The organism is Acinetobacter sp. ANC_7553, from assembly GCF_056779895.1.
Genome location: NZ_JBWYIV010000004.1, coordinates 57,672 through 115,342 on the forward strand (window position 1 = coordinate 57,672; position 57,671 = coordinate 115,342).

General features: G+C 37.7%; 61 protein-coding genes and 3 tRNA genes (2 of these 64 cut by a window edge). 23 read left to right on the top strand and 41 right to left on the bottom strand.

Annotated features, from left to right (window positions below):
- On the top strand, window positions 1–318 hold the final stretch of the coding sequence (purD, locus tag AC1M9I_RS04435; protein ID WP_481594296.1) for a phosphoribosylamine--glycine ligase. 966 nt of this gene lie to the left of the window's left edge; 318 of the gene's 1,284 nt are visible here — the last part of the coding sequence; its start codon lies off the left edge, out of view; it ends in the stop codon at window positions 316–318.
- Window positions 319–370: 52 nt separating this feature from the next.
- Here purD and AC1M9I_RS04440 read toward each other — a convergent pair whose 3' ends face one another.
- Together AC1M9I_RS04440 and AC1M9I_RS04445 are read right to left on the bottom strand one after the other, a co-directional pair.
- Window positions 371–805, bottom strand: a complete 435-nt coding sequence (locus AC1M9I_RS04440; protein ID WP_092766163.1) for a PH domain-containing protein — start codon at window positions 803–805, stop codon at window positions 371–373.
- 169 nt (window positions 806–974) lie between these two features.
- The gene (locus AC1M9I_RS04445; protein ID WP_481594295.1) at window positions 975–2,390 is read right to left on the bottom strand and encodes a cytochrome P450; all 1,416 of its coding nucleotides are present in this window, start codon (window positions 2,388–2,390) and stop codon (window positions 975–977) included.
- Between the two features lie 216 nt (window positions 2,391–2,606).
- Here AC1M9I_RS04445 and AC1M9I_RS04450 point away from each other — a divergent pair, with 216 nt between their 5' ends.
- From AC1M9I_RS04450 to AC1M9I_RS04465, 4 genes are all read left to right on the top strand, one after another.
- Window positions 2,607–3,692 (top strand): AraC family transcriptional regulator, encoded by a 1,086-nt coding sequence (locus AC1M9I_RS04450; RefSeq protein ID WP_481594294.1) that lies wholly within the window; start codon window positions 2,607–2,609, stop codon window positions 3,690–3,692.
- A gap of 363 nt (window positions 3,693–4,055) precedes the next feature.
- Window positions 4,056–4,925, top strand: a complete 870-nt coding sequence (locus AC1M9I_RS04455) for a MetQ/NlpA family ABC transporter substrate-binding protein (RefSeq protein ID WP_481594293.1) — start codon at window positions 4,056–4,058, stop codon at window positions 4,923–4,925.
- Between the two features lie 71 nt (window positions 4,926–4,996).
- Window positions 4,997–6,022 (top strand): methionine ABC transporter ATP-binding protein, encoded by a 1,026-nt coding sequence (locus AC1M9I_RS04460; protein WP_179998301.1) that lies wholly within the window; start codon window positions 4,997–4,999, stop codon window positions 6,020–6,022.
- Window positions 6,019–6,714, top strand: coding sequence for a methionine ABC transporter permease (locus AC1M9I_RS04465; RefSeq protein WP_035267644.1), 696 nt, complete (start codon window positions 6,019–6,021; stop codon window positions 6,712–6,714). The genes AC1M9I_RS04460 and AC1M9I_RS04465 overlap by 4 nt, the downstream gene beginning before the upstream one ends.
- A gap of 40 nt (window positions 6,715–6,754) precedes the next feature.
- Here the strand turns inward: AC1M9I_RS04465 and AC1M9I_RS04470 are convergent, their stop codons facing one another.
- Window positions 6,755–7,171 carry a DUF4951 domain-containing protein gene (locus tag AC1M9I_RS04470; protein ID WP_481610740.1) on the bottom strand — a complete coding sequence of 139 codons (417 nt, stop codon included), beginning with the start codon at window positions 7,169–7,171 and terminating at the stop codon, window positions 6,755–6,757.
- Between the two features lie 195 nt (window positions 7,172–7,366).
- Between AC1M9I_RS04470 and gloB the strand changes: the two genes are divergently transcribed.
- Both gloB and AC1M9I_RS04480 read left to right on the top strand, forming a co-directional pair.
- Window positions 7,367–8,098, top strand: a complete 732-nt coding sequence (gene gloB, locus AC1M9I_RS04475; RefSeq protein WP_481591199.1) for a hydroxyacylglutathione hydrolase — start codon at window positions 7,367–7,369, stop codon at window positions 8,096–8,098.
- 252 nt (window positions 8,099–8,350) lie between these two features.
- Window positions 8,351–8,554, top strand: a complete 204-nt coding sequence (locus tag AC1M9I_RS04480; protein ID WP_035267651.1) for a hypothetical protein — start codon at window positions 8,351–8,353, stop codon at window positions 8,552–8,554.
- Window positions 8,555–8,710: 156 nt separating this feature from the next.
- On the opposite strand, the gene AC1M9I_RS04485 is transcribed toward AC1M9I_RS04480, so the two are convergent.
- The 5 genes from AC1M9I_RS04485 to AC1M9I_RS04505 all read right to left on the bottom strand — a co-directional run bounded on the left by AC1M9I_RS04485 (window position 8,711) and on the right by AC1M9I_RS04505 (window position 11,476).
- Window positions 8,711–8,795, bottom strand: a tRNA-Leu gene (locus tag AC1M9I_RS04485).
- Between the two features lie 38 nt (window positions 8,796–8,833).
- A tRNA-Trp gene (locus tag AC1M9I_RS04490) sits at window positions 8,834–8,907 on the bottom strand.
- Window positions 8,908–8,945: 38 nt separating this feature from the next.
- Window positions 8,946–9,030, bottom strand: a tRNA-Leu gene (locus tag AC1M9I_RS04495).
- A 108-nt stretch (window positions 9,031–9,138) separates the two neighbouring features.
- Window positions 9,139–9,987, bottom strand: coding sequence for a protein kinase domain-containing protein (locus tag AC1M9I_RS04500; RefSeq protein ID WP_481594291.1), 849 nt, complete (start codon window positions 9,985–9,987; stop codon window positions 9,139–9,141).
- The gene (locus AC1M9I_RS04505) at window positions 9,932–11,476 is read right to left on the bottom strand and encodes a DUF3336 domain-containing protein (RefSeq protein ID WP_481586970.1); all 1,545 of its coding nucleotides are present in this window, start codon (window positions 11,474–11,476) and stop codon (window positions 9,932–9,934) included. The genes AC1M9I_RS04500 and AC1M9I_RS04505 overlap by 56 nt, the downstream gene beginning before the upstream one ends.
- Before the next feature lie 205 nt (window positions 11,477–11,681).
- On the opposite strand from AC1M9I_RS04505, the gene AC1M9I_RS04510 reads away from it, so the two are divergent.
- Together AC1M9I_RS04510 and AC1M9I_RS04515 are read left to right on the top strand one after the other, a co-directional pair.
- Window positions 11,682–12,554, top strand: coding sequence for an ATP-binding protein (locus AC1M9I_RS04510; protein WP_481592966.1), 873 nt, complete (start codon window positions 11,682–11,684; stop codon window positions 12,552–12,554).
- 389 nt (window positions 12,555–12,943) lie between these two features.
- Window positions 12,944–13,705 carry a hypothetical protein gene (locus tag AC1M9I_RS04515; protein ID WP_481594290.1) on the top strand — a complete coding sequence of 254 codons (762 nt, stop codon included), beginning with the start codon at window positions 12,944–12,946 and terminating at the stop codon, window positions 13,703–13,705.
- Here the strand turns inward: AC1M9I_RS04515 and AC1M9I_RS04520 are convergent.
- On the bottom strand, window positions 13,637–14,515 hold the full coding sequence (locus AC1M9I_RS04520) for a LysO family transporter (RefSeq protein WP_481594289.1): 879 nt from the start codon (window positions 14,513–14,515) through the stop codon (window positions 13,637–13,639). The genes AC1M9I_RS04515 and AC1M9I_RS04520 overlap by 69 nt on opposite strands.
- A 329-nt stretch (window positions 14,516–14,844) precedes the next feature.
- Here AC1M9I_RS04520 and AC1M9I_RS04525 point away from each other — a divergent pair, with 329 nt between their 5' ends.
- The 3 genes from AC1M9I_RS04525 (at window position 14,845) to AC1M9I_RS04535 (ending at window position 17,180) form a co-directional block, all read left to right on the top strand.
- Window positions 14,845–15,399 carry a DUF4385 domain-containing protein gene (locus AC1M9I_RS04525; protein ID WP_481589804.1) on the top strand — a complete coding sequence of 185 codons (555 nt, stop codon included), beginning with the start codon at window positions 14,845–14,847 and terminating at the stop codon, window positions 15,397–15,399.
- Window positions 15,400–15,551: 152 nt separating this feature from the next.
- The gene (locus tag AC1M9I_RS04530; RefSeq protein WP_481594288.1) at window positions 15,552–16,079 is read left to right on the top strand and encodes an Ail/Lom family outer membrane beta-barrel protein; all 528 of its coding nucleotides are present in this window, start codon (window positions 15,552–15,554) and stop codon (window positions 16,077–16,079) included.
- A 153-nt stretch (window positions 16,080–16,232) separates the two neighbouring features.
- Window positions 16,233–17,180, top strand: coding sequence for an aldo/keto reductase (locus AC1M9I_RS04535; protein WP_481594287.1), 948 nt, complete (start codon window positions 16,233–16,235; stop codon window positions 17,178–17,180).
- Between the two features lie 47 nt (window positions 17,181–17,227).
- On the opposite strand, the gene tsaD is transcribed toward AC1M9I_RS04535, so the two are convergent.
- The gene (gene tsaD, locus AC1M9I_RS04540; protein WP_481594286.1) at window positions 17,228–18,244 is read right to left on the bottom strand and encodes a tRNA (adenosine(37)-N6)-threonylcarbamoyltransferase complex transferase subunit TsaD; all 1,017 of its coding nucleotides are present in this window, start codon (window positions 18,242–18,244) and stop codon (window positions 17,228–17,230) included.
- 144 nt (window positions 18,245–18,388) lie between these two features.
- Between tsaD and rpsU the strand changes: the two genes are divergently transcribed.
- Window positions 18,389–18,604, top strand: a complete 216-nt coding sequence (rpsU, locus tag AC1M9I_RS04545) for a 30S ribosomal protein S21 (protein ID WP_001136722.1) — start codon at window positions 18,389–18,391, stop codon at window positions 18,602–18,604.
- Window positions 18,605–18,637: 33 nt separating this feature from the next.
- Window positions 18,638–19,084 (top strand): GatB/YqeY domain-containing protein, encoded by a 447-nt coding sequence (locus AC1M9I_RS04550; RefSeq protein ID WP_481594285.1) that lies wholly within the window; start codon window positions 18,638–18,640, stop codon window positions 19,082–19,084.
- 113 nt (window positions 19,085–19,197) lie between these two features.
- On the opposite strand, the gene AC1M9I_RS04555 is transcribed toward AC1M9I_RS04550, so the two are convergent.
- The 14 genes from AC1M9I_RS04555 to AC1M9I_RS04620 form a co-directional block, all read right to left on the bottom strand.
- Window positions 19,198–19,560 (bottom strand): hypothetical protein, encoded by a 363-nt coding sequence (locus AC1M9I_RS04555; protein WP_481592962.1) that lies wholly within the window; start codon window positions 19,558–19,560, stop codon window positions 19,198–19,200.
- Window positions 19,561–19,623: 63 nt separating this feature from the next.
- Window positions 19,624–19,995 (bottom strand): GFA family protein, encoded by a 372-nt coding sequence (locus AC1M9I_RS04560; RefSeq protein WP_481594284.1) that lies wholly within the window; start codon window positions 19,993–19,995, stop codon window positions 19,624–19,626.
- A 9-nt stretch (window positions 19,996–20,004) separates the two neighbouring features.
- Window positions 20,005–21,444: a M48 family metalloprotease gene (locus AC1M9I_RS04565; RefSeq protein WP_481594283.1), complete on the bottom strand. Its 1,440-nt coding sequence runs from the start codon at window positions 21,442–21,444 to the stop codon at window positions 20,005–20,007.
- Between the two features lie 96 nt (window positions 21,445–21,540).
- The gene (locus AC1M9I_RS04570) at window positions 21,541–22,500 is read right to left on the bottom strand and encodes a 2-hydroxyacid dehydrogenase (protein ID WP_481594282.1); all 960 of its coding nucleotides are present in this window, start codon (window positions 22,498–22,500) and stop codon (window positions 21,541–21,543) included.
- A gap of 29 nt (window positions 22,501–22,529) precedes the next feature.
- Window positions 22,530–23,258: a hypothetical protein gene (locus AC1M9I_RS04575; protein ID WP_481594281.1), complete on the bottom strand. Its 729-nt coding sequence runs from the start codon at window positions 23,256–23,258 to the stop codon at window positions 22,530–22,532.
- Between the two features lie 106 nt (window positions 23,259–23,364).
- Window positions 23,365–25,254 (bottom strand): M48 family metalloprotease, encoded by a 1,890-nt coding sequence (locus tag AC1M9I_RS04580; RefSeq protein ID WP_481592957.1) that lies wholly within the window; start codon window positions 25,252–25,254, stop codon window positions 23,365–23,367.
- Between the two features lie 84 nt (window positions 25,255–25,338).
- The gene (gene purF / locus AC1M9I_RS04585; protein WP_481594280.1) at window positions 25,339–26,877 is read right to left on the bottom strand and encodes an amidophosphoribosyltransferase; all 1,539 of its coding nucleotides are present in this window, start codon (window positions 26,875–26,877) and stop codon (window positions 25,339–25,341) included.
- A gap of 24 nt (window positions 26,878–26,901) precedes the next feature.
- Window positions 26,902–27,486 carry a CvpA family protein gene (locus tag AC1M9I_RS04590; RefSeq protein ID WP_179998321.1) on the bottom strand — a complete coding sequence of 195 codons (585 nt, stop codon included), beginning with the start codon at window positions 27,484–27,486 and terminating at the stop codon, window positions 26,902–26,904.
- Between the two features lie 3 nt (window positions 27,487–27,489).
- The gene (locus AC1M9I_RS04595) at window positions 27,490–28,494 is read right to left on the bottom strand and encodes a quinone-dependent dihydroorotate dehydrogenase (protein WP_092766145.1); all 1,005 of its coding nucleotides are present in this window, start codon (window positions 28,492–28,494) and stop codon (window positions 27,490–27,492) included.
- Between the two features lie 88 nt (window positions 28,495–28,582).
- Window positions 28,583–29,062 (bottom strand): type II secretion system protein GspM, encoded by a 480-nt coding sequence (gene gspM, locus AC1M9I_RS04600; RefSeq protein WP_481592954.1) that lies wholly within the window; start codon window positions 29,060–29,062, stop codon window positions 28,583–28,585.
- Window positions 29,062–30,204, bottom strand: coding sequence for a type II secretion system protein GspL (gene gspL / locus AC1M9I_RS04605; protein WP_481594279.1), 1,143 nt, complete (start codon window positions 30,202–30,204; stop codon window positions 29,062–29,064). Before gspL ends, gspM begins: the two co-directional genes overlap by 1 nt.
- A 41-nt stretch (window positions 30,205–30,245) precedes the next feature.
- Window positions 30,246–30,701, bottom strand: coding sequence for a phosphoglycerate mutase family protein (locus AC1M9I_RS04610; RefSeq protein ID WP_481610741.1), 456 nt, complete (start codon window positions 30,699–30,701; stop codon window positions 30,246–30,248).
- Window positions 30,702–30,774: 73 nt separating this feature from the next.
- Entirely contained in the window at window positions 30,775–31,848 is a 1,074-nt protein-coding gene (locus tag AC1M9I_RS04615; RefSeq protein ID WP_092766141.1) for an NAD(P)H-dependent glycerol-3-phosphate dehydrogenase, read from the bottom strand.
- A gap of 53 nt (window positions 31,849–31,901) precedes the next feature.
- Window positions 31,902–32,477 carry a nitroreductase family protein gene (locus AC1M9I_RS04620; RefSeq protein ID WP_481592950.1) on the bottom strand — a complete coding sequence of 192 codons (576 nt, stop codon included), beginning with the start codon at window positions 32,475–32,477 and terminating at the stop codon, window positions 31,902–31,904.
- Between the two features lie 231 nt (window positions 32,478–32,708).
- Between AC1M9I_RS04620 and AC1M9I_RS04625 the strand changes: the two genes are divergently transcribed.
- The gene (locus AC1M9I_RS04625; RefSeq protein WP_481592949.1) at window positions 32,709–33,092 is read left to right on the top strand and encodes a hypothetical protein; all 384 of its coding nucleotides are present in this window, start codon (window positions 32,709–32,711) and stop codon (window positions 33,090–33,092) included.
- Between the two features lie 48 nt (window positions 33,093–33,140).
- On the opposite strand, the gene rhlB is transcribed toward AC1M9I_RS04625, so the two are convergent.
- Together rhlB and AC1M9I_RS04635 are read right to left on the bottom strand one after the other, a co-directional pair.
- Entirely contained in the window at window positions 33,141–34,292 is a 1,152-nt protein-coding gene (rhlB, locus tag AC1M9I_RS04630; protein WP_035265921.1) for an ATP-dependent RNA helicase RhlB, read from the bottom strand.
- Between the two features lie 106 nt (window positions 34,293–34,398).
- A complete protein-coding gene (locus AC1M9I_RS04635) occupies window positions 34,399–34,611 on the bottom strand; it encodes a cold-shock protein (protein ID WP_004824348.1) in 213 nt (70 codons plus the stop codon).
- A 387-nt stretch (window positions 34,612–34,998) separates the two neighbouring features.
- Between AC1M9I_RS04635 and AC1M9I_RS04640 the strand changes: the two genes are divergently transcribed.
- From AC1M9I_RS04640 to AC1M9I_RS04660, 5 genes are all read left to right on the top strand, one after another.
- Complete coding sequence (locus tag AC1M9I_RS04640; protein ID WP_035265917.1) at window positions 34,999–35,220, top strand: sulfurtransferase TusA family protein; 222 nt, start codon at window positions 34,999–35,001, stop codon at window positions 35,218–35,220.
- A gap of 141 nt (window positions 35,221–35,361) precedes the next feature.
- On the top strand, window positions 35,362–36,231 hold the full coding sequence (gene rpoH / locus AC1M9I_RS04645) for an RNA polymerase sigma factor RpoH (RefSeq protein ID WP_035265916.1): 870 nt from the start codon (window positions 35,362–35,364) through the stop codon (window positions 36,229–36,231).
- 118 nt (window positions 36,232–36,349) lie between these two features.
- The gene (locus tag AC1M9I_RS04650) at window positions 36,350–36,715 is read left to right on the top strand and encodes a DUF423 domain-containing protein (protein ID WP_481593018.1); all 366 of its coding nucleotides are present in this window, start codon (window positions 36,350–36,352) and stop codon (window positions 36,713–36,715) included.
- A gap of 15 nt (window positions 36,716–36,730) precedes the next feature.
- The gene (gene thiS, locus AC1M9I_RS04655) at window positions 36,731–36,928 is read left to right on the top strand and encodes a sulfur carrier protein ThiS (RefSeq protein ID WP_035265912.1); all 198 of its coding nucleotides are present in this window, start codon (window positions 36,731–36,733) and stop codon (window positions 36,926–36,928) included.
- A 12-nt stretch (window positions 36,929–36,940) separates the two neighbouring features.
- Window positions 36,941–37,726 carry a thiazole synthase gene (locus AC1M9I_RS04660; RefSeq protein ID WP_481594277.1) on the top strand — a complete coding sequence of 262 codons (786 nt, stop codon included), beginning with the start codon at window positions 36,941–36,943 and terminating at the stop codon, window positions 37,724–37,726.
- A gap of 31 nt (window positions 37,727–37,757) precedes the next feature.
- Here the strand turns inward: AC1M9I_RS04660 and AC1M9I_RS04665 are convergent, their stop codons facing one another.
- The 3 genes from AC1M9I_RS04665 to AC1M9I_RS04675 form a co-directional block, all read right to left on the bottom strand.
- Complete coding sequence (locus AC1M9I_RS04665) at window positions 37,758–38,102, bottom strand: glutathione binding-like protein (RefSeq protein WP_481592948.1); 345 nt, start codon at window positions 38,100–38,102, stop codon at window positions 37,758–37,760.
- A gap of 46 nt (window positions 38,103–38,148) precedes the next feature.
- The gene (locus tag AC1M9I_RS04670) at window positions 38,149–38,415 is read right to left on the bottom strand and encodes a glutathione S-transferase family protein (RefSeq protein ID WP_481592947.1); all 267 of its coding nucleotides are present in this window, start codon (window positions 38,413–38,415) and stop codon (window positions 38,149–38,151) included.
- Window positions 38,416–38,678: 263 nt separating this feature from the next.
- Complete coding sequence (locus tag AC1M9I_RS04675) at window positions 38,679–39,290, bottom strand: glutathione binding-like protein (protein WP_481592946.1); 612 nt, start codon at window positions 39,288–39,290, stop codon at window positions 38,679–38,681.
- Window positions 39,291–39,499: 209 nt separating this feature from the next.
- Between AC1M9I_RS04675 and AC1M9I_RS04680 the strand changes: the two genes are divergently transcribed.
- Window positions 39,500–40,945, top strand: a complete 1,446-nt coding sequence (locus tag AC1M9I_RS04680; RefSeq protein ID WP_481594276.1) for a SulP family inorganic anion transporter — start codon at window positions 39,500–39,502, stop codon at window positions 40,943–40,945.
- Between the two features lie 36 nt (window positions 40,946–40,981).
- On the opposite strand, the gene AC1M9I_RS04685 is transcribed toward AC1M9I_RS04680, so the two are convergent.
- Window positions 40,982–43,444, bottom strand: coding sequence for an ExeM/NucH family extracellular endonuclease (locus AC1M9I_RS04685; RefSeq protein WP_481594275.1), 2,463 nt, complete (start codon window positions 43,442–43,444; stop codon window positions 40,982–40,984).
- Window positions 43,445–43,654: 210 nt separating this feature from the next.
- Between AC1M9I_RS04685 and trmB the strand changes: the two genes are divergently transcribed.
- Window positions 43,655–44,371 (top strand): tRNA (guanosine(46)-N7)-methyltransferase TrmB, encoded by a 717-nt coding sequence (gene trmB, locus AC1M9I_RS04690; protein WP_481594274.1) that lies wholly within the window; start codon window positions 43,655–43,657, stop codon window positions 44,369–44,371.
- A gap of 27 nt (window positions 44,372–44,398) precedes the next feature.
- Here trmB and AC1M9I_RS04695 read toward each other — a convergent pair whose 3' ends face one another.
- From AC1M9I_RS04695 to AC1M9I_RS04720, 6 genes are all read right to left on the bottom strand, one after another.
- Complete coding sequence (locus tag AC1M9I_RS04695; RefSeq protein ID WP_481610742.1) at window positions 44,399–45,175, bottom strand: Rossmann-like and DUF2520 domain-containing protein; 777 nt, start codon at window positions 45,173–45,175, stop codon at window positions 44,399–44,401.
- Window positions 45,176–45,260: 85 nt separating this feature from the next.
- Complete coding sequence (locus AC1M9I_RS04700; RefSeq protein WP_481594272.1) at window positions 45,261–46,286, bottom strand: lysozyme inhibitor LprI family protein; 1,026 nt, start codon at window positions 46,284–46,286, stop codon at window positions 45,261–45,263.
- Between the two features lie 128 nt (window positions 46,287–46,414).
- A complete protein-coding gene (locus AC1M9I_RS04705) occupies window positions 46,415–47,314 on the bottom strand; it encodes a lysozyme inhibitor LprI family protein (protein WP_481594271.1) in 900 nt (299 codons plus the stop codon).
- 185 nt (window positions 47,315–47,499) lie between these two features.
- On the bottom strand, window positions 47,500–48,735 hold the full coding sequence (locus AC1M9I_RS04710; protein ID WP_179998336.1) for a dihydroorotase: 1,236 nt from the start codon (window positions 48,733–48,735) through the stop codon (window positions 47,500–47,502).
- Window positions 48,736–48,745: 10 nt separating this feature from the next.
- A complete protein-coding gene (locus AC1M9I_RS04715; RefSeq protein ID WP_481610743.1) occupies window positions 48,746–49,762 on the bottom strand; it encodes an aspartate carbamoyltransferase catalytic subunit in 1,017 nt (338 codons plus the stop codon).
- Window positions 49,763–50,373: 611 nt separating this feature from the next.
- Window positions 50,374–50,685, bottom strand: a complete 312-nt coding sequence (locus AC1M9I_RS04720; protein WP_481592937.1) for a LysE family translocator — start codon at window positions 50,683–50,685, stop codon at window positions 50,374–50,376.
- A 170-nt stretch (window positions 50,686–50,855) separates the two neighbouring features.
- Here AC1M9I_RS04720 and rlmKL point away from each other — a divergent pair, with 170 nt between their 5' ends.
- The gene (gene rlmKL / locus AC1M9I_RS04725) at window positions 50,856–53,060 is read left to right on the top strand and encodes a bifunctional 23S rRNA (guanine(2069)-N(7))-methyltransferase RlmK/23S rRNA (guanine(2445)-N(2))-methyltransferase RlmL (RefSeq protein WP_481594268.1); all 2,205 of its coding nucleotides are present in this window, start codon (window positions 50,856–50,858) and stop codon (window positions 53,058–53,060) included.
- Between the two features lie 48 nt (window positions 53,061–53,108).
- Here rlmKL and AC1M9I_RS04730 read toward each other — a convergent pair whose 3' ends face one another.
- The 5 genes from AC1M9I_RS04730 to clpB form a co-directional block, all read right to left on the bottom strand.
- Window positions 53,109–53,543, bottom strand: coding sequence for a hypothetical protein (locus AC1M9I_RS04730; protein WP_481594267.1), 435 nt, complete (start codon window positions 53,541–53,543; stop codon window positions 53,109–53,111).
- 99 nt (window positions 53,544–53,642) lie between these two features.
- A complete protein-coding gene (locus AC1M9I_RS04735; RefSeq protein ID WP_481594266.1) occupies window positions 53,643–54,785 on the bottom strand; it encodes a GNAT family N-acetyltransferase in 1,143 nt (380 codons plus the stop codon).
- Between the two features lie 10 nt (window positions 54,786–54,795).
- Window positions 54,796–56,319, bottom strand: coding sequence for a GH3 family acyl-acid amido synthetase (locus AC1M9I_RS04740; protein ID WP_481594265.1), 1,524 nt, complete (start codon window positions 56,317–56,319; stop codon window positions 54,796–54,798).
- Window positions 56,319–57,155: a hypothetical protein gene (locus AC1M9I_RS04745; RefSeq protein ID WP_481594264.1), complete on the bottom strand. Its 837-nt coding sequence runs from the start codon at window positions 57,153–57,155 to the stop codon at window positions 56,319–56,321. The genes AC1M9I_RS04740 and AC1M9I_RS04745 overlap by 1 nt, the downstream gene beginning before the upstream one ends.
- A 204-nt stretch (window positions 57,156–57,359) precedes the next feature.
- Window positions 57,360–57,671 carry the 3' portion of an ATP-dependent chaperone ClpB gene (gene clpB, locus AC1M9I_RS04750; protein ID WP_481610744.1) on the bottom strand. It continues 2,265 nt past the right edge of the window, so 312 of the gene's 2,577 nt are visible here — the last part of the coding sequence; its start codon lies off the right edge, out of view — the gene reads right to left on this strand; it ends in the stop codon at window positions 57,360–57,362.

Below are 57,671 nucleotides of genomic sequence, written 5' to 3' on the forward strand. Positions count from 1 at the left end.
GCTGAATGGGATGAGCGTAAAACGGTTGGTATCGTACTTGCGTCACGTGGCTACCCTGAAACGTCTAGCAATGGCGACGTGATTTCTGGTTTAGATACTGAAATGGCAGATGCGAAAGTGTTCCATGCAGGTACAAAAGCCAATGAGAATGGTGACATCGTAACTGCTGGTGGTCGTGTCCTTTGCGTGACTGCACTTGGCAATACCATTGGTGAAGCACAAGCAAAAGCTTTAGAGCTTTGCCAAAAAGTAACGTTTGACGGCGTTCAATACCGTAAAGATATTGGTTACCGCGCGATTGCTCGTGAAAATGCTTAATACAGATTAAGTATTAAAAACCCCGCTTTGTGCGGGGTTTTTAATTAATTTCTTAAAGTTCAATTGATGTTTTATCATCTAATTCATCAAGATAATGATTGACTGATTTTCTAAAATCTAATGGTTTAGCAATATATGGAATTGGGGCATTAGAACCACCAGTTCCTCTAACAATAATTGAACCAAAATTAAATATGCGACCTAGGATACCTTGATCTACACCAAGACTCTCTACACGATTGATTTTAAGTTCAATTGTATTACGGCGAATTAACCCAGTTTTAGCAATAATCCTTCTATTCGTTATAGCTAGCTCTGTGGTCCATACGTTAATAATAGCTACTAAAATAAAAATTAGACCAATTCCAGCCATAGGTAACAATAATACCCCTATAATAATATAGCCAATTTGAGACATCCAAGACACATGTGCCCTTTCTAATATTTTTTCGTCTCTAGCTAGATTAGACTCAATGTAACTACCCATCACTACCTCATAATTATAAATTGTGCTTAATATTAGGATTTATTGAAAATATTTATATTGCTTGCAACAATATCTAACATTCCAATTCATTTCAACAAATACACAATAATTAATAAATAGTTAAATCATAATCTAAAGTAGTCCTTAAACCCTTAGAAACAGCTTTTCCTTATTCCTGATTTACTTTAGGATGCAGCTTTACCATCATCTTAGAATACCCACGAACAAAATTAGATTGAACAATCTCAGGTTCTTCAAGCACTTCAATTCTGTCATAACGCTGCATAATTTCCTCCCACAGGATGGTCAATTGCATCTCAGCCAAACGACTACCCATACAGCGATGAATTCCATAACCAAATGATAGATGTTTTTTCACATTTTCACGATCAATGAGAAATTCATCCGCATTCTCAAACACAGTTTCATCACGGTTAGCAGACGCATACCACATAACAACTTTGTCACCTTTGCGGATATACTGACCTTTATACATCAGATCTTGAGTCGCTACACGGCGCATATACGCCAACGGTGTCTGCCAACGAATAATCTCACTAACCATATTAGGCAACAGATCAGGATTATTCTTCAGCTTGTCTAATTCTTGAGGGAACAAATGCATTGCATAAATCCCGCCCGACATCGAGTTACGAGTCGTATCATTCCCGCCTACGATTAATAATGCCAAATTCCCCAGAAACTCTAATGGTCGCTGAATCAGATCTTTTGTCTCATCACTCCGAATAAGCATACTCATCAAGTCAAAACTTGAAGCTTCACCTGCTTTTATACGCGCAGCCTTATCATGCCAGAGTTGTGACAAATCTCTCACCATCTCTTTTAAACCATCAAAAGTATTTTCAATGGTCATCGTACCGCCTGTCGTACCTGGCGATGAGGATGCAATTTCAGACCAATAGACCAATTTACGGCGTTCTTCGTAAGGAAAATCTAACAATGTCGCCAACATTCTTGAGGTCAGTTCAATTGAAACTCGATCTACAAAGTCGAAAGCTTCATTTAAAGGCAAGTGATCAAGTACGTCTTGGGTCCGTGTCCGAATCAAGCTTTCCATGTCTTTCAAGTTTTTTGGTACGAAAACCCCCTGCACAGCTTTACGCTGAATATCATGTTTCGGTGGATCCATCGCAATAAACATTTCAAGCTCTAAACCTTGCGGTTGCTCACCCAACATAATGATCGGTTCTGAAGAGAAGAGCTGATGATTTTTATCAACGTACATGACATCTTCGTACTGTGTCATCGACCAAAAAGGACCAAATAAACTGTTTGATTGATAATGTATCGGCGCATCTTTACGTAGTCGCTTAAAAGTATCCTTCCATACACCTTGCTTGTATAAAAAAGGGCTACTGACATCAAGCTCTTGTAAGGTGCAAACATTTGGATCTGGAAGTTGAGTTTCTTCAATTTGATCAAAATCAGGATTTTTAAAAAAGCTACTTTTTAATTTATGGTATACATGAGCAGCTTTGATGTGATTTTCTAAGGGAATATAGCGAGCGCTAAAATTCACCAAATCTACTCGAACAGCATTCATTTTTTTGACTAAATTATTCATGACAATGTGTCCTATGTGATCTCATCATTAAATTTATATTCAGCCTTTATTCCATTAAGCTGATGATCTGTGTTTGAGCATAGAATTTTAAAAATACACAATCAGGTCATTTTTTGACATTAATAAGTCATTTTTTGACATTCTTTTTATCCAAATTAGCAGCTCTAATGAGGCTAGATTTAAGAAAGATCAATATCACGCTATCTGGACTTGAGTATGATTTCTAAAGGAATAGAACATAGCAATCAGGACGATAATGCAATTCGGGCATTGATTCCCTGCGCCTATGTCAGAATTATTGCGCAACAATTGGGAGGTGGGCTGCGTGTATTCCCAACTTTATTGAATGGCACATCACTGACTGCTGAATTTATTCAACAAGAAGATTCTCGGATTTCAGCATCTGATTTTATTCGTATATTTGACAATGCATTGAACATGACAGATGTTCCCGATTTCGGTTTAGAACTTGGGCATCGCCTTAAACCCACGACTCATGGCGCAATGGGCTTTTTGATGCACAGTTGCCCGAACCTTTATGCTGCACTTGATGCGATTCAACATTATCTACCTACTCGAATTGGATTTGCAGAGGTCATTCTCGAAAAGCGTGATCAGCAGATGAATTGTAAAATTCAATTTAATATCGATTGCTCCACCCTTGTATATCAAAGCATGATCGAGTCTTGCATGGTGGTATTTAAAGAGTGTGCTGAATTTATTTTAGGTAAGCCATTAACTGAGGCGAAGTTGCTTTTTAGCTATCCTAAACCTGCTTACCATGCTGCTTATACAGAAATTTTTCAATGTGATTTCGCATTTTCACAATCTTTTGATGGCATTCAGATACCTTTATCTGTGTGTAAAATCCCGAATGCTTCAGCAAGTCAGGAGAACTATCTGATTGCAAAAAAACAATGTGAAAATGTACTTAAGGATCTTCTTACACCCCAAAATACTTATCAATTTCGTGTCAAAAAAATACTGATTGAGCATTTATCAGATCCCAAAAATGAATCCGAGATTGCCGCTTCATTATTCATGAGCAAACGAACCTTAGCTCGTCATTTAGAAAAAGACGGTTTAACCTTTAAAGAGGTCAAAGATCAGGTACTTGCACAACAAAGTGCTTATTTTCTTGAGCATACGCAACTCACGATTGAAACAATTGGTATGCTTCTTAATTATCACGATGCCTCAAATTTCAGACGAGCATTCAAGCGTTGGTTTGGTATGCCACCTAGCCAATATCGGCAGAAATACAATAATGATCTTACCAAGCAAATTTCTAAATTAAATTAAATCCATATTTTTCATATTGATATATTAAATCATTATAAGGTGTTCGGCTGATAACGGGTCTTTCTAATTTTAAACACTCAAATTATAAGTATGATATTTAAAGTTTATTTATACATTCTCATAAATTGTATATGACGCTTTATGCTAAGCTAGTTCATTAACATCACTATATTGAATAAAAAAAAATTGTTATCATCAACCAACTTTTTTGTTATCAATGCTTAAATAATTGATAGCTAAATACTGAATTATCTCTAACAGATGAATAGCTTGAAGTGCTCTTGAAACAAGGACAGTTCATTTCACTATTCACCTCACTGCATATGTAAGTTGAAGATCGTTTCAACATACTCAGGAAATATCATGAAGAAAATTCTTGGTTTAGTTTTGGGCCTATCAGTGGGTATCGCTGGATGCTCAAAACAAGATGCTCCAAAAACCGCTGCAAACAAAACGAATAAAGATTCAGTTCAAACCATTACAATCGCTTCTACAGGTTCTGATGCAGATATCTGGAAGTTCATCGCAAAATTGCCAGAAACTGAAGCTGCAGGTTTAAAGTTAGATGTTAAAAACTTTACTGATTATGTTTCAATGAACACTGCGGTAGCCAATAAAGAGATTGATATCAATGCCTTCCAATCATATGCATATATGGTTGCATACAATGATGCCAATACTCAAAAAATTGCGCCATTATCTACGACTTATCTTGAGCCAATGGGGATTTACTCAAGCAAAGTTAAAAATCTAAATGATTTCAAAACAGGTTCGACCATTGCAATTCCAAACGATGGTGCTAATGAATCACGTGCCCTTTTATTATTGCAATCTGCTGGTTTAGTAAAGTTAAAACCTCAATTTGACAATGTCAAAGGCACTACTTCTGATGTAACTGAGAATCCTAAACAAATCACGATCAAACCGATTCAAATGGCAACTGCGGTACGTGTGAAAGATGAAGTGGATGCCATTGTATTAGGCAACACCTTAGCAATGGAAGGTGGTTTGAACGTATTAAAAGATGCGATCTACTACGAGCCAATCGATCAAAGTACAAAAATGAATGTGAATGTATTGGCTGTAGCTGAAGGCCGTCAGAATGATCCTGTATTGCAAAAGGTAGGTCAGCTATATCATACAGATGCAGTTAAGCAATATGTGAAAGAAAACTTTGGTGGCACTAAGGTTAATGTTGATAAACCAACAACATATCTCACAGAAGCTCAATAATTCTAGACTTCTGTATTTTTAACAGGCAAATTTAATTTGCCTGTTTTTCATTTTTAATAGTTCTTGACGTTATGATTGAATTTAAAAATATTAGTAAACATTATCAGCTTAAAGGCCAAACTATTCACGCCTTAGACAATATTAATCTGACGATTCCAGATGGAAGTATCTTCGGAATTATAGGCTATAGTGGTGCAGGTAAAAGTACACTGATCCGTTTGATCAATTTACTAGAAAGACCCAATCAAGGTCAAATGATCATCCACGGTCAAGATTTCACTGCTTTGAGCGCTTCAAAATTACGTCAAGAACGCGCCAATATTGGTATGATTTTCCAACATTTCAATTTATTGCAAACCAAAACCGTTGCAGCCAATATTGAAATGCCAATGAAACTCCTTGGCTGGAGTAAAGCTGAGCGTCTAAAACGCTTAGATGAGCTACTTGAGTTTATCGATTTAAAACATAAACGCGATGCTTTTCCAGATGAGCTTTCTGGTGGTCAAAAACAGCGTGTAGGTATCGCTCGGGCACTTGCCAATCATCCAAAAATTCTACTCTGTGACGAAGCAACATCAGCGCTTGATCCTCAAACGACAAAGTCTGTACTTGCCCTTTTGAAAAAAATCAATCAAGAGCAAGGAATCACCATTGTTATGGTTACGCATGAAATGGATGTTATTGAGTCGATTTGCGACTTTGTTGCAGTTATGGAACAAGGCAAAGTGATTGAACACGGCAGTACTCTCGATATCTTTAGTCAACCTCAACACCCGACGACCAAAACATTTATTCAAACTGTTTTACAGCAGCAATTACCTATCAATATTTTAAATAACTTAGAAAATCAAAATCACCACAGTATTTATAGCTTGCAGTTCTTAGGTACTTCGGCCCAAGAAACTGTTGTGCAAGCTGCCATTAAACGATTTGATATTAGTCTCAATATTTTATTTGCCAACATGACCGAAATTAATGGCGCTGTGATTGGGCAAATGTTTGTGCAATTACTGGGTGATCCAGACATTATTCAAGAAACCATCAGCTTTTTCCAACAACATGGCGTTAAAGTTGAGCAATCAGGAGTACGTGCATGAGAGATATGATTGTTCAATGGCTAACAGAAATTACTGAACCTTTTTGGAAAAGCTCGCTTTCAATTGATCAATTTGTGACAGCCCTACAAGAAACCTTCCATATGGTTTTCTTTGCAATGCTATTCGGTACGATTTGGGGTTTAATTCAAGGAATAACCCTACTTGTTACACGACCAAACGGGATTTTAGCCAATCGTGTGATTTACTATGGATTAAACCCTATTGTGAATGCATTACGTTCCCTCCCGTTTATTATCCTCCTGATCGCGGTTATTCCACTGACAAAAATGATTGTGGGTACTTCTATTGGGACATGGGCAGCTATTGTTCCTTTAACCATTTATGTAGGACCTTATATTGGTCGTTTGGTTGAAACTTCACTCCTTGAAGTTAACGAAGGTATCGTGGAGTCAGCGCAAGCTATGGGCGCAACACCCCTACAAATTATTTTCAAGTTTATTCTGCCTGAGGCACGTAGCTCCCTCATTCTCAATTTAACTACAGCTGCAATCAGCTTAATTGGTGCAACAGCCATGGCTGGCGCGGTCGGTGCAGGCGGCATTGGTGATCTTGCGATCTCCTATGGTTATCAACGCTTTGATACCAGTGTCGTTATACTCACCGTCATTGTGCTTTTAGTACTGGTACAATTGGTGCAAATGACAGGCGAAAAGCTCGCCAAAATGCGATAGTAAATTAAAAAAAAGATCTCAACTGAGATCTTTTTTAATATCAATCCATCCAAAGTGAAGCGATTTTTTCCATTAATTGCGCACGTAACGGCGCAGTCGGATTGCATGGATTACGCTTTGCTTCATGCGTATAAAACGCTTGCCATTCGCGTATCATTTCCAAACTAACACCTTGAGCTTTAAACTGATGGATGTCTTGCTTAGATACACTTTCTAAGCGTGCTTGAGCACCTTCTGGACCTGTTGCCCAACCGATAACCCCTTGCCCAAAACTCGGAAGGCTCATTTGGTTAGGTGTTTGAGGAACCGCTTTACGTTCAATTGTCTCATTGACCTTACAGCTGCTTGGACGCTCGTGTAATTGAGACTTTTGCAGTTGACCAACTTGAGAGTTTTGCATACAACCAACAAGAACAATCGAACTCATCACTGCGCTGATGCAAAAACGCAATCTCACTTTTATCTTCATTTACTTTTTACTCGAAATTTATTGATCAGATCAAATAATCTTAAGCTAACAACATTGCACCTCATCAAATTCGAAATCAATATTTACAATACATCGCTGTTTAAAATTTGGGTGAATTTTACAATTTGATAAGCTTGATCTAGGATGAGATCAAATAAGTCACATGTTTTAGGATCGTTTAGGATGCGTTATCAAGTTCGCGTAATTGATGTTAACAATGCGCTACAAAACTATATATGGATTATTGAAGATACTGAAACCCAAGAAATTGCAGTGGTAGACCCTACAGAAGCCAATTTGGTGGTCAACTATTGTGACTCGAATGGTTTAACACTTAAGCAAATATGGCTTACCCACTGGCATAAAGACCATATTGGTGGTGTTCCAGAGTTAATCGCGGAAAAAAATATTGAAGTTTATGGTCCACGCGAAGAATTATCTAAAATTCCATTTATCAGTTGTCCACTCAATCATGATGATGAATTTTATTTTAATGACTTAAAACTTGACGTCATCGCTGTTCCTGGCCATACCTTAGGTCATATCGCAATATTTGCAGATGAAATCGACAGTTTATTCTGTGGAGATACCTTATTTGCAATGGGATGTGGACGCCTTTTTGAAGGAACGGCTGAACAAATGTATCAATCACTTAACCGACTGTCAGCGCTCCCTCCAAGAACTCAAGTCTACTGTACCCATGAATACACGCTCTCAAATGCACAATTCGCTTTACAAGTAGAACCTGAGAATAAGGCATTGCAAGAACGATTTGAGCAAGTTCAGAAACTTCGAGATCAAAATCAAATAACCTTACCTTCCACCATTGAAATTGAACTTGAGACCAATCCTTTCTTGCGCGTCAACAGTGCTGAAGAATTTAAACGTATTCGGGAAATGAAAGATAATTTCTAAATTTAGCATTATCTGTTCAAATTACAGGTGTTTATTACTGAGCGATATTCGCTCAGTTTTTAAACCCTTCAGACAATACATTCTCTTCTTTATCTTAAAGCTTTAACAACATGATCAAATTCTGTCTTTTAATTGCATGAAATATATACATTTCTATAGAATTAAAATATATTTACATTAATTTAGGTTCAAACCCTTTAAAAACAACATCATTAACCTTATTAATATTTCATTAGTCAAAGGAGTTGTCTCATGAAGAAAGTGGTCAAAGCAAAAAATTTAATTGCATTCAGAATTTGGTTAGAAAAATTAGGTTATTCCGTTCGAAATTTAAAGGATAACCAAGGCTTCACTTTCAGTTTTAAAAAAGAATATGGTTTAGTGACATGTGACTTATCTGGAAATACGTTGGCAATGCAATTAGGTGAAGAATTCGAGGATCACTTGAAGGCTTAATTTCAGCTTAATTCAAAGGAATGAATACTGAATAGATCATTTAAATATTAATATCGCCTCTTTGTAGGCGATTTTTTTTATGTTTAGATATTTCAGCCTGTATTGATATAAAAATATAGGCAATAAAAAAGCAAGGTATCAAACCTTGCCTTAATATGGTGGGGACGGAGAGACTCGAACTCTCACACCTTGCGGCGCTGGAACCTAAATCCAGTGCGTCTACCAATTTCGCCACGTCCCCTTTGAATACTCAATTATATTACTGAGCTTCATAAAACTTGGCAGAGGATCAAGGATTCGAACCTTGACGAACGGTTTTGGAGACCGTCATGCTACCATTACACCAATCCTCTATTTCACTTACTTCGGTCACTCCACCTAGTAAATTACTTGGTGGGGACGGAGAGACTCGAACTCTCACACCTTGCGGCGCTGGAACCTAAATCCAGTGCGTCTACCAATTTCGCCACGTCCCCGATGGCTGTGTATATTATAGAGATCATTATCTCATGACAAGCCCTTTTTTTGAAAAACCTTATTGTTTGACTAAATATAAAACAATTATCCATTTTACTGGTTTTTCTTTAAACAAATTCGCTTAATAACTGTTTTAATTGATAAATATTGTTCAATCTTTGTGATTTATTTTTCATCAACATCTGCTGGAGTACTGGTGTTAAGTCAGAAAAAGGCCTTATAATTTCAACTTTTAATTGCTGACAATGCCATTTTGCCCAATCTATATAGCTTTTTTTACGGATTGAGTACTGATTTAACCATTCTAACCAAATAATACCGAGTGCATATATATCTGATGCTTGTGATTTTGACTCACCATGAAACAACTCAGGCGCCATATACCTTGGTGTTCCATGCGTAGAAACTTGAGGATGGCACTCAAAGTGAAACATCTGTTCAAAATCAATTAATTTGGGTTGACCATTGAATATTCTAAAATGTTCTCTTTTGAGATCTGCATGGACCAATCCTTGATCATGAATCGATAGTAATGCATCTAGACTATGTAATAATAAATTGACCACATTTGAAAACTCATTGTGTGGGAAGGTCTGCATTTGAATATAGACAGAATTTTCTACTTCAAATAACGGCGCCGCATTTTCTATCAGAATCAATGATGAAGAATCATGCTTTGATATACGTGTATTGAATCTACTGTTTTCGTCATACACGATCTCAAACGGCACTAAGATCTTTGAAGAGCGAGTACTGAGTGATTGGTAGTGTTTTATCTCATTGTCGAACCACTGCTCATGCTGTGAACTGATACCCTGCTGTTGTCGCTTAACCCAATAAGTTTGGTCATCTATTTCGATACAATAAATTAGACGACCATACTGCTGACTTTGTTGAGAATTAACTGGTTGCCTGAGCAGAGGCTGAATGGTTTGCCACTGTAGATTGTTTTTCAAGAGATTCATTTTGCTGTTTCAGTTGCGTCAGCATATCCAAACAATGTTCAATGGTTTTTCCTATACGCGCATGTGTTTCAATACTGGACAGTTTTGACCAAGTTGCCCGTTCCCCTTCTCTTTGAAGGACTTTAAACAAATGAGGTCGCGGATTTTGTAACATATAATGATAATGTCGCAGACTATAATTACCTACAATATTTAAATCCCCATAATAACGCTGATCAACAATACCATAACCGTGATCCAATAGTCGTCTAATCGTCGGCACACTGCCCATTCGGTCACGAGTGAAATTCATGACATCCATCGCAATCGTTTTACCATGTTTACGCACTAAACGTTGCGGCCAGCTGAGCAGATCTGTTCTAAAACGTTCCGCATCACTTTGCATGAATGGCACAATATGTGGATTCACCTGACTGGCAATGGTGTAATTAATATTGTAAAGACGAGCCATTTTCTCTTGTGGAAAATCACTTCTCACACTGCCATCCACCCAACGAATACTTGCCAAGTATGGTGTATGCACTCCATCATAACGCTTACTGGTCAGTCGAACTGGAGGAAATAAGATGGGAACGGCACATGATGCCAAAACTGCACTCCACACCAGTAAATCTGGTGCAGTATATTTGTTCATGATACGAGCATCTTCCTGAGCGACATCATAAGGTGCGACACTGATATTGATATCAAGCCCAGACTTTTCATACGCTTCTTGAAACGTTAAGTCCCCTAAATTTTCCACTAAAAATTTCTTAAGATATCGCACATCTGCAATACCACCATTTCCTCTAAGCAACTCTTTGAAACTTCTGAAATGGAATGCTTCACTATAAAAGCTCTCTCCTGTCAGCAGCTGATCAATATCTTTTTGATCAGAAACGCCTAACATCGCCGTCATCAACGCACCAGCACTCGAACCTGATAAAACTTTCGGCATCAAATCTTGTTCCATCAGCGCCTTACACACGCCTGTATGAAACAATCCTAATGAGGCCCCACCAGAAAACATCATTGCTGGTTGACCATAGGTCAGTTGACAATTTTTAAAAAAATCAAATTTTTCTTGATGCGTCAAACCCGAACATTCATCTGAAGCGATATAAATTAAACTCTGTGAAACCTCTTCAATATAGTCCTCAATAAGTTTTTTAGTGCCAATATATGTTTGTGTGAACAGCATAGGATGACCAATATTAGCGACATCATGACTCAGGCCTTCTCGCAAAATATAGATAAGATCAATTACACGATGATTCAGCTTGTAACGGCGTAAGAGATTTAAACGATGCGATATAATTTCAGCATCAAAATAGGGTGAAGTATTATCAAACTTCCATTCCTGAGCGCCCGTCTCCTCATCCAGCTTTAAGGCAATGTCTTTCCACTCTTCATAGCTCTCCGCACGTTCAAGCTCATGTTGCATTTTTTTAATTCGATACGCTTGATGCGGATTAATTTGACTACGAGTGCCTAAAATCATTGAGCTAGTCCTTTGATTTTTATTAGTTCAATTAGTTTTGTTCAGTTTTTAAACTATGCAAAAAAAGCACAAAATAATCAACTTAATAAAATTTATTTCTTGTATCGACCAGTCATCATAGATTTATCCCTTAGATCAGTTCACATCGCTGTCGTCATCATGTAGATTAAACTTGATTTTATTGAATTGTATTTCACGAATACCTATGGCGACTCTAGAACTACCAGATCAACTGTTAACAAAAATTTCTCAACTTATTGACCAACTTAATCGCACATTATCTGAACCGAGTCAGGAAATTGATTTCTCAGCACTAGGATACAAATGGCAAAATAAACGGCTGATCCCCATTCAAAAACCTAAAATAATTCATCTTGATGATTTAAAAGGTATCGAAAAACAAAAAGAAAAAATACTGCAAAACACTGAACAATTTTTACAAGGCTTACCTGCAAACGATATTTTATTGACAGGATCTCGTGGAACCGGAAAATCATCTATTGTGAGATCTTTACTGTCTAAATATGCTGACCGTGGTTTACGCATCATTGAAATTGAGCGTGATGATCTGTCAGACCTACCAGAAATACAAAAAATTATTGAAGGTCGTTCTGAAAAATTTATCGTCTATTGCGATGACTTAGCCTTTAATGCTGAAGACGAAAATTATCGTAGCTTAAAAAGTGTGTTAGATGGTTCACTAGAGTCAGGTTCTGGCAACTTTATTATTTATGCGACCAGTAACCGCCGCCACCTACTCCCAGAATTTATGCATGAAAACACCCCGATCACTAAAGTGGACGTGCCTCAATATACTGAATTACATCCGCAAGAAGCGATCGAAGAAAAAATCTCATTGTCTGATCGTTTTGGTCTTTGGCTTTCATTCTACCCGATGGATCAAAATCTTTATTTAGAGATTGTAGAGCACTACTTAAAAAAATCTGATATTGAAATGACACCTGAAGTACGTGCTGAAGCGCTACGTTGGTGCCAAGCCAGAGGTCAACGCTCAGGTCGTTCTGCATTCCAATTTTCAAAACATTGGATCGGCTCTACTCAATTAAAGCGTGATTAAGCATTTACATCAGCTTCTGCAATAAGAAACTAAGATGGAATGACGTCTTAGTTTCTCGACTTTCACTCTTTAAGCTAAGTTATTAGCTTTTATTACGATAAAAGTTAATAAATTATTCATGAATAATTATAAAGATAAAATTAACAATTTAACTCATTGCTCTCTATCGATATTAAAAAAATTTTAAATAAAAAAATCTCAAATATTACTTTAAGCTATTAATTTAAATAAAATTTATTAACTAAATAAGAATTAAAAAAATAATTTAAATTTAAAACAATATAACATAACAACCATTTTTTGTTTTTCGAAAAAATTAATGTAACCCAAACTTAACAATTCAAAAATAGTATGAGGGACGCAAATAATTATAGAAAAAGGCTGCATCCATGCTTCAAATTAAAAAATATAGTAACCAACATACACAATTCCCAGAAGTGCAAAATATATTAAAAACGCTTCATCAAGCGATCTTCATGACACCAGAGGGTTGTGATTTGAATGACATTGCTCAAGCCTATGCCCCCGATGATGCTGCAAGCAAACGGGTTTTGATCTATTTTGATGAAGAAAAACCTGTTGGATTTTTATGTATGCAACGTTATGAAGTCAAAAAGTATGACAAGACAATAAATGTTTTTCGTGGTCAAGCAGGTCTTCTTAGCGCCTATCGAAAATCAAATCTATTAAAATTCCAATATATTTACTTCATCATTTCTCAAATGATCCGCCACCCAGCACCATCATATTTTTTTGCTGTGTGTTTACATCCCTCAAGTTATCGTGCAATTACACGTTATGCTTTCAAAAAAAATACATGGCCGACTCGCCTAAACCTCGATAACAATACAGAAATGCAAGACCTTTGCACCCTATTCTCTCAGCAATTTAATTATCAACTTTCAAAATCTGGTCATGTTTTTATTTATAACGATGGTCTTGGAGGAACACGCGGTTGTAAGCACGAACACGATAATATGAATGAGGATGCTGCTTTTTTTTTGAATCACAATGCAGGATATATCAATGGTGATGGTATGTTAGTGATTGCCAAAATCACTGTCTTTGAGGTGTTTTACCGTTTAACTTGTCATACTTTGGGTAAAATGAATCGCAATAAATATATTCAATGGACAAAACAGCGACAATAATAGTCCCGCTTTAAACGCTTCTAGCACATATTGCTCACCACAATGTTGCTTAATCATCGGTAAGAATGCATCACAGGACAGTACACCTGTGGTGCTAATTGCTGCTTGTGGTTGATGTCTTCCAAAAACTTGTAGAAAAATGATGGAAAACATCCCTCGAATCATATCCACAATTAAAGCTTGAACTGCCAATAAGGGATTTAGTTTCTGTGAAATCATTGCAGCAGACAGACTTGCCCAACCGAATCCAGATAGCAATACAGCACTTTCCTTCCAAATTATCAGCATAAAGCAGGCAAATATTGTATTTGCCAATACCATTATGATTGGGAGTTTTAAATCATGCCATTGCAATGTTTTGATGTTAGAGGCTGATATAAGAACTCCGATCAAAAATAGAATAATGTAGATAAGCACGTTTTGAATACTTAAAGCTATTTGCTCATCTATTAAATCCATTCGATAAGTGAAGATCCCTCCCACAAACACCAAAATAAGTAAAAGATACACTGTCAATATTTTAATGATGTCCTTAATTTGGATTGTGCCTCGTTTACTGTTTTCCTGCTGTTTCTTCTTATAAAATAGAGAACTAAACCAGTAAGTAAATACGCATACCCCGAGTGCGAGAATAACTAACTTGCTCAAAACAGCTTTAGGATTTTCTAATGCGAGTAGGTTTGGAGCTGCGTAAACAGTGCAAAAAAATATAAATAAAATCAGGGCTAAAAAAAATACTTGTTCAATGTACTTTTTGGGATGAAATTTACGACCATATAGATAGCCAAAAATGATGATGATAAGATCCAATCAGACTTCCAAAATTATTTTTATACGTATCGCTTAGATTAATGCATAGATATAAAACTTATATGACAAAATGTTTCTTATTGAGCATAGTCATGTCTAATCATTTGTGTCTGCTAGATTTTAAGTTTAAAACTTAATTTCGCCCCGATATCGTCCATAATCTAATTCGTTGTTTTGATTTCTCGTATAGTTCAATTTCAATCTTTCGGCGTGTTTAGCGCATCTCTTTAAAACAACTAATCACATTTTTAAAATATCACTCACAATTCTATAATCGTTTTTCATTTGAGATCACCTAATATATTTTTAAAACTACAAAAGAGAATGTGATGGCTTACAATCATAAAGACCTCGATAACATCCCACGTAGAAGCTCTCGTGTTAACTCTCAAAGTTTTGATTACTCTTTGGACTTTAAAAAAATTAATTTCAGAGAGAGACCGGAACTCTATCGAATTGGTCGTGGTGAACAGGGTGTATTACTCGTCGAACCTTACAAATCTGAAATTCTGCCCTTTTGGAAATTTGCAGATGAAGATAAAGCTAGAGAGAGTTCTAATAAGATTTATCAACTCTTTCTTGAATATTTAGCAGTCGATGATTTTGTCGGTGCAGATATGGCTCGTAAATTTTTACAAATGGGTTATACCCGAGCGAGACGTTATGCCAACCATAAAGGTGGAAAAAAATATAAAGGTCCTGTACCTAATGACAAAAAAGGTTTAAGTGGTGCTCACGGGCGTGAAGAACTACCACGCCAACAAGAAGACGCTATTAAGGCTGCAGCAGCACGAATTTTTAAAGTGAAATGGGATGAAGCTAAACAGCATTCTCACTATATTGCATTAAAAGAACGATTTAAAAACTCAATTGCGAGTCAATAAATACATTCACACACCATGTATAATACAAACAAAACTATTTCTTTAATTTTTATTTACAATAGAAAAATAGAAAGTACAATAGCATTTACCAAAAAATGATCACCATTTTTTGCATTTAAAGATAAATACATCACAAATAATGAGCATGCGCCATGATAACTAAATTTTTAAAATTGGGTTTAATCCTCTCGATAACCACTCTAACAACGACAACTTTTGCCCAACAACATACCGTTTCATTGGGTTATGCTCAGTCTGAAATTAAAAATGCGTTTGATATTCGTGGTATTCACGCTCAATATCGCTATGAACTCGAGACTCCTTTAAGCGTTATGGCAACAATGTCGTATCAAACTGGTGATGAAACTTGGATTGAACCAGGGGAACGCCAAGATACAGATGTAAAGCATTTTTCTCTGCTAGCAGGTCCTGCTTATCGTCTCAACGAGAATTTCAGTGTTTATGGTGTTGTCGGGATCGCGCATTCAAAAGTTGAAAGTTCATATCGCGCCTTGAACATATATGAAAACATGGATCTAAGTGAAACAGCGTTTGCATATGGTGTTGGTATTAATATTAACCCTGCTCCGCAATATGCGATTAATATCGGTTATGAAGGTACTAAAGTTGATGGGGCTAAATTTGATGGGTTCAACATCAGCGCAGGTTATCGTTTCTAATTCAGCTTGAATACATAGAGAATTAAAAAAGAGGCTTTTTGCCTCTTTTTTTGTCAAAATCATTGGATAATGTTTATACATTATTTGGATAGCGAGAAATAGACGAATCCTATATAGCTAGAATAAGTCGTATTATTCTATCTAGGATGTTTCATGCAAAAAAGAAAACTTGGACAAACTGATTTATTCATCTCACCCATCGTATTCGGAGGAAATGTATTCGGTTGGACGGTTGATGAAAAAAAAAGTTTCAAAATTTTAGATGCACTGTATGAGCGTGGATTTAACACCATTGATACAGCAGACTTCTATTCCATTTGGGCACCAGGCAATCATGGTGGCGAGTCAGAAACAATCATTGGTAATTGGTTAAAACAAAATCCAAGTAAACGTGAAGACATCGTGCTATTTACTAAAGTCGGTTTAGATATGGGGATCCCCGGCCATCAAGGTTTATCTGAACGATGGATTATGCAAGCAGTTGAAGACTCACTTAGTCGTTTAAAAACAGATTATCTTGATCTTTATTTTGCACACTGGCCTGATGAAAACACACCTCATGAAGAAACATTATCAGTATTTTCAAAGCTCAAAGATCAAGGAAAAATTCGCGCCTATGGCACTTCTAATTTTTCAGCTGATCAATTAGACGCTTCTATTCAAGCTGCACAAAAGATTGGTGTGCAACATTATCAGGTTCTTCAACCTGAATATAATCTTTACGATCGCGATGTATTCGAACAAACACTGCAACCCATTTGTGAACGCCATCAAATTGGTGTCGTAAGTTTTTATAGTCTGGCTAGTGGATTTCTATCTGGGAAATATTCGTCATTAGAAAATATTCAAGGGCGTCAACGTGCAGATACGCTTGTAAAATATTTTGATGATCGAGGCTTAAACCTTTTAGATAAGCTCAGAGAAGTGGCATCGCGCCACAATGCGGCACCTGCTGAGGTAGCTTTGGCTTGGTTACTTGCGCAAAAGCATATTTCAGCACCAATCGCCAGTGCAACAAACCTTGAACAAATTACCCAATTTTCAAATGCAGTGAATCTTCAACTCTCACCAGAAGACATGCAAATTCTTTCAATAATGTAAATATAAAAAAAGAGGCTATAAGCCTCTTTTTTCTCGTGACCAAACATTTATGCTTCAGTAGGTTTTTTGAGTTCCGTCATCGGCCAACGTGGCGTCGTTGTCACGGCTAAGCCATCATGTTGTCCTGCTTTTAAGCGTTGATATCCAGCAAAAGCAATCATGGCGCCATTATCCGTACATAAAGCTGGTTCAGCATAATATACTTGAGCTTTTATTTTAGCTAATTCTGCTTCAAGACGTTCACGAAGACGCTTATTGGCACTCACACCACCAGCAATGACCAAACGCTTAAGACCAGTTTGTTTTAATGCTTTAACTGATTTTTTGACCAATGTATCAACAATAGCCTCTTGAAAACTCGCAGCAATATCAGCGTCTCGGTTTTCTTCACCTAATTTTTTCATTTGGACAGAAACTGCTGTTTTTAAGCCGCTAAATGAAAATTCCAAACCTTGATGCAACATAGGACGTGGAAATTCAAAAGCAGTGGCATCACCTTGCTCAGCAAGTTTAGAGATATTTGGACCGCCTGGATAAGGCAACCCCATCATCTTAGCAACCTTATCGAATGCTTCACCCGCTGCATCATCGATCGACTCACCTAAGATTTCATAATGACCAATATCATATGCCGCCATTAATTGTGTATGCCCACCCGAGACCAACAAAGCGACAAACGGAAATTCCGGTGGAGTGGCTGATAAAAGAGGCGCCAACATATGCCCTTCCATATGATGCACACCAATCGCTGGTTTATTTAACGCAAATGCAAGCGTACGACCAAATAATGCTCCAGTCATGAGTGCACCCATTAGGCCTGGACCACGTGTATAAGCCACCGCATCAATCTCAGATTTTTTGATTTGACTTTCTTCAAGCAATTGATTGATTAAAGGAATTAATTTACGAACATGATCGCGTGATGCCAATTCGGGTACCACTCCACCATATTCAGCATGCAATTTAATCTGACTATATAACACCTGTCCTCTTAAGCCGACTTCGCTGTCATAGAGTGCGAGACCAGTTTCATCACACGACGTTTCTAAGCCTAAAACGATCATTAAATTGCCTTTAACCCATTTCAAAATATTGCTAAAGCTATTATAGACTTGTGATATGAGATGTAAATGAGTAAAATACTGACCTTCACTTGTGACTCAGCGCAATTCGGCGCTTAGTCTTATCCATAAACTAGAGGATTCTTCATGCCACAAGTTAAATTGAAAGAAGGCGAACCAGTAGACGTAGCTATCCGTCGTTTCAAACGTTCATGCGAAAAAGCGGGTGTTTTAGCTGACGTTCGTAAACGTGAATTCTACGAGAAACCAACTCAAGAACGTAAGCGCAAAAAAGCTGCTGCTGTTAAACGCTACCAAAAGAAATTGGCGCGTGAATCAGTACGTACTACTCGCCTTTACTAAGATTAATTTGTGATTGACTGCTCGGATATATAAATGGCTACTTTAAAAAACCAAATTACTGACGTTTTGAAAGCAACAATGCGTGCTAAAGAAATGGATAAGTTAACGGTGATTCGTAGTCTCCAAGCAGCAATTAAGCAAATCGAAGTCGATGAACGCGTAGAACTAGATGATAGTCGAGTTCTCGCGGTCATTGAAAAACAAATCAAGCAACGTAAAGAATCGATTAAAGCTTTTGAAAGCGCTAATCGACAAGACTTAGCTAGTAAGGAACAAGCCGAGGTTGAGGTTTTATCTCAATTTCTACCAGCAGCTATGACTGAGGAAGAACTTGATTCAATTATTGCGCAAACGATTGCTGCGCAACAAGCTACTAGCATGAAAGATATGGGTAAGGTGATGAATTCTCTACGTCCGATCATAGCCGGACGTGCCGATCCTGCACAAGTTTCGAGTAAAATTAAAGCTCAACTTTCTTAAGTTTTCGTATTATGTTTGATTTGGTCTATTTAATAATGGCATTAAATAGTCCAGTCTAAATCACATATCCCCGATTTTATTACAACAATACTTTTTAGTTTTTCACTTTCTGATTATTTAAGCTCACATTGAATATTATATCTTTGTAAAATCTGCATTTCTTTAGATCGCTTCACTTTCTCAACAACATCCTGTTTACTCATTCTAGAGTAGGAAAGTGGTAAATCCTTTCGATATTTATCCACCACTCGATAAAAGCCATCGACATAAGTTCCAACAATGACACAATATCTTTGAGTCTGATCAACGCTAAAATGTGTTGTATTTGGTGCTAGCATTTTTAGAAAATGCCTCATATCGGCATTATATTTTTGTGATACAACTTCAATTTCTTGTGTAAATTTAACAGGAAGTGTTTCCGCATGAGTGAACACACCTACCCCAAACAACATCATAAAAAATAGTGGCAATTTCATTATTAGATTCAATCACATAATTTAAAATATTTATTCATTCATCATTCTAAAACAATCTAACCATTAAGAATGAATAGTTTCAATAAAGTTAGGTTTGTATTCCTGGAAAAACTCTTCATAAGGTGGCGGTATTTTCCCTTCAACCACAGAACCGAGCCTTAAACGTATAATGCCTGGTAAATCAAGCCGATGTGAATATAAAGGACTTCCACATTCACCACAAAATACTCTTGCCTTTAACTCGGTATGAAAATAAGACTTAAGCACATCTTCACCAGAAATTAACTCGAAGTTTTCAAGCGGGAGCGGGCTATTCCATGCAGCAAAACCGCCTTGAGCCAACTGACAGTGCTTGCAATAGCACAAAATACTTTTCTCAAGAACGCCATGATAAATATATTGTATCTTCCCACATAAGCATCGACCTTTTATCATTTAAACCTCTTATAATTTTTGTTGACGTTCATCCTGCATCATCCGCAGTCTTTGATTGATGATTGCACTCATAGAGTTATTTTCCTTAGCTAAACGCTGAGCATGAATGAGTGAGCGTATCGCATTCTCTTCCGCCCCCTTCCAATATTCAACTTCAGCCCGATATCGCAAAACATTTACAGTACGTAAAGGATTATTAATATCTAAATTTGCCGCTTGTTGTCGGATGAACCATGCTTGCGCATCACGATTATTGATTTGGATAAATTTATTCGCCAACCTTTCAGCAGCAACAAAATTTCCCTGTCGAATATAAATTTCAGCTAATTTATAGCTTAGAGCGCGATTTTCAGGCGTTATTCGTTGACGCACCAATATCGTTTCCTGCGCAGAATCAAATTGATTGGTCGCCAAGTAGATATCTGCTTGAATAAGCGCGATAAGCTGATGATTTGGCTGGACTTTCTTAGCAAGCTCAATTTCTTTTTGTGCTAGATCAAAATCACCACGCTTTAAATAAAAAGCAGACAGTGCAATTCTTCCAGCCAATGCATTTGCTCTCACCACTCCCTTTAACTGTTCCTCGTTGGTTTGATTGGTCACAACTGCGGTATACCACTTGATCTGATCAAACTCAGAGAGTGTGTTGCTATATGGAACTTTAGGAAGTTGATCTGCACGTAATCGAGCCTCGCTCATACGCTGAGTAGTCAAAGGATGTGTTAACCAAAAATCAGGAAGATAACTAATTTTTGGAGTCGCACGATTCATGGTTTCAAAAAACTCAGACATACTGTACGGGTTATATCCAGCACGATACATCAATTGCATTCCAATACGGTCTGCTTCACGCTCTTGATTACGACTATAACTTAGCTGTCGATCCACCAATGCAGCTTGAGTTCCCATCATCAGGGCAGCACCTGCATTACCATCAGCTTGTGATGCAATTGCAGCACCCACAATGATACCTGCGAGTGCAAGCAATCCCTGCCCTTTAAAAGCCTCTTGAGAACGACTATAGTGTCTTTGCGAGACGTGTGCCACCTCATGAGCAACCACACCCGCGACTTCATCCATGTTCTTTGCCGACGTAATTAATCCGCTATTCAATGCAAATAAACCGCCAGGTACAGCAAAGGCATTAATTTGCGGATCGTTTACAATCACCAAAGCAATTGGTTGACCCAACTGTGTTTGCGCAATAATTTTTCGGAATACAGCCATAAATTGATCTTCCAACCAAACATTGTTTAACACTGGAAGTTGTTGCTGTACTTGACGATAGACTTTTTCACCGATCATTTTTTCTTTTTGTTGATCGATAAATCCAATACCACTATTAATATCAGGCACTTCAAATTGAATTTTATTGGCATTGTAGAGTTCATCAGCCGCCGCTGAAAAACTCGAACTCGCTATCAATAAAGCCAAAATGATCTTCTTCAAACCTGTATTCCTAAACGTGTACTTCATCGACTATAACATTGAATAATGTGAAGATTAATGATGAACTGTTACGTTTATTATCATGCTCAACAGACTTTACTTATTCACAATATATTGAGGCTCATCCCCATCTAAGGCTTTTACCAGATTATCATAAGCAAGATTTGCCATTTTCATTCTGGTTTCTGCTGTCGCCGAACCTACATGTGGCAATGTCACGACATTTTCCAATTGGAACAACCGTGATTCTTGGAGCGGCTCTTTCTGATAAACATCTAAACCAGCAGCAAAAATTTTGTGATTTTCAAGCGCCTCAATCAAGGCCGACTCATCAACAACTGATCCTCTGGCAATATTCACAAACACAGTATGTTTTTGCATTTTCTCAAATTGAGCTTGACCGATCAGCGCTTTCGATTGCTCATTTAAATCGACTGCAATGACGATAAAATCAGACGTTGAAAGTAAAGTATCAAGATCACAATATTTCGCCTTTAAAGGCTCAGCTCGCTCTATACATGGCTTCCGATTATGGTATTGAATATTCATATTAAAACCGTAAAAACCACGTCTAGCTATCGCAGCACCGATATGACCTAAGCCAATGATGCCGAGCGTTTTCCCATAAATATCTTGACCAAATTGTGCTACACCGGCGGTACGTGTCCAATTCCCCTGCTTTGTCCAAGAATCTAAATGTGTCACTTTACGAGCCGCTGTCATCAATAAGGTAAAAGCCAAATCAGCGGTCGTCTCTGTTAACACATGAGGCGTATTGGTCAACCAAATACCCTGTTGTCTTAAATATTCAACGTCGTAATTATCATAGCCCACACTGACCGAAGAAATAATTTTAAGTTTTTTTGCGGTCTGTAAGTTGTCTTGATTTAAACGACGCCCAGCGCCTATCATCCCATCTGCATCCGCAACTTCTCTTAAAAGTTGCTCATTAATGTCACCCTGTTTTGGATTAATTTGAACGACCTGATATTTCGATTCTAATTGATTTAATATTTTCGGATCTATCTGACTAAATACCACAACCTTTTTTTTCATAAAACTCCCTCTTTAGATCCAGTATCGATTTAATTTTTAATTAAGTTCCACAAGCGACGCTTTAACAATGGCTGCTCAATCATGTCTTGTAAGCTTGCAATCTGCATATGCTGCGTCGTCGATATATGCGGCAAATACCCTAAGCTCAATATTTTTTTATCAACAGATAATGCATCGATAAAACCCTGTATAAATACTTGAGCACCTCTTCCATCTTGGAATTGAGCGAAATTAAATGGCCATTTTAAATCGTAAAACTGTGAACTCACACTACGCTGGATATTCACCCATAAGTTTTCTTGTTCTGTGGTGAGCGCTGTAGCATCTAGCAGAATAGTATGTGTTTTAGTGATCATCGCTTGAATTTCAAAAGCATCGATTACAAGCGGTTGACGCTCAACAGCCTCATCTTGAGACTGTTTGTCATTTTCCACAGACTCTCGAGGAAGCTGCACACCGTCTGGATTACTTTTTAACTGAAGCGAAGAATCATCTTTATTTAGCTGTTCAACTTGTGAAGCTGGTTTTGTGATGAACTGTTCTGATTGAGCTTGCGCAAATTCAGGAAAAGATACATCTATTGGATGATTTTCTTCAACCTGATCGCGATATAAGGAAGGTTTGTAATGACGTGTTTGTGCCGTATTTTGTGGAATCCATATATCGATTCCCATCACAGCTAAGAGGCTTCTTTGATGCTCTAACATATTCACATTCATTACAGATGGACTGGCATGAGGGCTGGGTATTCTACCCACTTTTTTAATCTTTTACTGAACTTTTAATCCGCAAACAATCATAACTTAATTTCATTTCTGACGCATTAACATCCTTGCAGCTTTTAAATTCAGAATGCATTGATAGCTAAACAATAATGACGCTGTTTTTCTTATGCATTTGATCCACAATTTCATCACTTTCAAATCCAAGTCGCCAATATAATAATTCAAGTACATCCAACTCATCTTGTGTAATAATTCGATCATTCCATAAACATAATTCAGCAACACCCAAAATACTCAACCGATCTCTCAACAACAATCCAGCAATATCATTAAGAATTTCACCTAAGTCGATAGGTTCATCTGAAATTTCTTCATAAAACTCAATTTCATCACGAGTTAAAATTCGTTCTAAGATTTGGGTTCTAACTTCAAGCTGATTAGCAGTATTTAACTGCTGAACATGTAATAACGCATCTATTAGCCTAACAATTTGCGGCTTAGCATCCTCAATTGAGGTTGGACGATGTATTGGCAATAAATCCAGTTGAGACTTCACCTTTTCAATCAGTAAAGCATCCAAAAGCCCAATTTCACCATCTTCTTGAATAATTTTAGCCAATTTAGTAATGAACTGACGTGCACTTGTAGCAGGCATATTTCCCAATTGCCTACATGCCTCATGAAAAATTTGAATATGCACTCGTCCATCTATATTTAACAGTGAGTCGACAATTGCACGACTCACAGGTGCATCAGAAGGAATAAATTCACGGTATTGCCGAATCATTAAAATCGCAACCATCACTTCACGCGCACCAGTCGAAGTTTGCAAAGCCCTTTGAATGAGTTCTGGACGTTTCATCTGCTGTCTAACTTCACTATTTAAGGGTTTGATGGCATCCTTAATTGCAAAGCTGATCGGTGATAATCTTAATAATGGAAGTGGCTGTGGTGACATCCATGGATTATATTCTTCAGCAATAGATTCCTCTAAAGAACGCATTAAACTAAATAGTGGTTGATTGCGTAATTTTTGTAAATTTTCTAATTGAATATCCTCAAGTAAATTCGGATTTAATTCATATATACGATCTTGAATACAAGGTTGGATATTCAACCAACTTTGAGGACTAAGTGAGTTAGCAAAGCACATATGAGAAATAGCTTCAGAATATTCACTATGAATCTGTGATCCTGCGTGATGAACATAGATTCTCAATAAGGTTTGAATATTAGCATTACTACTCAATAATCGTCTTGTCATTGCATCGTTATACAATGTTCGACTACCCAAAGTAATATATTTCATCAGACGCGTAATAAAGACGCCTAAACTACCAATTAACCATATGACTCCACCGATCGCCACAAAAGTTGTTTCCAAACTATCTCTCAATTGACCCCGATTACGTCGAAATCCCTGCTTCGCGATTTTACTGCCCCATTGGCTAAAGGTAATTAACCCACTGTATAAAATTTTAAGACGAGTATTTTCTCGAGTTTCACCCGATAAAATTTTATGGAATTCATGACCCAACAATCCATAAAGCTCTAACTCATCAAGATTTTGTAGCGCCCCCCAAGTCAGAATAATCACAGTATCTTTGGGATGAAAACCCGCAGTCAGTGCATTAACCCCTATTTCATCGGGTAAGACATAGAGTGTAGGTGTATCAATTGAGAATCGATGTGCTAATTTTTCAGCAAGCCTAAGCGCTGTACTTTCTTCTGGAGTACTTTCAATAAAAGTGAGTTGTCGTGCTTTCAATTGTTTTGCGAGCGTATGACCACCAGAGCGGAAGACATAAAACTCATAAACGACAGAACCACCAATAATGCTAATCAATAGCACCATCATATATGGACTGAGAAAATGCCACCAAATGGACTCAGAAGGATCAATATAATGAACCAACAATCCGAGCGTCGTGTTTAAAATGATAATTGCGAGCACAATAACAATTAAACATACGCTTAATGACCACAGCATATTTTTGTTTTTAATTAAGTAACCACTCACATCTTTCAATGTAAAATTTCCTCATTACATTGTCTTGTGATCATAAATTAAAAAAGCGGGAAATACCCGCTTTTTCAAATAGAAAACTATAAATTAATTTTCTTTAATACCACTCAGATCAACTGAGGCTGCATCAATATTTAGATCGATATAACCATCTTTGGTTTTCTTGGCAGAGTCATTACGCTTGCGCTCTAAACCATCGAGATACGACTCATCAATGTTACCCGCAACGTAAATACCGTCAAATACTGAGCAGTCAAAGTCAGTTAACTCAGGTACTTTTTTCGTACGAACAGCTTGCTTTAAATCTTCCAAATCTTGGAAAATCAAACGATCAGCACCAATCATTTCACGAATTTCTTCAACATCACGATTTGAAGCAATTAATTCGTTTTTAACTGGCATATCAATACCGTAGACATTCGGGTATTTCACCATTGGTGCAGCAGATGCAAAGAAAACTTTTTTAGCACCAGCATCACGTGCCATTTGAATAATCTCATTACACGTTGTACCACGCACAATCGAGTCATCTACAAGCAAAACGTTCTTATCTTTAAACTCCAATTCAACTGGATTTAGCTTTTGACGTACAGACTTTTTACGCAGCTGCTGACCCGGCATAATGAAGGTACGACCGATATAACGGTTTTTCATGAAACCTTCACGGAACTTCACACCGAGTGTATTGGCAAGTTCTAAAGCAGATGTACGCGAAGTATCTGGAATAGGTATAACAACATCAATGTCATGCTCCTCACTCCATTCACGCAGGATTTTCTGCGCCAACTTCTCACCCATTTTCAAACGTGCTTTGTATACCGAAATTCCGTCAATGATAGCATCTGGACGAGCAAAATAAACATACTCAAAAATACATGGGCTATGGTGTGGGTTAGCCGCACATTGCTTCGTGAATAGATTACCAGCATCATCAATAAAGATTGCTTCACCTGGCATCACATCACGTTCAACTTTAAAACCAAGCGCTGTTAAAGCAACTGATTCGGAAGCAAGGATATATTCAACACCATCCTCGGTATCACGCGATCCCAAAATTAAAGGTCGAATGCCATTTGGATCACGAAAACCAACTAAACCATGACCAGTGATCATTGCAACAACAGCATAACCACCTTTACAACGCTCATGCACACGAGTGACTACATGGAAAATATCATCCGCAGTCGGTGTAAGTTTGCCGCGTTTTTGTAATTCATGTGCAAAAACGTTTAATAACACTTCTGAATCTGAATCAGTATTCATGTGACGTAAATCTGTTTTAAACAGATCATCATGAATCTCGTCAGCATTGGTTAAATTACCATTGTGCGCTAAAGTAATACCATAAGGAGAGTTTACGTAAAATGGTTGTGCTTCAGCGCTACTCGATGAGCCAGCTGTTGGATATCGGACATGACCAATTCCGTAATTACCTAACAATGCACGCATATGACGTGTATGAAATACATCACGCACCATGCCATTGTCTTTTCTCAAAAAGAGACGACCATTATGGCATGTCACAATCCCTGCAGCATCTTGTCCACGATGTTGTAACATCGTTAATGCATCAAACAACATTTGGTTAACAGGTGATTTACCAGCTATACCAACAACTCCACACATAGCAACCTCGCAGACAAGCTAGGATTAATAAAAAGGATTATTCGTTGAATGAGATGACGAATCATCTTGTTCAGAAGATGATTGACGAGAAGAATCTGATGATTGATTCGACTCTTCTGATTTCATATGACTTAAAGCTTTTGACGCTGTCTCTTTGGTGTACTCAGTCGCTAAAGGCGCGTAAGGCAATAAAGTTTGAATAAACTTAGATTGTTTCCAATGTGGAGAGCTCTCTACAAATGAACCAATCCCTTGCATAGTAATGAGGACGATTAAGAGACCTTTCAAGGTGCCAAATGCACCACCTGCCAATCGATTTAATGGACCAAGCTTTAAGCTTTTCAGCAACCGATTTAATATTGCAGTGACGATCCAAGTCAAAACAACAATAATCAGAACAATAAAAGCAAATGCCGCTATTTTTTGAACCACAGGATCTTGACTGAGTGCGGACATTGAAGGCGCAATTTGACCCGCAAATTTTGCACCCATAATGAGTGCAAAAATCCATCCTACCAAGTTCGCAAAGGCTTTAACGAATCCTTGACGCAAACCGTTAAGCCCTCCAATGAGCAGAATAATCAGTATAAAGATATCGATGGTATTCATAGATTAGGTCATAGCTTGTACGCAATCTTTAATCAGTTTTGGCCCTGTATAAATTAGACCACTATAAATTTGAACCAATTGCGCACCCGATTGCTGTTTAGTCGCGGCTTGATCACCACTAAGAATACCACCAACACCAATCAATGGGATTTGACCTTGAAGTAATTTTGAAAATGCAGATAGACATTGTGTACTTTTTTCAAATACAGGCGCACCAGATAAACCACCTGCTTCATCACCATGCGCTAAATTTTCTACACCCTCACGTGACAAAGTCGTATTGGTCACAATCAGACCATCAATTTTAAATTGAATTAATTGAGATGCAATAAATTCAATATCTGACTCAGTTAAATCTGGGGCAACCTTTAATACCAGTGGAACATAATGTTGATATTGTTCAGCAAGTTCAAGTTGACGATTTTTTAAAGTTTCAAGAAGTTCTGTTAATGCATGTCCACTTTGTAAACTACGTAAGTTCTTGGTATTCGGAGATGAAATATTAACAGTAATATAAGATGCGTAATTATAAACTTTTTCTAAACAAATGAGATAATCAGTTACAGCATCTTCAACTGCTGTATCGGCGTTCTTACCGATATTGATGCCTAATACACCTTTATAATTTGCTGCCTTAACATTCTCAATCAGCTGATCTACACCATCATTATTAAAACCCATACGATTAATAATCGCTTGAGCCTCTGGAAGGCGGAATAAACGCGGTTGAGGATTTCCAGATTGAGGTCGAGGGGTAATGGTTCCAATTTCGATAAAACCAAAACCTAAACTCGCAAGTGCATCAATATATGCACCATTTTTATCTAAACCTGCAGCCAAACCAACTGGGTTTGGAAATTGAATACCCATACAAGTCACTGGCTTTGGGTCTATTTTTTGACGCATTATGCCAAACTTATATGTCGATTTAAGCATTGATAATGTCAAATCATGTGCACGCTCAGGCGCCAATGAAAATAGAAATGGACGAGCAAGCGAATATAACATATCTCAAAAACTGCGGTTTTTTAAGTTGCCACATTATAGGCTGAGTATGCCCAAAACGCTATGCCTGTCATAGGTTTATTTTCACCACTTACTGTACTGATGCTGTTAATTTAATCGCAGCTCCAGACTTAATAAGTTCCAATTTTTCAACACTTAAACCCATTTGAACCAATTGGGTAAGAAAATTTGCGAGGATCGCGTAGTTTTCATGCTCAGCACTGATCATCAATTTATTATCGCTTGGTTGTGTGACCACAGATAATCCTGCTTGTTGTGCCACACGCAGAATTTTATCCGAAGGTGTTAGGCTTAAATCTGTTGAAGATTTCATTGTCACCACATTGGATTGCATCCACACCAATGTGTCTTTCAGTTCATTCAATCTTTTTTGCTGATTATCTGCTGCTTCATGCATTTTCCACAAAGCAGAACCAATCAATGCGACGACAACGATAATCGTTGCAGCGATGACAAGTACACGCTCACGTACACTCAATGACGATAAATAGTCATCAATCTTTTCAAATAATTGATCAAATTGATTTTGAAATTTTTCTAAAGTTTTCATTATTGTACTTTCACCAAACCAACGACCATTTTATCCTGAGTTTGCACATTCCCAAGTTCAGCTTTGAAGCCTTGCTGATTCATTTGCTGAATTAGATTTTGTAATTTTTCGGATGAGTCCGCCACCAAATCCATACTTAAACCAGATGCTTCATAAGAAACACGATTTGCGATAATTTGATGTTGCATTAAAATCGGACCTACACGGCTGATTAACTGTAAGACCTCAGTATTTGCAGGTTTACTCATCCGCAAATTACTTTCAAATTGGCTTCGCAAATTTTGCTCATTGAGACGACTATTGGGTCCAAACCAAGATTGATATTGCTCTACCGCAACCAAAGCCGTTTGATCAGATACTTTTTTTAACTTTACCCAACGCACTAAATCATAACTGAATTGCACTACAAGCAAGCCCACAAGCAGTGCTGCACATGCTTTCCAATAGCCTGAGATTCCACCCTCTGTGTTTTTTGCTTTAGGCAAAACATTGAATGGATGATTCTTTAATTTTTTTTCAGCTTTAAATACATAATTAAAGCTTTCCCGCTCATTTTGTTCCGTTGCATGAATCAAACTCATCATCTGATCATCATTTAACCGATCATGCAAAATATGTATAGGCTTTGGCAATAGATCCAAAAACAATGCTAAATCATCAATCGCAAAACCTTGATTTGATCCTGTTCTCGCCAATAAATGCCCATAAATATTGGCTAAAATAGTTTGCCCCTGTTCTGGCACTGGTAAGACCAAAAAATCGGGTAATAGCGCAACCACTTTCACCGGAATCAAGTTCAGAGCATGTTGCATTGTCTGGACTTGGTATTGACTGATCCCCATTACTGACAATTGATCTGGTGCCTCAAATTGAGTAAGCACTTTCATCTGATCAATGGAGTGAATGGTATATTCTTCAAGTAAATATTTAGCGCCTTCGCTTCCAATTTGCTTGAATTGCGCTTTGGGCATATTCTGTTCAATAATTTGCACATCATGGCTTGAAAAGAATACAACAGCTTCTTGTCCATGATACGGTTGAGTATCTTGAATTAACTCTTCTAGCGTTGTTGATGAATTCCAATTTTCACCATTTGACCAGAGCCAAACCCCATTCGACACTGGCATCCATAAATACAACATTAATTTTATTCTGCCGTTTTATTCATTAAAACTTATGGTTATTAAGCTGACGGTACAAAATATTTTAATTTTGTGGAAAGTCCCGCAGCAATGACTGTCTGATCATAAATCCTCGCTTCAGCAAGTGCAAAAGGATTAAAAAATTCAGACGTAATAATTTCTTCAATATATGCCACAATATTCATATGACATACAACCACAATATTCTCAAAAGGTAGTTGAGATAACCACTCAACTGCAACTTTAGCATCATCGTCAGGTTTAATTTTATCACATATTAAAACTTCAACATTTGGAAAGAATAGCTGTATATGTTTTAAAGTTTCCTGCGCCCTGAGCAAAGTACTCACTACAAATATATCAGGTGCTACTACGTCTTTTAAAAAGTGCGCAGTTTGTTCAGCTTGAATATGACCCCGCTCAGTCAGTGGTCGTTTCGAGTCATTACCATTAATTGGTGGAGCGGCTTCACCATGACGAACTAAAGTGAGTTGCATTTGTTTTCCTTAAACCATGTGTCATCCATCATATCTAAACATTATGACAATGATGATAAACCATTCATTAATCTTAAACTTTATGATGCGGCAATACGAATTCAACATCACTTCGATGACCATTCTTCATCAAAGATAATGCAATATGTAATGGTGGTGCGCCTTCATAAATCACTTCGTAGAGTGCTGTGGTGATTGGCATATAGACATCAAGCTCTTTGGCTCTTGCATTCACTTGCACAATGGTATTAATCCCTTCAGCTGTTTGACCCAGTTCCGTCGTTGCCTGCTCTAAGGTTTTACCTGAACCTAAAGCAAATCCAACTTGATAATTTCGACTTAAAGGACTATTACACGTTGCGAATAAATCGCCAACACCAGACAAACCTAAGAATGTCAGTGGATTTGCGCCTAGCTGTACAGCAAAGCGACTCATTTCCGCCAACGCACGTGTCAAAATCATACTTTTGGTATTTTCGCCAACGTTGTAGGCTGCAGCCATCCCCATTGCGACAGCATAGATATTTTTAAGTGCGCCTCCAAGCTCCACGCCATGTACATCATCGCTTCCAAATACACGAAATAGTGCACTGTGTAATGCTTGCTGCACTGCATATCTCACCAATTCAGAATGGCTGGCAATCACTGTTCCAGCAGGCATTCCTGACATAATTTCTTTCGCTAAATTTGGGCCCGAAAGAACGCCATAAGGTACTTCTGGAAGCTCTTCACGAATAATATCACTCATGAAACTAAAGGTTTTAGCTTCGATCCCTTTTGTGAGTGATACAACCGCCTGAGCAGTGATAAAGGGCTTGATCTGTTTGAGTACATCTCGGAATGAATGGCTCGGAATAGCGACCAAAATAATGTCTCGATCTCGAACAGCCTTTTCAAGATTGGATTCTGCTTTTAATGCTGGCTCAAGGTTATAATCTGGCAAATATCTTGAATTAACATGTGTTCGATTGATTTCATTCGCAATTTCCTCATCACGAATCCAAATCATGGTGTCACAACCATTTCGCACTGCCGTATTCGCCATGGCTGTACCAAAACTACCACCACCAAGAATCGTAACACGCAAGGCTGTTTTATGATCAATTGCAACTGGCTCGACCAAATCTGAAAACTTTAATTCCGACATTCTTTTAAATCCTAAACATTCTTTTTCTAATCGTTAAATTTGCAAAGTTGCAATTACGGCTGCCAAAAACTGACGAATGCATCTGTTTCAATCTCAGTGCGTGGTGCAATCGCCTTAAAAGCAGTCCCTACATAAATGATACCTGAAATTAAATCATGCGTTTGTAGCCCTAACTTTCTTTTAAATAGATCTGACTCCACAACAGCACCACTGCGCCACATGGTATTGAAACCCTGAGCTTGTAAACTGAGCAAAAGATTTTGTATTGCAGCGCCTGAACTTAAAGTTTGCTCAAAATATGGAACTTTCGCATGATCATGAAATCGTGTTACAGCGATAATCAGCATAGGTGCACGCATAGGATGATGACGTACGCGTTCAATTTGAATTGAATCAGTTTCACCAAGGTCTGCTACTGCTTCACTGAGTAAAACACCAAATGCTTCACGTTGATCTCCTTTCACAACAATAAATTGCGTCGGTTTCAGACGATGATGATCGGGTGCGGTTAAAGCGGCTTTAAAAGCTAATTCTAATTGTTCTGCGTTAGGATGAGGTTCTACCAAATGACCAACGGATTGACGCTGATGAATATTGTCATGCACTACTTGAGAAAATTGATCTGACATTTGAAGACTAATCTTTAAACTAACACTATGTACTTAAGCTTAGCATAAACATTGAAAACTACTCTACAGTTATACTTATACACAATGCATCCAGCATGATTACAATCAAACAGAAATCAGGTATTTCACTTCAAAATCGATACAAAACATGCTTAATTCTTTGGAATTTAAGCCCTAGCATACATGACAGAGCTCTAAACTTTATATTGCAAATGCTAAAGGAAAAATAAAATGAAAAAATTAATGACATTGGCTTCATTAGCGACTACGACAATTCTCCTGAGTGCTTGTGCATCAACACCGACTGAAACACTTGCCATTCAAAAACCAAACAATCAATATGAGGTGTCAGGATTAGGCAAAACCCAAGTTCTTGCAAAAAATAATGCAATTTCTGCCGCGAACAAAACTTGCGGTAAGAATTCTGCACCTGTCCTAATTGACGAAAAAACTGAATATAACGGCGCTCTAAAAGGTGTTGTAGATGAACAGACTGGTAAACTCATAACAGCCGCTTCATCAGTACTTGGCTCTGTAATCGGTACTAAAAATACAATCGAAAAAGATACCGACTACCAAACAACAATCACCTTCAGCTGTAATACAGCCCGCTAAATTTTCCTATAAAAAAAGTCCCTTTGAAGGGACTTTTTTATTGAGCAATTAGCAATAACCATCTAAACGTGTTAATGGAATCTTTTGACCAATCGCTTTTTCGATCTCAGGTAAATAAAAAGCATCATCTTCTGACAAGAAACTGATACTCACCCCTCTTGTGCCTGCTCGACCTGTACGCCCTATACGGTGTACATAATCATCAGACTGCTCAGGTAGAGTAAAATTAATCACGTGTGACACACCATCCACATGAATACCTCGACCAGCCACATCTGTTGCGATCATAATGTTGTGTTTGCCATTTTTAAATTGATCCAACATCTTTAAACGTTTATCTTGCGCGATTTCACCAGATAACATCACTACCTTGTAACCATCATGCTTAAGATGATCATACAGCTTACGGACCTGATCACGGCGATTTGCAAATATCATGACTTTTTCAATGGGCTCATCACGCAATATTTCTTGCAGCAATTTGTATTTATCTGATTTCCCAACCACATAAACACGTTGCTCTACGTCAGCATTGGTTTTTTTCTCAGGCTCAATTTCGACAGTAACAGGTTCAAATAACCATTGTTGAGCAAGATTGAGTACATCATAACTAAACGTAGCAGAGAACATTAAGGTTTGACGTTGTTCTTTGCGTGGAGAGAATCGCACAATGCGTTTAACAGAAGGAATAAATCCCATATCCAGTAAACGATCTGCCTCATCAATGACTAAAAATTCAATTTGATCCAACCAAATTTCTTTTTGTTCAGTAAAATCAATCAAACGACCTGGTGTCGCGACAAGAATATCTACGAAATTTTCATCCAGTTGTTTTTTTTGCTTATCGAAGTCTACGCCACCCACCAAAGTCACAACATTTAAGTCGGTAAACTTAGTCAGATCACGTGCATCGTTTTCAATTTGAATCGCAAGCTCACGCGTTGGTGCCATAATTAGAGCTCGGGGTTCACCACGATAACGCTGTGTTTGTATCGGATTGTTCAATAAATCATTAATAACACTAATTAAGAATGCTGCAGTTTTTCCTGTGCCTGTTTGTGCACGTCCAATTGCATCATGCCCTGCCAACGTATATTTCAATACTTTCTGTTGAATGGGGGTCATTTCATTAAACCCTAAAGCATCAATCGCTTGCTTAAGTTGCGGATGTAAATTAAGGGTTTCGAAACCTGATGACATATAAAGGGCTCTACAATCAATATTTGATAATGGTCTATAGTATAAACAAAAAACGCCCCAATTTATCAAAATTGGAGCGCAACCTAATTTTCAGTGAAAAGTAGGATTAGTCTAAAGGCTGAACTTCTTCAGCTTGAAAACCTTTTTGACCTTGTACAACGCTGAATTCTACGCGTTGACCGTCACGAAGTGAACGGTGGCCTTCACCTTGAATAGCACGGAAATGAACGAATACGTCATCACCGCCTGCGCGTTGAATAAAGCCAAAACCTTTAGTATCGTTAAACCACTTAACAACGCCTTGTTCGCGAGCTGTCATAAGTTAATCCTCAGTTGGTAAGAAAAGGGACCACCCGGTGTTGCAAACAGCAGAGCAAACAAATTTTAAAACATTTTTTATTTCAAAGCTTGTAATCATTCTGTAAAACTATTAACAAAATCCCGGTTATATCCATTATAAATAAGGCTTAGAGAACAAATTTCTCTACGCAATCCTTAAGTACGCATTGAGCTTAACATGGGTACAACACAATTAATAGAAAAATTTTAGCTAATTATCTAACTGAAACTTGTATATTAATCACACAAATTTAGTGCAAAAATTGCACTTTATTTGAACAGTTCATCTAAATCATTTAATTTTATTCTTAAGTCACACTTTTGCTAGAATAATGACCCACTTTATTATTCAATCTCGTGTTTTACTATGTCTCAAGTGTTAATCGATGCGATGGGGAAACCTTGCCCTTTACCTTTACTGCTACTTAAGAAATCGATGAAACAAAATAGTGCACCTCAGCAATTTTTATTAAAAGCTTCAGATCCGAACAGTCAAATCGATATTCAACGTTATTGTCAGCTACATAAATTGACATGCGCATTTAAACAAGTTTCGGATTCTGAATTTCATTACGTGATTGAATCTTAGGTATTTTCATCTAAATTAATCATGGATAAATATTGTATTTAAATTTACATTTCACTACCCAAATTCGCTTAATTCTGTATGCTATAAGGATTAAGATGAATGTAATTGGTTTTTTAAACTATTTTCCTATAAGGAGTACTCATGACTGACAGCAGCAATCAATTGATGCCCCTGTCATTGTCTGCGCCCGGGGTCAATTTAGGTGCTTACATTAGTACTGTAAACCAGATCCCTATTTTGACAGCTGAACAAGAAAAAGAGTTAGCTGAACGTTATTTTTATGACCAAGATCTAGACGCAGCTAAAATGCTGGTGATGTCCCACCTTCGTTTTGTTGTGCATATTGCCCGCAGTTACGCAGGTTACGGCTTACCTCAAGGCGATTTAATCCAAGAAGGTAATTTAGGCTTGATGAAAGCTGTAAAACGCTTCGATCCTAATATGGGAGTACGCTTAGTTTCTTTTGCAGTACATTGGATTAAAGCTGAAATCCACGAATATGTGATTCGTAACTGGCGTATTGTTAAAATTGCGACAACTAAAGCTCAACGTAAACTGTTCTTCAACTTAAGAAGCTTAAAAAAATCGAGCAAGAAATTAACGCTCGAGGAAGCGCAATCTATTGCGGCTGATTTAAATGTAACAGCTGAACAAGTTCTTGAAATGGAAGGCCGTTTAACAGCTTATGACGCAGCCTTCGAAGCTCAATCCGATGAAGATGATGAAAGCTCAGTTCATGTCGCTCCTGCGCTTTACTTAGAGGATAATCGTTATGATCCTGCTCGTTTAGCAGAGGAAGAAGATTATGAATCTCAGAGCACCTCTGCTTTACATGAAGCAATGGATCAGCTGGATGATCGTTCACGCAATATTTTACAGCGCCGCTGGTTAGATGATGATAAGTCTACGTTGCATGAACTAGCAGCCGAATATAATGTTTCCGCTGAACGTATTCGCCAGCTTGAAAAAAATGCCATGGACAAGATCAAGATCGCCATGTCATCAAATTAATACGATTACAAAAAAAGAGCTATAAGCTCTTTTTTTGTATTTCACGATATGCAAATTTAAAAAAATCCTACGTCATGTATGCTATCGTATGACGCAATTTTTGATTGGGAATAACCTGATGTGGATCTCAATATCAGCCATTAATTTAGCGCTTGCCGTAATGCTGGGTGCTTTCGGCGCTCATGGCCTTAAAGCTCGTGCAACCGAAGCCCAACTGACATGGTGGCAGACTTCAACTGATTATTTCTTTTATCATGCAATAGGATTATTAATACTCGCACTCATACCGAAAATAATTCCAAACTTTTCAACTCAATTCAGTTTTATCTTCATCCAGTTCGGTATCATTTTATTTTGTGGATCTCTATATCTCATGGCTTTAGGACTCCCACGCGGGTTGGGTGCAATTACACCTCTTGGTGGAGCATTGATGATTATTGGCTGGCTACTTTTAGCATGGCAATCATTCAAAATTCAGCATTAAATTGAAGGTCATCCAATGAATATATTTTTAAATGGCGAGTCGATTCAAACGCAATGCCAAAACTTATTAGAACTGGTTCAAGAATTATCGCTTGAAGGTAAACGATTTGCTGTTGAAAAAAATGAAATGATCATTTCAAAAAGCAAACTGGCAGATACCCCTATTTCAGATGCTGACCGTATAGAAATAATTCATGCTGTTGGCGGTGGTTAACTCGGAGTAAATATGGAAGATAGTCCGTTGATCATAGGATCACGTTCATTTAGTTCACGACTATTAGTGGGTACTGGAAAATATAAGGATATGCAGGAAACTGACTTAGCCATCCAAGCCAGTGGTGCTGAGATCGTTACTGTTGCAATCCGTCGCGTAAACATTGGTCAAAATCCAGATCAACCTAACCTGCTCTCAGTGATTCCACCGGAAAAATACACCATTCTTCCCAATACAGCTGGTTGCTTTGATGCCAATAGTGCCATTCGCACTTGTATGCTCGCACGTGAACTTTTAGATGGTCACAATTTAGTCAAGCTTGAAGTATTAGGTGATGAAAAAACGCTTTATCCTAATATTACTGAAACCTTAAAAGCTGCAAGAACATTGATCGATGATGGTTTTGAAATCATGGTTTATACCTCTGATGATCCTATCGTCGCGCAAGAACTTGAGAATATGGGCTGTGTCGCTATTATGCCTTTGGGGAGTTTAATTGGTTCTGGTTTAGGTATTCTTAATCCACATACCATTTCTATCATCAAAGAAAATGCCAAAGTCCCTGTCTTGGTGGATGCTGGGGTTGGTACAGCTAGTGATGCTGCTATTGCGATGGAATTAGGTTGTGATGGCGTACTCATGAACACTGCGATTGCTGCTGCACAGAATCCGATTCTAATGGCTTCTGCCATGAAAAAAGCCGTTGAAGCTGGACGCGAGGCTTATCTTGCTGGTCGTATGCCACGCAAACGTATGGCAAATGCAAGCTCTCCAGAAACTGGATACTTTTTTAAATAAAAAAAACCCACTTTTTAAAGTGGGTTTTTTCTTAACTCACTCGACGATACAAAGGATCATCCAATCCGTCAATTTTGATAAAGTTAGGTAAAACTTTTATTCTTTCAATCCAAGCGCGTACATTTGGATAAGGCTCTAGAGAAATATCACCCATCGGTGCTAACGCGACATAGACAAACACTGCGATATCCGCAATAGTTGGTCTATTATTCGCTAACCATTCACGGTCTTTGAGCACACCATCTAAAATAGCCAAAGATTTGTGACCACGTATTTTCGCCTCTTTAAATGTTTGCTCGGTACTTTCTAATCCCAAACCATTGTATGGACCTTTGAAAGACAATATCGCGCGTGCCGTGAAAACCCCTAATTGCACCCAACTGGCAGCAAAGGCAAGCCAATCTACAATTTTAGCTTGTTTACTAAATCTTCAGACCACCATGTGTTTTATCTAAATATTTACCTGCTAAATACACCAAAATTGCGGCAGAATCAGTTAAAACAATATCGCCATCTACTAATGCTGGCACTTCGCCTTTAGGATTAATTTTTAAAAATTTCTCACTATGCTGTTCATCACTGAAATAATCTAGTTCTACAATTTCAAGATCCACTTTCAATAATGCTGCTAACAGACGTACTTTATAACTGTTACCTGATTCGTTGTAAGAATATAATTTCAAACTCATTTTTTAGTCCAACAATTTAAATACAAAATATAAATATCAGATTTAAATCAGCAACTTAAATAATGTTTAGTTCAAAAAATATCATGAATAACGATATCTTATTTAATGAATTACCACTGAATCTGAAACGAATGATGATGAAAAATTTGTCTTTTTAATGCTCTCTATTTCTGAAAAATATTTGTGAAATTTCTTTGAAAATTTTAGAGTAAAAAAGAGCCTTTCGGCTCTTTCTCGAAACAAACGGAACGAAACCTTACCTGTTAAGGAATCAATCCTTCATCTCGCATCGCAATCTGTACAGACTGACGCTCTGCAACTTTATTGCGTATATGAATAATATTTTTATAAGGACTCAAGTCATGTTCAATATGATTAGACCAATTGGTGAGTACAAATAAGTACGCATCTGCAGGTCCAAAATTATCATCTACCAAATAATCATTAGTAGATTCACCAATTGTTTTATCAATGAATGTCAGTAAACGATCAACTTCGGCATACGCTTTTTGTTTAGCATCGTCAGTGAGTGGTGCACCAAAAAACACTGCATAAGCATCGTGTAATTCAGAATTTAGATAACCAAGCCACTCCAGTACTTTTGCTCGACCTAATCCAGAAGGTGGAATTAAATCTTGAGCAGGATCATGCTGTGCCAAAAATGGTAAAATTGCGACATTTTCCGTTAAAATTAAGCCAGGATTAATTTCTAGCGCCGGCACATAGCCTTTAGGATTAATTGCGAAGTAATCTTCGCCTTTTTCAGTGGTATGAGTTTTAAGATCAACACGAACCAAATCAAAATCAACATTAATTTCATTTAAAATAATATGCGCTGCGAGTGAACATGCACCTGGCGAATAATACAACTTCATACTTTTTCCTTGTTATCTAACTACTATCATTTTTAAATTGCTTCACGCTTTTTTTCAATAAGAACTGTTTTTTAAATTGCAAGCAAGCGTAAACATCGATGATCTCCTTATGAATATTGTGCAGATTGAATTAATTTTCAAGCTTTTTTCAGCTTTTATTTGTGTGATGTTTTACCATAGCGCTGCTACATCTTTGTGAAAGGCAAATTGTGATTTATTTAAAGAAAGATCAGTGGTTTTCTAACATTCGAACCGACGTACTTGCAGGCTTGGTCGTAGGTTTAGCTTTGATTCCAGAGTCAATCGCATTTTCGGCAATTGCTGGCGTTGATCCTCAGATAGGTCTGTATGCCTCATTCTGTATAGCTGTTACGATCGCCTTCTTTGGTGGTAGGACTGCTATGATTTCGGCTGCTACAGGTGCGATGGCGCTGCTGATGATCATTCTTGTTAAAGAACACGGATTACAATATTTATTGGCAGCTACGATTCTGACAGGTGTAATTCAAATTATCGCTGGATATCTCAAAGTCGCAAAACTCATGCGTTTTGTTTCCCAGTCAGTGGTCTATGGTTTCTTAAATGCTTTAGCGATTCTCATTTTTATCGCTCAATTTCCAGAAATTGCTCAAATGAATAGCTTAGGCTATATATTTTTAGCGATTGGTTTATTGGTCATTTACGCATTTCCCTATTTACCCAAAATCGGAAAAATCATACCATCGCCATTAGTGTGTATTATTGTACTCAGTGTATTGGCACTTCTACTTGGCGCTGACATGAGAACAGTCAATGATTTGGGTACATTTCCAGATACCTTGCCTGTATTTTTAATTCCTGAAATTCCATTCAATCTCGACACTTTACTTATTATTTTACCGTACTCTCTCACGCTCGCCACAGTTGGTTTGCTTGAGACCATGATGACTACGACTGTGATTGATGAAATGACTGAGTCTGAAGGAGATCGTCATCAAGAATGTCGCGGTCAAGGGATCGCGAACATGGTAAGTGGCTTTATGGGGGGTATGGCTGGATGTGCAATGATCGGTCAATCCATCATCAATGTCAGCTCAGGTGCTAGAACAAGATTATCGACATTAGTGGCTGGTGTTTTTTTGCTATGTCTCGTGGTCTTCTTTAAAGATTGGTTGGCTTATATTCCTATGGCTGCTTTAGTCGCCATTATGATCATGGTCGCGTTCACCACATTTAATTGGGATTCAGTAAAAAATTTCCGCAAACATCCCGTGCAAAGTAATGTTGTCATGCTTACTGTCGTGGTGATTGTTCTTGCAACACATAACCTTGCTCTAGGCGTATTGATTGGTGTAATTCTGTCAGCCCTATTTCTCATTAATAAACTCGAGAGTGAAGTAAAAGTTCAATCTGAATTAGAAAATCACGTGCGCTACTATACGGTAAAAGGTCAAATATTTTTCAGTAGCGCAGAAATTTTTTATGCATTTTTTGATTTCAAAGAAGATATCAAGCAAGTAGAAATAGATCTCAGCTATGCTCATATTTGGGACATCACTTCTGTCAATATGTTAGCGAATATCGTGGCTAAATTTGAAGCTCAAGGGACTCAGGTACGTGTGATTGGTTTAAACCAAGCGAGCGTAACATTGATAGAACGTATCTCAAATACTTAAAAAAAGAGCCAAATGGCTCTTTTTTATTACTAAGTTTTAGGAATGGTTTCTGCGTCTCCAACCAATCAAGGCTAACAGGCTTAATCCTAAAATGGATAACCAGTTCAACGAACCACCACCTGACGTAGTGTCACGCTGTGGCTGCTCAGCATTTGTTGAGCTGTTAAGTTCTAAGTCGACAATCACTGGATCATGATCAGAAGATCTAAATGCATGATTTACATAAAAGAGCGACTTCTGCTCTGTAGTCTTAAATTCTTCGTTATAGTCTAGGTTCGTTGGCTCATCAGCGTTAATGTGCCATACAAATGCACGCTTAACCGCAGGAAAGAGCGAAGCATCAGCTAAAGCATGATCCAAATTACCTGCTCCACCAAATCCAGCTTTGTTACTGTCGACACCAAATACATAGGTATACGCCTGTTCGCCGAGCCCTACAACTTTGTCCGCCAGTACATTCGTATAATTAGCACGCTCTAAAGCCAAAATTGGATCTTCTTTTGCATAACTATTTAAATCACCAATCAAGAGCGTATTCGTATGACCTGTAATTTGCGTTGGATTCTTTGCAATCCACTGCATAAGTTGTTGTACCGCTTTAACTCGTGTCGCATTCCAACACCCCTGACCATCACCTTGATCCGCATCAGCAGATTGATCATTTGAAGGACAACTTCCTTTAGACTTCAAATGATTCGGAATAACCGTAAAGATTTTACCGCCACTCACTGGTTGAAAACTTTGAGCAAGGGTCACTCGATTTCTTTGTGACTGGTCATCAAACACTGCAGCAGCGTTAACAGGTTTTACACGCTTACTGTTGTAAATAATCGCAACAGCAATCGCATCATCACCTAATCGATTTGAATTTGGCGGAGTGATATATTTCCACTCCGATCCAAGTGCTCGTGTTAAATATGCAATGGCACTATTTTCACCATAACCATTATTCGCAATTTCCATTAAACCAAATACATCAGCATCGATTTCTTTCATTGCACTGACTATTTTGGCATGTTGCTTCTCAAACTCAGCTTTGCTGCTAGCACCTCGCTCAGTTGGAAAACCATTTAAGCCATTGTCATAGTTCAAAACATTGAAAGCCACGACACGGGTTTGGTTTGAATTTTTCTGAATCATCGGTGGCCGCGGGTTGTTCGCTTTAATTTGGATTTGAGTACGACCTTGTACAGGTTGAATACGCCAAGAATTAAATCGATATTCTAGAATACCCTCAACAGCATTTAACTGATCACCTGCACGTAGGGTATTTAAAGCACTAAACTGACTTGGCAGTGTAGGCGTTAAATTTTGTGCATTATATCCATCATCAAGTTCAATTTTGGACAAAAGATTTTTTTGCGCCAATGCCGTTGCTTCTGCTGATTTAGCTGGATAAATATTGGTCGGCATAAACAAACGTCCTAGACTTAATGACAGTTGTCCGTAGCGACCATAATTGTAATTTTCACTTACCGTTAATGTTTGAGGTATTTTAACCAACATACCTTGATAACGCTTTGGCGCATGCCCTGAAGCGTTAGTTAAACTCTCAAATGGTAACTCGATTGATAATGGCGTTATCCAAGCACTTGCCGCTTGATTACAAGTTAAAATATTTTCGGATAAATTATCAATCTGTAACTGATTTTGATATTCAGTTAATCGACCTTTAAGAACGACTTCTTCTCCGACTTTTCCTCCTTTTATAGGACTTGAAGCAGGAGCATATACAAAAATCGCGTTAGTTAGATCGGGTTTTGCTTTGGCATCAGGGGTTTGGATATAGAAACCTGAGAATCCATTCGCATAACGATAATCCGCAGTAATCACCCCCTTCACAGTATAGTTTTGATTCTTAGCTGCTTGTGAGAGTTCAGCGATAGGTGTATTCGCAGAGTTACAACTTAGAGTCGTCGGAGATGGCTCTATTGGTTCATTTGTACTAATCGCTAAATACTGGTTAAAAGCATTGCGATCCGACCATTTAGCCCACTCTTTTTGAATTTCAAAGGGTGCAGATGGATCTATCGAAACGACATCATGTGTTTTCTTTGTACGTTCAAAGCTTAAACCGGTTGCCCAGTTTTGCTGTGTTCCAATCGCACCAAAACGGTCGACAGCCACATTGTTTTTATAGAGAACAATTGCATCATCGCCATTAAATGAAAGGTTAGCAGTTTGCTGAACAGCTTCACCCAATTCAGTTTTTAAATTTGAATGTCCAATTAAAAAGTGCTGCTGAGCCGTTAAAGTTCCTTGCAGCTTGACCGTCAAATTCGCAGTGGTTTGACCATTCGGAAATATTTTTAATTGATACGCGGATAAATCAACAACACCTCCATCTGGATTGTATAGTTCAATACCTTTCTTGTTGTTATTACCATCCACATACTGGCTGATCATGAGTTCAGCATACGACGTTGAACTAAATCCGATCAAACATAAAGATAATGTGAGTTTATTGAACACCCATTTGTTTAGCGTTATTTTATTCATTTTAAGTCTTATTCATTGTTCATATTATTTTCCAAGCCTAGTGTACAGGCATGACAAGTTGATGAACAATTCATGACATTTTGAAAAAGTTCATGAATAGATCGACAAATCATTGATAGCTACGTAGCGCTTTCAGGTAGAAAAAGGTTTGACTTAGGAGTCTCAGGTCTTAAAATACCGCATTCGAATTTTTTCTCATTTGCCAAAGTTATGTCGAACGATCAATTAGACCCGCAAGTTGTAGAATTAGACAACTTGAACGAGCATCGCGAAATTGTCACATTTATGCGCCGTTCATCTCCGTTGAATACTTCTCAACGAACTGCGCTTGAACAATATGGTCACTTAATTTTGGAATATCCTGTTGGTGATTTACGTCAGCAATTTGAGCATCCTGAACGTCCATTGACGGTTGAAATCGGTTTCGGTATGGGGCGCTCTCTTGTACTTATGGCAAAAGCCAATCCTGAACGCAATTATGTCGGCATTGAAGTACATGTTCCCGGCATTGCACAATGTGTATATGAAGCGGGTATGGCTGGTTTGACAAACTTACGTTTACTTGATGCGGATGCAATTCAAGTTTTGCGTGAAATGCCAGATAACAGTATCAATGCAATTCAACTTTATTTCCCCGATCCTTGGCAGAAAAAACGTCACCATAAACGTCGCTTCGTCTCACACGATCGTATGCCTTTAGTTGAAGAAAAACTTGAAATGGGTGGAACATTCCATGCTGCGACCGATTGGGAACCCTATGCAGAATGGATGTTAGATGTATTAGATAACCGTCCTCGTTTAGAAAATATGGCGGGTAAAGGTAACAGTTATCCTCGTCCTGACTGGCGTCCTCAAACTAAGTTTGAACGTCGTGGAATTGATGAAGGCCATAAAATTAACGACTTCTTATTTAAAAAGATTCAATAATAAAAAACAGGACTTAAGTCCTGTTTTTTATTCTGATTGTCTTTTATAAATTTGGTCACTCACCACACTATACACTTGGCTTAAATCCGTACGCCCAGCCTGCGCCAGCATCTCTTGATGCATATGGATAATGTTTTGATCACCACGCATCGCTGGACCAGTTTGCACCTGTTTTGGGGGATTTAAAGTCGCTTTTTTCGCAGTTTCCAAAATCAATGGGTACAATAAATTAAAATCGACTTTTTGTGCATCTACGAGCTGCTTAGCGACGTCATAGCAGTAGTTGGTAAAGTTACACGCGAAGACAGCTGCTAAATGCAAACTCAAGCGCTGTGTTGAGTCATATTGATAAACCTTTTGACTGAACTCTTTTGCCATTTGAGTCAAGGATGCTAAATCTTGGTCGCTCATCGCTTCAACGAATATTGGCGTACTCAACCAATCAATTTGACTTTCAAAGCTAAAGGTTTGCAGGGGGTAAAACACACCCGCACGTTCATGATATTGCGTGATTTTAGAGATATGGGTACTGCCAGACGTATGTACAATTAAAGCCTGAGGAAGCTGTTTTGCAACTTTTTCAGCAACTTCTTCAATTGCTTTATCACTCACCACCAATAATGCAATATCAACGGTGTTTTCGAGATCTTCAATTGCATTGCATGGTCTAGCTCTTACTAAAGCCGCCAACAAATTGGCTTTAGATTGCTCTCGACTAAACACTTGGACAATCTCATGATGTTGACTCAATACCTGAGCCAAATGATGAGCTACGCGCCCTGCTCCAATCACACTAATACGCATATCGCTTCCACATATATTCTGTATACCTAAGCATGCCGATAAAAAAAGGGCGAATCAATTCGCCCTTTTGCTATATTGTAATGAATTAATTAAACACATTGTTTAGGTACACAATTCTCTCATTGGTCTTTTGAATGAAACATTTAGAATATTGCATCTCAACATTTATTTGATTCATTTCATTATCCCAATATTGATAATGTTGCTGATAAGTTTCACGTTCTTTTTCTGGGATACTTTCAATTGACTTTTGAGAGACCACTTTACAGTCCACGTCACGACGTTCGAACCATTCAGTTTGATCGCTCTTTAGCCGCTCTTTTTGTTCGCTGCTCAAATTATCCCAAGTTAAATTAAGTCGCTCGACAGCTCGTGCTTGCTCTTTATCTAAATCAGATTTTCTCAATTGCATGGCTTTAAGTGCCAAGGCCTTTTGTTTTTGTTGTACAGCCTCATATTCTTCGTAAGCTTTTGATTCATTCTGATTTGCTTTACGAAATGCTTCAAATTGAACAGCATATCTCGTCATACTTGCAGCAATATCTAACAATGCATTATCAGGTTGTACACTCAGCATTAAACCTTCTTTATCTGTCTTGGTAATCTCATAATTCAAAGTGCCTGTGAGCTTATCTTGCCCATAACTGATATTGCCATGAACATCATTAATCCAATGTTTGAGCGTATAACTACCTTCGTCATGTTCACATTCATATTCGCAAGGTTTTTCAAGGTATGCATTTTCAGCACGACGTTGAAGCCCCTTCGGCAGGTGGATAACCAACTGGCTTGAACAGGTCAGTTTGTTTATTGCATTTGAAGGATCATTCGTTGTTGTAATCGACTTGAGTTCAAATCTAAGCGATGAGTTGATTTGGGAAAGTAATTTTAAATCTGACTCATACTGATCTGTTGCTTTTAAATGACGATCTAAAATGTTGTTATATTCCTGTTGCGCAAAGCGTTCAATTTCTTTGACATTCGTAGGAGAAGTACAACTCCAATCAGCAATTTCTACATTCTGTGAGGTGTCTTTGCTTTTCTTATTCAGATCACAACCTGCAACGAAGATGGTAGAGATAATCAAAGCCAATTTAATCTTATACGTCATTTTTTATACCGCATATTTATAATTTTGACATATTTAATCAAATTAAAAACAACAACTCCATCACATTTTTATTTTTTTAAAATTTGATGCGTAAAAGCTAACGCTCAACAACCCTGTTTAATCAATGCCTAACTTAGAGTGAAAATTTTTTGCTGTAATTCAGATGTTCGACTAATCGCCATATTTGTTTCGCAATTCAATCGAAAAACTTCAGGATTATCGGCGCCTTCACTATTTAGTTTGCATTCTAAATTACGCTTTTTAGCCCACAGTTCTTGCTCATATTGTATTTTTTGGCGTGCTTGAAGTGAAGCTCTATTCCATACAGAATTTAGATCCTCATTGGCTTGATCTAATTTAAGTTGTGCTTCAGCAATAAGAATAGATTGATAATCGTCTGATGTTTTATTTTGATTATTTAAAAGTGCTTGTTTCTTTTGACGATCTAACGCTAAAGCCGTCAAACGTGAAGGTTTTAAATGTGCATCTATTAGAACTTTTTGCATAAAGCTGGTGAAATGTAGTGCATTCACCAATTGTACAGTTACTTCATGCTCTGAAATTCGTACACTATAATTTAACTCAGTAGAGATCTGATTGTTCTCAAAGTTTAATTGAGAAAGTGCAGCTGATTCTAAAACATTTGACTCTCGATTTAATGCGCGCGATACATCAGCATCCGTCAGATAATTTGATGGTAGTTCAGCAATGATTCTTGCTGTACAGATCGTCTGATCAGAGGATCTCATTTTCTTTATTTTATCAATGTTTTCAATTTTAAATTGAACTGGTTTCAAACTACGCTGTAAGAGTTGACCATCTATAATAACTTGATCATTTTCTATAATGCTTTTGAGTTGAGTCGCTGAGATATTCGCGATGTCTTTATGGATGACTTGTTCGAGTTTTAATTGCACTTCAGGTTGATCACAACGATTAAAAGCATACATGATTGAATACACTTGTTGGCATCCTGACAACACACCAACCATGCACAATGTGGTCAATGTTTTCATCTGAAGTTTCATGCTACTCCCCCAATCAAACTCAAGCTCTTAATACCAAATCTCATTGGTTTTTTTATTCTTCTTGAAGCTCTCAGTTAAATTTTATTAAAAAAAGATCTACATAAAATATACTGAATCATGAATTATTCAATCATCCAAAATAAAAAAGGCCGATATTAATCGACCTTTAAACGATTGAATTCACATTATTTTATGAAAGTACGAATTACCTTACCTTTGACTTTTAGATTAATCAATGGTGTATTTTTACCTTGAGAAATAATAGAAGATTTATCAAGTGTCCATTCCAAATCTGGATCAACTAGCACCCATCCAGCCTGTGCTTTCCATGTCTCAGTCATTTGTGCGACAGCAGCTGGCGCACTCGTTACTTTTTCAACCCACTCTAATGGACTAAATAAACCTTCTTCAATCAATTTGATTCCAAAAGGAACATACGAGTCAAACGCAGTAAAACCTGGCAAAGTCTCTGCAAAAGGTGCCATTTTTGCAGAACTACTGAGTGGTTCATGATGCGTACAAATCGCGTCAATTACCCCAGATTTTACCCCCTGACGAAGTAACTCTTTATCAGATTCTGAACGCAAAGGTGGACGTACATGTGCCAAGGAATTGAATCCATCAATTAAAGATTCCGTAAGATGTAACTGATGCATTGCAACATCACACGTGACTGGCAATCCTTTTTCCTTCGCGATACGTATTAACTCAACCGAAGCACCACAAGACAGTAATCCGAAATGTGCGCGGACTTTTGTCGCCTCTATCATTAATAGATATTTTGCGATCGCGACCGTTTCTGCCAAAGCAGGAATCATTGGTAAACCTTGGCGTGAAGCAATAAAGCCTTCATGCACACAGCCATCTTTCGCAATTTGAGGCTCTTCAGCATAGAATACGACAGTTAAATTCAAACCTGCAGCATATTCAAGCGTACGAAGCACCACATCGTCATTCGCAAAAGGTGCATTTGCATTTGATACAGCAGTACAACCACCCTTTTTTAAACCCGCCATGTTGGCAGGTTGATTTCCTTGAAGCCCTTGTGTTTGTGCACCTATCACCTCTAGGTAAATTCCGCCATCTAACATTGCCTTTTCAACAAGACCATGAATTAAAGCGCCATTGTCCTGAACGATAGGTTTTGAATCTGGTGGGGTAAATACATGTAAAATGCCATTTTCACGTGCTGCTTTACCTTCAGATTTCAACGTTCCATGTTGTTGTTGACCTGGCTCTCGTAAACGTGCACACAAATCAACCATCGTTGGCATCAGCCATTTGCCTTGCCCATCGATGCTTTCATGAACCTCAGAAGTCGCTTCGATACGTTTTCCATCTTGAATAAAAATAGTTTCTATTTGATCAGTTTGAGCAATTGGATCTAGGACGCGTACATTTTCGACTTTAACAATAGACATGACTGATTCCTTATAACGCAACTGCTTCAATTAAACCTTGTTCTTGTAACTGACCCTGCATCGCCAGCGCGAGAACTGCCATACGCACTGCAATACCATTGGTCACCTGATTCAAAATCACTGATTGAGGACCATCTGCAATACTTGAATCAATCTCAACACCACGATTCATCGGTCCTGGATGCATCACGATACAATCAGGTTTGGCCAAAGCCAAACGCTCTTTGTTCAAACCATACATTTTGTAAAATTCAGCTTGTGAAGATAATGCAGGAGAATCGATACGTTCATTTTGAATACGTAAAGTAATGATGACATCACAATCCTTAATCCCAGCTTCCATATTGTTAAATAGGCGAACACCTTCACCATATTCATCGAAGCCATAAGGAAGTAAAGTATTCGGCGCAATCACACGAATATCTTTACAACCTAATGTTTGCAATGCAGCCACATCAGAACGTGCAACTCGTGAATGTTTAATATCCCCAATGATCGCAATGGAAATATCTTCAAATTTTTTATTGGTTTCACGACGAATCGTAAGCATATCCAACATTGCTTGTGTTGGATGCGCATGACGTCCATCACCCGCGTTGATAATCGCAACAGTTGGACAAACATCCTTCGCAATAAAATGTGCAGCACCTGATGAAGAATGTCGAACAACAAAGATATCGGCCGCCATTGCTTCTAAATTCCACAATGTATCTCTCAGTGTTTCGCCTTTAGAAGTACTTGAGCGGGCAATATCAATATTGAGTACGTTGGCAGAAAGACGTTTTGCCGCTGCTTCAAATGTAGTTCGTGTACGTGTCGAATTTTCAAAAAACAGGTTCATTACAGTTTTGCCTTCAAGCATATTATTGGTAATGAGCTGATTTTGGTCATTAAAAAAGGACTGTGCAGTGTCCAATATTTTTGTAAGAGTTTCTTTTGAAAGGCCTTCGATGGTGAGGAAGTGTTTGAGATTCCCATCTTGGTTGAGTTGAATCTGGCTCGGTGTATGCAATGCAGCGAAGTGCATGAGAGATTCCTTATACGTTAAGTCAACGTATTATACAGATTCTAAAATGATTTGGCAGTGACCCACACGGCAGCTGATCAATAACTAACTTAATCACGACTTATGGTGTTTCATAAAAATTTTCAAAAACTTAATTTAACCAAAAGCATTCCATTGAAATCGTCTAAATCCTTAAAAATAAGGCTCATAACTCCTAGATAAAAGCTTGTTTATCTTTATTTTCATACATATATTCAATCAAATTTCCCTGAAATAGTGAGTTAGATTTTAAAAATAGAAATTTCAACAAATGATCTACTCATGGTTTTATGGATATGTTAAAAAATGAGTGAGACACATCTGTATAGCAATCACGATTAAAAGACTTCCCATCACCCTATTCAAAATTCTTGCTCGATTTGCCACATTAAGAAACTGAGCCAATTTTTCCCCTGCATATCCCCAAAGCCATAAAGAGACATAGCAGACCATAAAATAAATCAAAACAAAAAGCGCTAAATAAACACTATTCTCTGAAGCTGAAAATAGGGCTGTACCTGAAACGGCGGCAATCTAAGCTTTTGGATTCAGCCACTGCATTAACGCACCTTGCGTAAAATTTGGAATCTTCTCTAGATCTTTGTGATCTGTTCGAATTTTTCGCCTTTAGCGCTTAAAATATTCCAGCCAATCCAAACCAATAGAGCCGTTCCTAACAGCGCAATAGCATCCAAAAGAACCGGATACGATAAAATAATCTGATATAGACCAAAGCAAACTGCTGCAAGTAAAGCAGTAAATCCAATGGCTGCACCTGAAATAAAAGCAAAAGTTTTTCGAACACCAAAGTTCATACTGCTACTGAGAATAGTTAAATTAACAGGTCCAGGAGAGATAGACATCGATAATGAAAAAGTAAACATAGAGAAAATTAAAGCCAGCATATTTTTTTATCTTTTAGTGTTTTTTAGTTTTATGGGGCTATATCAACCAGTTTCAATCAATCTTTAAATTTAAATTATTTTTAAAATGGTTGTATCAGCGCATTAAAGCAGTTTTAAAATCAAAAATAAGTTAAAATACGCGATTGCTTTATTTGTCTTTGGGAATGTTCATGAATTCTAAACCTCGTCTTTCTACATATTGGGTTACCTGTGCAGATGGGCTTGAAACCTTACTTCAAGAAGAAATTGAAGGTTTAGGAGTACAAAACGTTGAACGTTTCCCTGGGCGATTGGTTTTCAAAGGTCAATTGGCTGATGCCTACCGCATTTGTATGTGGTCTCGTCTTGCATCACGTGTTTTGACGCCTATCCATACGTTTGAAGTTGAATTTACTCACGATGCACGCGATGTAGCTGAAGAACTCTACGAAGGTGCAAATAGTTTTGACTGGTCGCTTATTTTTGCACCTCAAAGTACATTTGCTGTGCGTTTACATGTCGAACGTGAGATCAAAGTCAACAGCCAATTCGCCACCTTACGTGTGAAAGACGGTATCGTAGATTCCTTCATGGAGGCTGTCGGTAAGCGTCCAAGCATCGATATCAAACAACCAGAAATAACCATTTACGCTTTGGCTGGTAAAAAAGAACATACTTTCTGTTTAGATTTGTCTGGCGATTCATTGCATAAACGTGGCTATCGCCACTATATGACTGATGCACCGATCAAAGAAAACTTGGCTGCAGCCATTCTTCAACATGCAAAATTAATTGAAAATAATCCAGATATTGTTCTTGATCCAATGTGTGGTTCAGGCACATTCATTATTGAAGCTTTAATGATGTTAACTGACCGCGCGCCTGGTTTGGTTCGTCGTTTTGGCTTTAATGGCTGGAATGGTCATGATCATGATCTTTGGATGCAAATTAAAGGTGAAGCTGCGGAACGTCACAAGGTTGCCTTAGAAAAACCGCTTCCAAAATTCTATGCCTTTGACGCAGATTGGGAAGCAGTAAAAGCAACCAAAAATAATATCCGCGCTGCAGGATTTGAGGCATTGCTCGATCAAATTCAAATTGAAGAGCGCACCCTTTCTGATTGGCCAGATTTTAAGGCAGAAGGTAAATCTGTGGTCGTTGTCACTAACCCACCTTATGGTGAGCGTCTTGGTGATAAAGGCTCTAGCCGTTCATTCTATCTTGGTCTATCTGGCTTACTTCAAAAGAACTTTGCCAACCAAACTGCCGCAGTTATTGCAGCTCAAATTGAACAAGCAGACGTGTTGGCATTTAGCGAAACTCAAACGCTTCGCTTAATGAATGGTAAGCTACCTATTTATATTCGCTCAGGTAAGATTAAGCCACCTGTTGTGACACAACCTTTCTTAGCCAATTGGCAACCACTTCAATTCGATAAAATTGAAGGTGCTGAAGATTTTACAAATCGTTTGCAAAAGAATATGCAGAATTTGAAAAAATGGGCAGTGAAAGAAAATATCTATTGTTTGCGAATTTATGATGCTGATCTACCAGACTTCAATGTCGCTGTAGATCTATATGGTGACCGATTGCATGTTCAAGAATATGCCCCACCAAAATCAATCGATCCTGAAAAAGCGAAAAAACGTTTTAATCTTGCTTTGCAAGCAATCCGTGCTGTCACAGGTTTGGGCCGTGATGCCATTTTTATCAAGACTCGTGCTCGTCAGGAAGGTAAAAACCAATACACCAAACAAAGTACTGCCTCTAAACGCTTTATCGTTCAAGAAGGCAAAGCGAAAATTTTGGTTAACCTCACAGATTATTTGGATACTGGCCTTTTCCTCGATCATCGCCAAATTCGCTTACGCATCGCTGCTGAAGCGAAAGGTAAACATTTCCTTAATCTATATAGTTATACCTCAACTGCAAGTTTACATGCTGCGTTAGGTGGTGCTGCGAGCACGACCAGTGTCGACCTTTCAAATACTTATTTGAACTGGTCTAAAGAAAACTTTGTCTTAAATGGTTTAACAGTTGATCATGCTGACCAACAACACCAGTTCTTTGCCAGCGATTGTTTTGAATGGTTAAAAGAAGGTCATGAACAATATGACTTAATCTTTATCGATCCGCCAACGTTCTCGAACTCTAAAAAATTCCATGGTACGTTTGACGTTCAACGTGATCACTTATCCCTGATTAAACGTGCAATGAATCGCTTAACCACTGGTGGTACACTGTATTTCTCAAATAACTATCGTGGTTTTGAATTAGATGACGAAATCAAAGCGTTTTATGACATTGAAGAACTCACCCATGAAACAATTGGTCTAGACTTTAAACGTAATACTAAAATTCACCGTTCATGGAAAATTACACATCTTCAAGCCTAATGATTAGAGAGCTTGACCAATAAAAAAGGGCAATTCGTTTGCCCTTTTTTATTTTCTTAAATTTTTTGAAGGTGAATATTCCTTTGTCACAATAATGGTTGGATCTGTTGAAACATAGACAGTACGTGGTAGCGTATCATAAGGATAATACGTCAGTGGTTTAATGGTTTTGCTAATCTGCTCAGGATCTGCTTTTTTGCTCAATTCAAAATCAGAAACTGCATTTGAAACCAATTGCTTCTGATTAAATTCTTCTGCTTGAGTCTGAGCCAAATGTTGTTGATTTTGTATTTGTACCTCAGCGCTCTGTGATACTTCTTTTTTTAATTCTTGCACTAAATTTTCATTCAAATTCTGATCAATCACTTGCTGTTCGATGAGTTCAGATTCATCTAATTGCTGTGCAGTTGCCCATTGGAAACCACACATCAGCATGCTAGAAATTAAAATTGACCGTCGAAAAGTAACACTTATAAATTCCATTTTTTATCTCGAGAATTATTATTGTAATTTTATTTATATATTTATTAATTACAGCTAATCAAGTGCGTTCACCCGCATTCCGATGAACGCACTATATTCTTAAATACGACTCACTTCAAAGTAAGAGTATTTAGAACGATCAATCACGTCATAGGGTTTACTTTCATAACTATGAAGCGTGTGAACTGCTTTCATTTTATGTGATGAACACTGCTCTAGAACTTGCTTACGTGGATCATTCTCAACAACTGTCACACAAAATGATGTTTTACCCTGAGCCTTCACTAATGTGTTGACATTGGTCAGCATAAACTTTAGTACGTCTAACGCACTTGGATCACAGAGGAAACTATGCGTCATGAGATAATCAAAGGATTGCCCTTCTTCGGGAAGCGTTAACTGTCCAGTAATACGAGCATAAGTGTTATAGACAGGTTTTAACAGTTTTAACGTTGTAGAATAACTCGCCACTTTAGTTTGTTTGAAATCTTTTTGATCCCATAAACCAAATAAACCTACGATTTTATGATCTGAATTGAGCACTAAATGAAAGTCTTCTAACCTCAACCCATACCAAAAAGGATGATTAGCTTCCAATAACACTTTAAAGTCATAATCAGGTAAAAAATTATAATGGGACGCCATTTCTTGTATAAAACCATTGACCGCATCAATCTTATCTATGGTCATTGTTTCAAGCCGAAGTTCAGCAGAATGCTTAAACTTAGGCACCTTAGAAATGGTAAAAGTGGTCATCGAATCAAAGATATAAGGTAAAGCGTATCCTTCTCTTTCACGATGCATCATATTACGAGCTACTTTATTATCTTCTAAAATCACACTTTGAAAGATAATTTCACGAGGGAAACATTCAAAAATGTATTCCATAAATACATTAAACGCTTTTTTACCCCGTGCTGTAAGTTTGATTCTTAAATCTGATACATAGCGTAATTGTTCAGTAACGCCATTGATCCAATACGATTTCCAACCGATGTTCATCATGGCAATAATTTGATCAGGCTGATCTTGATGTACGACAACCAAAATTTCAGGCTTATTATATTGTGCATGTGTAGCCCGAAAATAACTCGGTTTCCGCTCAAATGAAATCACCATACCATTACTCGGCATACTTTCAGAAATCAACTCAATCAATTGAGGATCATCTTGCTCCGCAGCATAACGTAGATAAAATTCAGGCGAGGTTTTTGATCGATATAGTAAATTTTGCTCTGTCATTTTTAAATTCTTAAATAAATTTCATTTTCTTCAATGGTTCTGGCTTGATATTCCCCTCAATCATGCCATTGCGCATTGCGATTGTCTTATATTCATGCCATGCATCTTCCACATGCATCACGCGTGCTTCATCTAATTGCCCTAAATTACGTGCCAATTCATAGTGAAAATTTTGTTTTAGCAATTGATCTAACTGTTGATCGGACGGCTGCCCACTCACACTACCCTCAGAAAGCAAAACATAATAAGGTTTCGATTCAGTCTGTTCTATTCCGAGTAAACTAATGGGTAAAAAACCGTTTTGTTTAAATGTATCGATCACACTCAAAGCAACAGATTGATCAATCTTTTCTCCGACCAAATCAACTGTCATCTTTCGACCAAGAAATTTAAAGCACGGAATGCCCTGATAAAAAGAATCAACCAATAATTCATCATCAATAATGTAGCGTTTTAGGCCAGACCCTGTCGTAATAATCGGACTCACGATTTGACCTGGTTTAAGCTGCCAAGCAGGGTAAATTTGCTGAGTATCTAAATCTTGAAACTCATAAAAATGAGCTTGATACATCAAGGGATAATGATCATCTAAAGGTATAGTCACTACGCCTTCAGTGGCCCAAAGCCCTTTACCTTCAAAACTCACACCCTTAATTGTGGTTTTTAAAATTTGTGCCCAGTGCTGTGCGCTTGCGGTATCCCAAGATGAAATTAAAAATAGCTTTGGCCACAATTTTTTCCAACAAGTCGGATCTTCCAAATCTAATCGTTCTAGAATCTGGCTACGTTTTACTGATTTTTTGATTTTTAAAAAATCTAAACTTTGACGACTCCACTGACCAGTCGATAAAACCTCAACGATTTCACTCTTATTTTCTTGGATAATTTCGATCAGTTGCAGTGCAAAAGTTGGGCTCCACACTGAAATCATGCCGAGATTTTCATCTCTGACTAAATATACAGCCGTAGCGAACATCGCATCTTCAGCAGTTTCTGCCAAAGCAATGTCAGCAGGCACGGCCTGCGTAATTTGAGTTAAAATTCGTTTTGAAAAAGAAAGTAAGGCACTATCATCATTTAAATTATGAGTGGTCGTCAGTTGACGCTGGCTTTCAGGCAACCAAGATACAGACCAATAGTGTGTTGTACGTTTTAGTTCAGGATAACGACGATATAAACTCGTGAGCCATAAACCAATCGCCTGATCTATTTCACCTAAAAATTGTTGGGTATATGGAATAAATTTGAGTGCTTCACTTGAACCACTTGTAGGCTGGAATCGGATAATTTTACTTTTATTAAGTAAATTTACGCCTTGATTACGTGATGCTTCAACTTTCTGCTTCCAATCAGCATAACGTGTTACTGGAAAATGTTGAGCAAACGACTCATATTCCATCTTTGGATCATCACATATAACTTTTAATTTATCACGCTGAACTTTTTCCAATTGATCAGCGTATTGATAAAAGTCTTTAAATGATTTTTTACAGGCCAAATTTAAAACTTGATGAGCTGCAAATATCACAGACATTAGGCCACCTTAGAATCTTGATCTTGATCTTTGGTTTGAGCCGATTTAGATAATTTATCTTTATTCAGATTCGACTTATTTTTTTTGAGCGATGATTTTTTCACAAACCTTACCGCTGTTTGCAAAATATCAACCCAACGCAGCTCACCAATACACGGTAATTCAGTACCTTGAACCCAAGATGGATTGCATTCCTCAAAAAACTCAATTTTACGATTTTTCTGGCGCATTTCTTCTGTTATTGGAGCCACATCAGGTTTCAGACACTGATAGTTTTCTCCAAAATCAATCAGCTTTGATTCATCATCATAGTATTCTGCAAAATACTCACGACAATATGCTTTAACATAATCTTTTAAATATTCATCTTTATTTTCTGGATTTGGATAATAGTGATAATAATTATTTGCAAGAAGTAAGTAGGTCTTAAAGCCCTTTGAGATCAGCATCCAATAGATCGGTACACCCGTATGACGTAATTTGAAGGTCATTACATAACGAAACATCGCACGTTGTAATGCTCGACTACCCCAATACGCCTCCTCAATAATGGTATCACCACTAAAAAAAGCATGGGCAGTTTTACCATTCACGGTAAAATTTCGCTCCATTACAGTTGAGAAACCCACTAAAAAATCTTTTTTGGGTTCTCGAATGATAAACACACCAGTCTTTTCCAGAAGGTCTCTTTCAAAAATTTCAAAGACTGTATTTGAATAATAGTTACTGTAAATATTGAACATCTTTTCAATATCACGGGGTTTTAAATCTTTTACCTTAACAAACTCACTATAAGGTTCTTTTTTTAATTTTCGGAGTCGTTTTAATTCTAGCATATTGATCCCATTAAGCTAAACAATGAATTCCTTTTGTGAGTCAATAAACAAATTAAACATTTATTCACAAAAATATTGAGTGCAATCTTATACTTAATAGATTTGAGTAGCAATTTTATTAAAAAATAAATTTATTATTTTTAAATCACTTAAATGAAAAAAAACCTGAACGAATTCAGGTTTTTTAAGTTTGTTTATTAAATCCTAATTTAATTTAAGTTTACTAAAACTCAAATTTCCATCGGTACTTTGTATAACAATTGTATCTCCTGGCAAAAATTCTCCCGCCAAGATTTTTTGAGCCAATGTATTTTCTACCTTTTGTTGAATAGCACGTTTAAGTGGTCGAGCCCCATAGATTGGGTCATATCCTGCCTCAATTAATTCATCGAAAGCAGTGTCATCTACAGTCAAACTTAAATCACGATCAGCCAAACGAGCACGTAAGCGATCTAACTGAATATCCGCGATACCTCGAATCTGCGATTTTTTCAGTGCATGGAAGATTACAAGCTC

Bases quoted from the DNA above. Each gene is read 5' to 3' on its own strand.
- AC1M9I_RS04640 (WP_035265917.1), top strand. From the start codon at position 34,999: ATGTCTCAAGTGTTAATCGATGCGATGGGGAAACCTTGCCCTTTACCT.
- AC1M9I_RS04695 (WP_481610742.1), bottom strand. From the start codon at position 45,175: ATGCGTATTAGTGTGATTGGAGCAGGGCGCGTAGCTCATCATTTGGCT.
- rlmKL (WP_481594268.1), top strand. From the start codon at position 50,856: ATGAATTCTAAACCTCGTCTTTCTACATATTGGGTTACCTGTGCAGAT.
- trmB (WP_481594274.1), top strand. From the start codon at position 43,655: ATGTCGAACGATCAATTAGACCCGCAAGTTGTAGAATTAGACAACTTG.
- AC1M9I_RS04515 (WP_481594290.1), top strand. From the start codon at position 12,944: ATGCTTCAAATTAAAAAATATAGTAACCAACATACACAATTCCCAGAA.
- thiS (WP_035265912.1), top strand. From the start codon at position 36,731: ATGAATATATTTTTAAATGGCGAGTCGATTCAAACGCAATGCCAAAAC.
- AC1M9I_RS04705 (WP_481594271.1), bottom strand. From the start codon at position 47,314: ATGAAACTTCAGATGAAAACATTGACCACATTGTGCATGGTTGGTGTG.
- gspM (WP_481592954.1), bottom strand. From the start codon at position 29,062: ATGAAAACTTTAGAAAAATTTCAAAATCAATTTGATCAATTATTTGAA.
- AC1M9I_RS04635 (WP_004824348.1), bottom strand. From the start codon at position 34,611: ATGACAGCTCGCGAACAAGGCGTTGTTAAGTGGTTTAACGATACTAAA.
- AC1M9I_RS04465 (WP_035267644.1), top strand. From the start codon at position 6,019: ATGAGAGATATGATTGTTCAATGGCTAACAGAAATTACTGAACCTTTT.
- AC1M9I_RS04455 (WP_481594293.1), top strand. From the start codon at position 4,056: ATGAAGAAAATTCTTGGTTTAGTTTTGGGCCTATCAGTGGGTATCGCT.
- AC1M9I_RS04450 (WP_481594294.1), top strand. From the start codon at position 2,607: ATGATTTCTAAAGGAATAGAACATAGCAATCAGGACGATAATGCAATT.
- AC1M9I_RS04555 (WP_481592962.1), bottom strand. From the start codon at position 19,560: ATGAAATTGCCACTATTTTTTATGATGTTGTTTGGGGTAGGTGTGTTC.
- rpsU (WP_001136722.1), top strand. From the start codon at position 18,389: ATGCCACAAGTTAAATTGAAAGAAGGCGAACCAGTAGACGTAGCTATC.
- rpoH (WP_035265916.1), top strand. From the start codon at position 35,362: ATGACTGACAGCAGCAATCAATTGATGCCCCTGTCATTGTCTGCGCCC.
- AC1M9I_RS04595 (WP_092766145.1), bottom strand. From the start codon at position 28,494: ATGTTATATTCGCTTGCTCGTCCATTTCTATTTTCATTGGCGCCTGAG.
- AC1M9I_RS04650 (WP_481593018.1), top strand. From the start codon at position 36,350: ATGTGGATCTCAATATCAGCCATTAATTTAGCGCTTGCCGTAATGCTG.
- AC1M9I_RS04710 (WP_179998336.1), bottom strand. From the start codon at position 48,735: ATGTCTATTGTTAAAGTCGAAAATGTACGCGTCCTAGATCCAATTGCT.
- AC1M9I_RS04740 (WP_481594265.1), bottom strand. From the start codon at position 56,319: ATGTCTGTGATATTTGCAGCTCATCAAGTTTTAAATTTGGCCTGTAAA.
- AC1M9I_RS04670 (WP_481592947.1), bottom strand. From the start codon at position 38,415: ATGAGTTTGAAATTATATTCTTACAACGAATCAGGTAACAGTTATAAA.
- purF (WP_481594280.1), bottom strand. From the start codon at position 26,877: ATGTGTGGAGTTGTTGGTATAGCTGGTAAATCACCTGTTAACCAAATG.
- AC1M9I_RS04560 (WP_481594284.1), bottom strand. From the start codon at position 19,995: ATGATAAAAGGTCGATGCTTATGTGGGAAGATACAATATATTTATCAT.
- AC1M9I_RS04675 (WP_481592946.1), bottom strand. From the start codon at position 39,290: ATGAAGTTGTATTATTCGCCAGGTGCATGTTCACTCGCAGCGCATATT.
- AC1M9I_RS04480 (WP_035267651.1), top strand. From the start codon at position 8,351: ATGAAGAAAGTGGTCAAAGCAAAAAATTTAATTGCATTCAGAATTTGG.
- AC1M9I_RS04530 (WP_481594288.1), top strand. From the start codon at position 15,552: ATGATAACTAAATTTTTAAAATTGGGTTTAATCCTCTCGATAACCACT.
- tsaD (WP_481594286.1), bottom strand. From the start codon at position 18,244: ATGATCGTTTTAGGCTTAGAAACGTCGTGTGATGAAACTGGTCTCGCA.
- AC1M9I_RS04550 (WP_481594285.1), top strand. From the start codon at position 18,638: ATGGCTACTTTAAAAAACCAAATTACTGACGTTTTGAAAGCAACAATG.
- AC1M9I_RS04610 (WP_481610741.1), bottom strand. From the start codon at position 30,701: ATGCAACTCACTTTAGTTCGTCATGGTGAAGCCGCTCCACCAATTAAT.
- AC1M9I_RS04505 (WP_481586970.1), bottom strand. From the start codon at position 11,476: ATGATTTTAGGCACTCGTAGTCAAATTAATCCGCATCAAGCGTATCGA.
- AC1M9I_RS04440 (WP_092766163.1), bottom strand. From the start codon at position 805: ATGGGTAGTTACATTGAGTCTAATCTAGCTAGAGACGAAAAAATATTA.
- AC1M9I_RS04460 (WP_179998301.1), top strand. From the start codon at position 4,997: ATGATTGAATTTAAAAATATTAGTAAACATTATCAGCTTAAAGGCCAA.
- AC1M9I_RS04510 (WP_481592966.1), top strand. From the start codon at position 11,682: ATGGCGACTCTAGAACTACCAGATCAACTGTTAACAAAAATTTCTCAA.
- rhlB (WP_035265921.1), bottom strand. From the start codon at position 34,292: ATGTCATCAGGTTTCGAAACCCTTAATTTACATCCGCAACTTAAGCAA.
- AC1M9I_RS04720 (WP_481592937.1), bottom strand. From the start codon at position 50,685: ATGCTGGCTTTAATTTTCTCTATGTTTACTTTTTCATTATCGATGTCT.
- AC1M9I_RS04535 (WP_481594287.1), top strand. From the start codon at position 16,233: ATGCAAAAAAGAAAACTTGGACAAACTGATTTATTCATCTCACCCATC.
- gspL (WP_481594279.1), bottom strand. From the start codon at position 30,204: ATGTTGTATTTATGGATGCCAGTGTCGAATGGGGTTTGGCTCTGGTCA.
- AC1M9I_RS04615 (WP_092766141.1), bottom strand. From the start codon at position 31,848: ATGTCGGAATTAAAGTTTTCAGATTTGGTCGAGCCAGTTGCAATTGAT.
- AC1M9I_RS04685 (WP_481594275.1), bottom strand. From the start codon at position 43,444: ATGAATAAAATAACGCTAAACAAATGGGTGTTCAATAAACTCACATTA.
- AC1M9I_RS04570 (WP_481594282.1), bottom strand. From the start codon at position 22,500: ATGAAAAAAAAGGTTGTGGTATTTAGTCAGATAGATCCGAAAATATTA.
- AC1M9I_RS04525 (WP_481589804.1), top strand. From the start codon at position 14,845: ATGGCTTACAATCATAAAGACCTCGATAACATCCCACGTAGAAGCTCT.
- AC1M9I_RS04445 (WP_481594295.1), bottom strand. From the start codon at position 2,390: ATGAATAATTTAGTCAAAAAAATGAATGCTGTTCGAGTAGATTTGGTG.
- gloB (WP_481591199.1), top strand. From the start codon at position 7,367: ATGCGTTATCAAGTTCGCGTAATTGATGTTAACAATGCGCTACAAAAC.
- AC1M9I_RS04700 (WP_481594272.1), bottom strand. From the start codon at position 46,286: ATGACGTATAAGATTAAATTGGCTTTGATTATCTCTACCATCTTCGTT.
- AC1M9I_RS04625 (WP_481592949.1), top strand. From the start codon at position 32,709: ATGAAAAAATTAATGACATTGGCTTCATTAGCGACTACGACAATTCTC.
- AC1M9I_RS04745 (WP_481594264.1), bottom strand. From the start codon at position 57,155: ATGCTAGAATTAAAACGACTCCGAAAATTAAAAAAAGAACCTTATAGT.
- AC1M9I_RS04730 (WP_481594267.1), bottom strand. From the start codon at position 53,543: ATGGAATTTATAAGTGTTACTTTTCGACGGTCAATTTTAATTTCTAGC.
- AC1M9I_RS04620 (WP_481592950.1), bottom strand. From the start codon at position 32,477: ATGTCAGATCAATTTTCTCAAGTAGTGCATGACAATATTCATCAGCGT.
- AC1M9I_RS04590 (WP_179998321.1), bottom strand. From the start codon at position 27,486: ATGAATACCATCGATATCTTTATACTGATTATTCTGCTCATTGGAGGG.
- AC1M9I_RS04715 (WP_481610743.1), bottom strand. From the start codon at position 49,762: ATGCACTTCGCTGCATTGCATACACCGAGCCAGATTCAACTCAACCAA.
- AC1M9I_RS04660 (WP_481594277.1), top strand. From the start codon at position 36,941: ATGGAAGATAGTCCGTTGATCATAGGATCACGTTCATTTAGTTCACGA.
- AC1M9I_RS04735 (WP_481594266.1), bottom strand. From the start codon at position 54,785: ATGACAGAGCAAAATTTACTATATCGATCAAAAACCTCGCCTGAATTT.